We start from the raw sequence: 57,671 nt of genomic DNA, 5'->3' as shown, positions 1-57,671 counted from the left end.
TGGCCTTGCTGGTTGCCGCCTTCATCGGGCTGGTCAACGGCTGGTTCGTGACGCAGCTCAAGATCCCGTCCTTCCTGGTGACGCTCGGCATGCTGCTGGTGGTGCGCGGCACCGCTCTGTTCGTCACCAACGGATTTCCGCAACGGACCTGGAGCGCCGAAGGCAGCTGGCTCGCCGAGGCGCTGGTCGGCGATTTCTTCATCGGACCGTTCCGCATCTACATGTCGTTGTTCTGGTTCATCGCAGCCGCAATCGCACTCGGCTACGTGCTGACGCAAAGCCGGACCGGCAACTGGATCCAGGCGGCCGGCGGCAACCCCAGCGCGGCAAGAGCGCGCGGCGTCAACGTCAGCGGCGTCAAGATCGGCCTGTTCATCCTGTCGTCGATCATGGCTTCGCTGGCCGGCATCATCAGCTCGCTGCGCACCTCGGCGGCCAACCCCAACAGCGGCACCGGCTACGAGCTCGAAGTCATCGCCATGGTAGTGATCGGCGGCACGGCGCTGACCGGCGGACGCGGCACCATCATCGGGACCGTACTCGGCATCCTGATCCTGCGCGTGATGCGCAACGGCATCGTGCTGATCGGCGTACCCGGCCTTGCCTACAACATCTTCATCGGCGCGATCATCCTTGGCATGATGGCGCTCCACTCCTGGCTGGAACGCCGGCATCAGGCGGGAACTTGAACCATGGCTGAACCGCTTGTCCGCTTGAAGAACATCCGCAAGTCCTACGGGCGCGTCCAAGCCCTCGTGGACACCAATTTCCATGTCAATGAAAGGGAGATCGTCGGTCTTCTCGGCGACAATGGCGCCGGCAAATCGACGTTAATCAAGGTGTTGTCGGGTGCGGTTCCGCTGACCAGCGGCGACATCTTCATCCGCGGCAAGAAGGTGGACTTCCGCAGCACCAGCGATGCCATCGCCCACGGCATCGAGACGATCTACCAGGACTCGGCTCTGGTCACGCAATTGTCGATCGCGCGCAACCTGTTCCTCGGGCGCGAGCCGATCAAGCCGCCGCGTTTCCTCAACCGGATGGACCAGGAGGCGATGAACGTCGTCGCCCGCGATCTGCTCAAGCAGGTCGGCATCTCGAAGAACATTCCGCCGACCACGCCGATCGGTTCACTCTCGGGCGGCGAGCGGCAGGCCGTGGCGATCGCGCGCGCCATGCATTTCGACAGTGACCTCATCATCCTCGACGAGCCGACCAACAATCTCGGCGTCGCCGAGACGCAAGGCGTGCTGAGCTTCGTGCGCGGCGCCCGCGATTCGGGCCATTCCTGCATCTTCATCGCCCACAACATTCACCACGTCTTCCAGGTGGTCGACCGTATCGTCGTCATGCGCCGCGGCAAGGTGGTGGCCGACGACATCGACCCGAAGAACACCAGCGTCGCCGAGGTCGAACGGATCATCACCGGCATGTCCGACGAGGAGATCCACGAGGCCATCGTCCAGGGCAAGCAATCGCAGGGCTGAGCGGGCGGGCGCAAGCCGGTTGGCCGCATGTCCAGAGGCTGTTCCATCCCGATGGAATCGGGATGGGGCTCTAACTTATTGTTTGACCATGATCTCCAGCGAAAACCGGTTTCCACTTTCGCTAACGTGGACCTTCGGTTCGGGATCATGGTCTGGCACAGGATCGCATCCGCTCCTATGACTGTGACAATGAAAGCCACCGTTGCGGACATCGCCAGAAGCTGCGGGCTGTCGACCGCAACGGTCGACCGGGTGCTGAACAACCGGCCGGGCGCAAGTGCTGCCAACCGGCAGCGCGTGATGGAGGCGGCCAAGCAGCTCGGCTACTTACCGGTCGTGGATCAGGTCACGCTGCCATCGCGCCCGGCGCATCTCGAATTCTTCCTGCCGATCGGCTCCAACGCCTTCATGATGGATCTGGCAAATCATATCGAGGATTATGCGGCGCGCCTGCCGCTCGTCGCCTCCTGCCGGATCCACAAGCTCGCCGGCATCGCGCCGGGCGCGTTGCAGGCGGCCGTCGAAAACCTCTCGCTCAAGGCAAACGGCGTCGGCGTCATCGCGGTCGATCACCCGAGAACGCGCAACATCCTGCGCGAGATCGTCGAAGCCGGCATCCGCCTGGTCACGCTGGTGTCGGACGTTCCGGGCGCACCACGATCGGCCTATGTCGGCATCGACAATCGCGTGGCCGGACGCACCGCGGCCCTTTTGATGGGGCGTTTCCTGGGCGGACGCCCAGGCCATCTGGCAATGGTCGTCGGCTCACGCTCCTATCGCGGACACGAGGAACGCGAAATGGGCTTTCGCTCCGTGCTCAGCGAGGAGTTCCCCAACCTGACCGTCACCAGCGCCGTCGAGATCAACGACGAGCCTGATATCAGCTACACGGCAACGATGAAGGCGCTGCACAACGAGCCGGAGCTGCTCGGCATCTATTGCGTCGGCGCCGGACGCTCCGGCGTGGCGAAAGCGCTGCTGGAAGCCAAGCCGCAAAGGAAGCCGGTGTTCATCTGCCATGACCTGACAAGGGCGACACGCGGCTATCTCGTCGACGACCTGCTCGACGTCGTCATCGACCAGAATGCGCGGCTGATCGCCAAGCAGTCGGTCATTCGCCTGCTCGGTTCGATCGCATCCTCGGCGCCCTATTTGACGCGGAAATTCATCGAACCGCGCCTGATCTTCAGGGAAAACGTCCCGGTACACTGAATCAGCTCCCAAGGGAGAGCTTCCTGCAAAGGCCGAGACCACAACTTTCACGGGCGATGCGGCAAATCTGCACATCAGCTATGCATCTTTCGCAGTTGCCGAATCATTGGGCAACCCGTAGTTTCGCGGGTGTCGGCCATCTACTCCTCCCAGATGCGATGCCGACGCTGAATGCGGTGCACCTCCTCCCGCGCCGCGTTCGAAAATCAAGCCCGCTGCCACCTCCTCCCGGCAGCGGGCTTTTTGTTCCAGCGGCTGGCCAATGGAAAATGCCGTGGCGGCGGGTGAGCGGGCGCGGTCTGCGCCATGTCACCAACAGGCATAAACGGCGAGATCTATCTGGCCGCAGCGCCCCTGAAGGACGTGATCAGGCCTTCCGCCATGCGGACGAATTGCGCGCTGGGGCCCTCGGCTCCGACGCTTTGCAGGCTGACACGGGCGCCTTCAAGCAGGAGCGACAATGTATCGGCGAGAAGTTCTGCCTGTCCGATGCCGGCATCCCGGCACAGAGCCACCAGACGGTCGCGCTGGGCTTCCTTGAGCTCCTTGATCACCCGACGGGCCGGATGGTCGGCTTCGCTCAACTCGACAGCGGCATTGGCCATGTCACAGCCGCGGCAGTCGGCCCTGAGCATATCGGCGGCCTTGCGAACCCAAGCGTTTAGTTGCGCGAGTTTGTCGCCGGGGTGCTCAGTCTCAAATGCGTCCCACATCGCGCCGGCCTTGGATGCGGTGGCGCGCAGGCATTCGATGATCAGATCGTCCTTGGACTCGAAATGACGGTAGAGCGTCATCTTGTTGGTGCCGGCGGCTTCGGTGATGGCGTCGACGCCGACGGCCTTGATGCCATGTTTGTGAAACATGTCCTGCGCCGTCTCCAGAATCCTATCCCGGGGTCGAACGCGTTCCGAAGTGCCGTCTGTCATCGAAGTCTCCTTGTCTCCCTAAAAATTCGGTACACCTCTTGACTAGGGTGTTACCGGTCTGTAACTTCCAGAATGTTACTTACTAGTAACACCTATATCGCCTCCCGTCAACGATTGGCATCGCCGTCAGGCCCTGCCGGAGCGGAATGGGCGGGAAAATTGCATGTCATGCGGCTTCGGCCGGTGAGAACGACAAAAACGGTTCGCGATCATTCCGATGCGAATCGCAAGCCAGGAGCCGCTCCGATGTCGCAGCGCAAGGATTTGACGATCGACGAAGTTGTGAAGGATCCGATGATCCGGATGCTGATGAAGGCGGACCGCGTCGACCCGCGTTCCTTCGAGACGATGCTGCGTAGCCTGGCGGATGCGCAAGGTCGCGGCCGCAAGGCGCAGCCTGGTTTCCTGGAAGACCCGGGTAAATTGCGCAGCCGGCGGCTATCCAGAGTGGCCAAGGCCTTTGGCGCGGCGAGAGCGTCGGGCGAGGGGTACGTGTCATGGTGAACTTCTTCATCCACCGACCGATCTTCGCATCGTCGATCGCCATCATCATGGTGCTCGCCGGGGCGATCTGCTATTTCCTGCTGCCTGTCTCGCAGTTTCCCGACATCACGCCGCCTCAGGTCGTGGTCAGCGCCCATTACCCGGGCGCCAGCGCGCAAGTCGTGGCCGACACCGTCACGACGCCGCTAGAACAGCAGATCAACGGCGTTGAGGGCATGACCTATATGTCGTCGTCGAGTTCCAATGACGGCTCGTCGACGATCACCATCACCTTCGAGGTCGGCTACTCCCTGAGCACGGCCGCCGTCGACGTCCAGAACCGCGTGTCGCAGGCGGCGTCCTCGCTGCCGGCCATCGTCAACCAGGGCGGTGTGACGATCAAGAAGCAGAATCCGAATTTCGTCCTGATCGTCAACCTCACCTCGCCCGACGGCTCCGTCGATCCGGTCGCGCTCAGCAACCTCGCCTACCTGCAAGTGGTCGACCCGCTGAAGCGCCTGCCCGGCGTCGGCGACGTGCAGATCTTCGGCGAGCGGCGCTATTCGATGCGCGTATGGCTCGATCCCGACAAGCTCGCCAATCTCGGCATCACCGCGGTCGACGTCCAGAACGCCATCGCCGAGCAGAATGTCCAGGTCGCGGCCGGCAAGATCGGACAGTCGCCGGCGCCGGCCGGGACCGCTTTCGAGATGCAGGTCAATGCGGTCGGCCGACTGAGCGACCCCAAGGAATTCGGCGACATCGTCGTGCGCGCCGATGCCGCGAACGGCTCGCTGGTGCGGTTGCGCGACGTTGCGCGTATCGAACTCGGCGCCCTGCAATATTCGTCGTCGGCCTTCTTCGGCGAAGACCCGACCGTGGTGCTGGCGGTCTACCAGATGCCGGGTTCCAACGCGCTCGATCTGCAGCAGCGCGTCAAGGACAAGATGCAGGAACTGTCGGCCCGCTTCCCGAAGGGCGTCAGCTACGCCATGCACTACGACACGACGCGCTTCGTCTCGGCATCGATGCACGACGTGCTGGTCACGCTCGGCGAAGCGCTGGTCCTGGTCGTCGCGGTGGTGTTCATCTTCCTGCAGAGCTGGCGCACCACGATCATCCCGACCATCGCGATCCCCGTGTCGCTGGTGGCCACGCTCGTCGTCATGTACATGTTCGGCTTCTCGCTGAATATGCTCAGCCTGCTCGGCATGGTGCTGGCGATCGGCCTCGTCGTCGACGATGCGATCGTCGTCGTCGAGAATGTCGAGCGCCAGTTGGAAGCCGGCCTCAAGCCGCTGCCCGCCACGCGCGCGGCGATGGCCGAGGTCACAGGCCCGATCATCGCCACGACCGCCGTGCTGATGGCCGTGTTTGTGCCGGTCGCCTTCATACCCGGCGTTTCCGGCAGGCTCTACAACCAGTTTGCCCTGACGGTCGCGATCTCCTTCGGCATCTCCGCCTTCGTCTCGCTGACGCTCACCCCGGCGCTCAGCGCCGCCTTCCTACGCCACCGCCCGGCAACGCAGTTCGTGTTGTTCCGCTGGTTCAACACGGGCTTCGAACGGCTGTCGCATGCCTATGCCAATGGTGTGCGCATCCTCATCCGCCTGCGCTGGATCATGCTCGGGCTGTTCGCTGCCGGACTTGTCGCGACCTATTTCGTCTGGCAGCGCCTGCCCTCGACCTTCCTTCCGGTCGAGGATCAGGGCTATTTCTTCGTGGTCATCCAGTTGCCGGATGGAGCGTCGCTGGAACGCACCGATGCGGTGGCCCGGAAGGCACGCGACATCCTGCAGAACACGCCCGGCGTCGATATCGTCGGCTCGATCAGCGGCTTGAATTTCCTCACCAGTGCCGCCCAGTCGAACTCGGCGGTGGAATTCGCCATCCTGAAGCCTTGGGACGAACGCGGCCCTGACCAGAGCGCCTCGAAACTCGTCGCCGACGTGCGCTCGAAGCTCATGGAACTTCCCGAGGCCTTCGCGCTGAGCTTCGACCCGCCTTCGATCCCGGGCATCGGCACGACCGGCGGGTTCGAATTCCAGGTTGAGGATCTGACCGGTCGCGGCAGCGTTGCGCTCAACGACGCAACGCAGGCCGTGCTCGCCGAAGCGCGCAAGCAGCCCGAGCTCAACCCGCAGCAATTGTTCTCGTCGTTCTCGACCTCGACGCCGCAGTTCAACTACGACCTGGACCGCAACAAGGCGAAGCTGCTCGGCCTCAGCCTGCCTGACGTGTTCAACACGCTGCAGATCTATCTCGGCTCGCTCTATGTGAACGACTTCAACCTGTTCGGCCGCACTTTCCGGGTGACGATCCAGGCCGACAAGGATGCGCGTGCGGGTGCTGCCGACATTTCGCGACTCTATGTGCGCAATGCCTCCGGCGGCATGGTGCCGTTGAGCACGCTCGGCAAGCTGGTGCCTATCGTCGGCCCGGAAACCGTCCCGCATTACAACAACAATGCGTCGGCCCTGATCAATGGCGGTGCCGCACCCGGCTTCTCCTCGGGTCAGGCGGTTGCGGCGATGGAACGTGCCGCAGCCATCGCACTGCCGAAGGATTTCGGCTACGAATGGACCGGGATCACCTATCAGGAGCTCAAGGCTGGATCGATCGCCTCGATTGTCTTCGGCCTCGCCATGGTCTTCGTCTTCCTGATCCTCGCTGCCCAATATGAGAGCTGGGCCATGCCCTTCATGGTCCTGCTCGCGGTGCCGCTTGCCCTGTTCGGTGCCTTTGTCGCCTTGTTGATACGCGGCATGCAGATCGACGTCTATTCGCAGATCGGCTTCGTCATGCTGATCGGGCTGGCGGCGAAGAACGCCATTCTGATCGTGGAGTTTGCCCGGCGCCGGCGCGAGGAAGGCCTCAGCATCGTCGACGCTGCAATGGAAGCGGCGCGCCTGCGGCTGCGGCCCATCCTGATGACCGCCTTCGCGTTCATCCTCGGCGTGGTGCCGCTGATGTTGTCCACAGGTGCTGGTGCAGCGAGCCGCCAGTCGATCGGCACCACCGTCTTTGGCGGCATGGTCGCGGCGACGATCCTGTCGCTGGTGTTCGTGCCGATCTTCTATGCGGTCATCGAACAACTGCGCGAACGCGGCAGCAAGAGCGAGCCCGTTTCCGAACCAACTGAACCCGTTGCCGAACCCGCTTTCGAGCGATTGGCCGAAGCGGCCGAATAGGACTGGAGAATTGATCATGCGTAAATGGAAAATCGCGTTGGGAGCGGCTGTTGCCGTCGGGGCGATCTCGGTGGCCAGCGTTCACTTGCTCGACATGGGCAATTTCGGCCTCAATGCCGGCACGGCAGGGGCGGCGACGCCCGAACCCGCGGCGTTTGTCATGCCGGTGCCGGTGGTGAGCGTCGTCAAGAAAACGATCCCGATCTATCTCGATTATGCCGCCCGCACCGAGCCGATCCGCAGCATCACGCTGCAGGCGCGCGTACCGGGTTATCTGCAGGAGCAGGTCGCGCCCGACGGCAGCGATGTCCAAAAAGGCGACCTTCTCTATAAGATCGCTCCGGAGGATTTCCACGCCGCCCTCGATCAGGCGAAGGCTCAGGTCCAGCGCGACGAAGCAACGCTCGACTATGCACGTTCCAGCCTCGGCCGCGGCACCGAGCTCGCCAAGAGCGGATACATCGCCAAGGATGCGTTCGACCAGCGCACCAGCACCTTGCGCGAGGCCCAGGCCTCGCTCGCCGTGAACCAGGCGGCTGTACGGACCGCCGAGCTCAATCTGAGTTATTCGGAAATCAAGGCGCCGTTCGCCGGGCGCGTCGGCCGCAACCAGGCCTCGGTCGGAACGCTGGTCAGCGTCGCCGGCACGGTGCTCAACACGCTGGTGCAGCTCGACCCGATCTATGTCACCTTCAATCCGAGCGAAACGGATCTGGTGCAGATCGAGGAAGCCCGCGCGGCGGGACCGATCGATGTCGACGTCCTGCTTCCCGGCGATACGGAACCGCGCCAGAGAGGCCAGCTCACCTTCATCGACAACACGGTCGATCATTCGACCGGCACCATCACGGCACGGGCGACGATCGGCAACGCCAAGTTCACGCTGCTGCCAGGCCAATATGTTCGCGTGAGGCTGCACATCAAGCAGCAGCCCGATGCACTGATGGTGCCGCAGACGGCGTTGGGATCGAGCCAGCTCGGCAAGTACGTCTACGTCGTCGGCAAGGGCAATACCGTCGACCAGCGCATCGTTTCGCTCGGGCCGACCAATGGTGACCTGGTGGCCATCTCGAGCGGCGTGTCGGAGGGCGACAAGGTGATCACCGGCAACCTGCAGAAGATCGGCCCGGGAATGCCGGTCTCGCCGCTGCCACAACAGAAACCGGCAAGCTGATAACCCCCATCAGACCCGGTCCTGCGGCGCCCTCGGCTCCCACGCCAAGGGCGCCGTTTTGCTGAGCAGCGCGATGAGCCCGGCAATGTCGGCACGCTCCGCCTTAACTGGCAGCATGAAGGCGCAATAGGGCTGGTCAGGACGTTCGAGGGCGCTACAGGGTTATAAGATTCCTATTTCTTACGGCTCACGCACGAATGGAATTTTTATGCGTGTTGACCCACATTTGCGCTATGCGGCGGCCCGCACAGCTTGCGCCAGCGAGTCGTTGCGTAGGACGGCATGGAACAGGTTGGGAGTTTGCACCAATGGCCGATGTTAAATCGAAGCTGCAATGGGACACCACACTGTTGCGGGATGCTGATCCGCTTTTGGGCTTGGCACCATTGGAGGCTCCAGCTGCAGTACGCTATCTCGCTGCGTTTGCAATGACCGCCTTCGCGGCTGTCGTGGCTGTCGGTGTCGAGAGCCAAGTGGCGATCCCGAACATCTCCCTCATATTTGTGGTGCCGGTGACCATAGCGGCCGTCGGCTTGGGCTTGGGGCCCTCCCTCTTTTCGGCGATACTTGGCGCTCTCGCCTACAATTTCTTTCTCACCGAGCCCCGCTATACGCTGATCGTCGACGACGCGGCAAACGTCTGGGCCATCGGACTGCTTTTTGTCATCGGACTTATCGTGAGTGCCGTTGCCTTTACCTCCCAGCGCAGGGCAACTGATGCGGCGCTCCTAAGAAGGCAGGTGACGGTGCTGCAAGGCTACAGCCGCGATGTCGTGGCGGCCGACGGTACGAAAGCGATCGTCTCGATCACTGCCCAAGCTCTTGCAGCACTCTTCCGAGTTCCTGTCGTCGTCATTCTCGTTATGGAGGGCAAGGTGGTCTCCGTCGAGAGAGTCGGCGGCATAGAGCCCCAGGAGGCCGAAATCGAGGCGGCGCGATCCTCATTGGCGACGGGTCTTGTCTCGCCGGCCGGAGCCTACCCGGCGTTGGCCTCCCGCTTTGACTTTTGGCCTGTGACGACGGCAGTGGGCCTGGGTGCCGCCATTGGAGTCGCATTCGACCCCGATGAACGTCCGTCGGCGCCGGCCACGTTGGTCGACATCGTGGGGCGTTTTTTAGCCTTGGCTCTTGAACGAACGTCTCATTCCCGGGTTGACCGCCATACCTAGGGCGCCGTCCTGCCGAGGAGTTCGACAAGACCGGCCACGTCGGCACGCTCGGCCTTTGCCGAAGGCATGAAGGCGCAATAGGGTTGCCCGAGCCGGACCGAGACCGACGACAGCGCGATCAGCCGACCCGCCTCCAGATCGGCGCGGGCCATGACTCTCTGGCCAAGGGCTATCCCGAGACCCAGGCGCGCCGAGGCGATCGCCAGGCTGGACAGTCCGACGCGCCGCCCGTGCGACGGGTCGGGGGAGCGATTGCCGCCCGACGCCGCGAACCAGTCCGCCCATGTCGGATGCGAGGCATAGTTCGGACCCCAGTTGGTGTGGATGAACAGGCTCTCGTGCACATCCGCCAGGCTGGACGCGCCGTTGCCGTATCTTTGCCAGAAGTCCGGCGCGCAGACCGGCAGGACGTCGTCATGGACGAGACGGACCATCCTGAGCGCCGGATAGTGATAGTCGCCATAGGAGATGCGCAAGTCGATATTCTGGCGCACGACATCGACCGGATCGTCCTCGACCCGGACGTCGATCGCCATTTGCGGAAAGGCATCGAGAAGAACGGCCAGCCTGGGCGCCAGCCACAATTCGGCCAGCGAAAACGGCACGCTGACGACGAGACGCGTTCTCAAGCCGCCTTCCAGCATGCGCCGCCCGATCGCGGCGATGTCGCCCAGGGCACGCGCCGTCTGCGGATAGATCGCGTGGCCGGCATCGGTCAGCGCGATACGGTTGCCGCTGCGCACGAACAGTTGCTTGCCGAACCAGGTTTCGAGATTGCGGACCTGCTGGCTGACCGCCGCTGACGAAACACCGAGCTCCGTGGCCGCCAAAGTGAAGCTGCCGGCGCGCGCCGCGACCTCGAAGGCCTTGATCGCGTTCAGCGGAGGGAGCCGTTCCATGCGCGCCTTCCATAAGTTTTTCCTACGGAAGACTAACAATTTTCGGCGTTGAGAGAAAGATTTTTTTGCCGTCTTCTATGCTCGAACCTGGGAGCATAAGACGATGAAAGACATTCTCGATCTGGACCGATACCCGCTCGACCGTGAAGGCAGCGCCGAATGGAAGCGCCTCGTGGAGACCTCGATTGCGGCGCTGAAAGCCGACGGCATGTTCAATCTCGAGGGTTTTCTGCGGCCCGGCGTGGCTGAACGGGCGGTGCAGGAAATCCAGCCCGTCATGGCGACGCGCTCGCACATGCACAAGCGGATGCACAACATCTACTTCAAGCCCGATATCCCGGAACTCGCCCCCGACCACCCTGCCCTGCGCGAGGTCGAGACCATCAGCCATACGGTCTGCGCCGACCAGATTCCTGGCAGCCTCGTGCTTGCCATCTATGAGTACGAACCGCTGCTGCGCTTCCTGACGGCAGCGATGGGAAAGACGCGGCTGCACATCATGCAGGACCCGCTGGCGCGCACCAATGTGATGGCCTATCGCACCGGCGAGGCGCTGAACTGGCATTTCGATCGTTCGGAATTCACCACGACCCTTTTGCTGCAGGCAGCGCAACGCGGCGGCGACCTCGAATACCGCACCGATCTTCGCTCGGACGACAATCCCAATTACGACGGCGTCGCCAGACTGCTCGAAGGGCGCGATCCCGAGGCAAGGATCCTGCGCATGAAGCCGGGCACGCTCAACGTCTTCCGCGGCAAGAACACCGCACATCGCGTCACCACCGTCGAAGGCGAGCGCGAACGCATGATCGCGGTGTTTTCCTACTACGAGAAGCCAGGCGTGATGTTCAGCGACGAGGAGCGGGTCGGCTTCTACGGCCGGGCTGCCTAAGGCTGATGGCGCGCCCATTTCCACTTGGAATCGGGAACCCCGAAAATGCCTCTTGCTAGATTGTCGACAATCTGCTTGTCTTGATTTCGGTTCTTCTGGAGTGACCGAGTGGGGAAGGCGGATTTCAGTCCGATCGCGGATACGACAAGGCGCGCCGAGATCGTGGCGCTGCTCAGGCGCGCGATCCTGACCGGCCAGTTGGAGCCGGGGCAGAAGCTCAACGAACTCAGGATCGCCGAGCAGATGCGGGTGAGCCGCGCACCGCTGCGCGAAGCGATGCGCGAGTTGGTGCAGGAAGGCATCCTGACCAGCATCCCCTATGCCGGGACCTTCGTCATCGACGTGACGGCCAAGGACATCGATGACGCCTATTCGCTCAACAAAGTGCTGGACGAGTTTGCCATCGAGCGGACATGGCCGCTTCGCGACCAGCGCTTCTTCAACGAGCTCGACCGGCGCCACGAGGCCGTGAAGCAGGCGACGCGGAACCTCGACACCACCCGGCAGATCGAAACGGCGCTTCAGCTGCACGGCCTGATCCACGAGTGGGCCGACAATTCGGTGCTGCTGGAGACCTGGCAGCGGCTGACCAGCCGGCTGCAGATGTATTTCGCGCTGCACCAGCGGGCGCGCGACGAACCGGTGCCAGCCGAGGACGCCCACGAGATCTATGTCCAGCTGCTGAAGGGCGCCGACATGCGCGCCGCCCAGCGCCACGCCCGCGAGCATATCGAACTCGATTTCGAGGAACTGCTTGGCTATGCACGCAGCCTCGAACAGCGCGCTTCCAAAGGGGCCAAGGCCGACCGTGCCGGCCTGACGCAAAACCGGCCGGAGGGCGGCTGAACCACGAAGCCGCCAATTGGCGGCCGAGCCGACAGAAGCCGCCAATGGGCGGCTTCGTCGGGACATCACAGACAACGGACAGAGAACGTGAAGATCAAAACCATCAAGGCCTATCATGTCGTGCAGCCCTTCGTGGACGGGCCTTACCGCATGTCCAAGGGGCGTGTCGCCGACGCCTTCGACGCGGTGATTGTCGCCATCACCTCCGACAGCGGGCTGACCGGCTGGGGCGAGATGGCGCCGCTCGGCAATTTCTATTCCCCCGCCTTCGCCGCTGGCGTTCGTGCCGGTGTCGTGGAAATCGCGCCGCATCTTATCGGCCACGAGCCGCGCGGGCTGGCCAGTATCGGCCGGCTGATGGACACGGTGTTCAAGGGCCATCCCTACATCAAGTCGGCACTCGACATGGCATGCTGGGATCTCGCGGCACGCGCCGCCGATGTGCCGCTGGTGACGCTGCTTGGCGGGCGCGAGAGTGAGACGGCGGAGCTCTACAAGGTCGTGACCCATGGCACGGTCGACGCCATGGCCGCGCTTGCCAAGCGCATCGTCAAGGACGGGTTCCACCGGCTGCAGGTCAAGGTCGGCGGCAATGTCCGTGACGACATCGAGCGTGTCAGCGCGGTCGCCGCTTCGGTGCCGAAGGGCACCGTCATCTTCTGCGACGCCAATGCCGGCTGGACGCCCTATCAGGCGCGCCAGTTCGCGGATGCCACGCGCGCCATCGACTACACGTTCGAGCAGCCCTGCACCACGATCGACGAATGCCTGTCGGTGCGCCGCTCACTCGACAAGCCGATGGTGCTCGACGAATCCGTCGCCTCGCTGGACGACATGCTGGACATCCACCGCAAGGGCGCGGCCGACGGGCTGACGCTGAAGATCTCGCGGCTCGGCGGCGTCACCAAGACACGCCAGATCCGTGACCTTGCCGTCGATCTGGGCTTCATGATCACCGTCGAGGACACTGGCGGCGCCGAGATAGATACATCGGCCATGGCGCATCTGTCGCTGTCGACGCCGGAGGAGCGCCGGCTGCACGCCATCGCCTTCCACGAATGGGTGACGGTGCGCACCGCATCGAACATGCCGCCGGTCGCGGGCAGCCGCATGGGGATTCCAGACGGGCCCGGCCTCGGCATCGATGTCGTTCCCGACCTGCTCGGCACGCCCTTCTTCGAAGTCGGCGATTAAAACACCGGCATGCCGGCTGGCGCTATCTGTTGCGCGGCTTGTCGTTAGCGATAGGCGCATCGGCAACTGAGCGGCCGCCGCCTGCATCCTAGACTAAACATCACCGCCTTCTCCTACGCTCCCTGGCTGGCTGTGCAGCGAAGCCGCATGAGGGGGGCGCACAAAATCGAGAACACACAGTTTTGGGAAGACGGCTGCCGAATGCCGGGTTGAAATATTTTTCATTTGGAAATAGGAATGTTCAAAGTGATGGCTTCGACGCTGCGGCGCGTCAGGAACTGGAGGAAGCGACATGGCCCATCCGCAATTTGCAGCGGAACTTTTGCAACGCGCTGAAAAGCAGGGGCCGATCACCATCGGGCTTGCCGGCGCCGGGCAGATGGGCACCGACATCGTCGTCCAGGTCGCGCTGATGCCGGGCATGCGGATCGGCGCCATTTCCGAAGTCAGGCCGCAGGCCGCGATCGACGCGGCGCTGCTCGCCGGCCACGACCGCTCGGACATCGTGCAGGCCGGCAATGCAGCGGCGATCGACCGCGCCATCGAGGCCGGCAAGATCGCGGTGACCGAAGACCTGCATGCGCTGGCGGCGGCCGGCCGCATCGACGTCATCATCGACGCGACAGGCAATCCCAATATCGGCACGCTGTTCGCGCTCGAAGTGATGAAGAACGGCAAGCATATCGTCATGCTCAACGTCGAGGCCGACATCACGATCGGCCGCTTCCTCAAGGAGGAAGCGCGCAAGGCCGGCGTCGTCTATACGGGTGCCGCCGGCGACGAGCCTGCCTGCACGCTGGAGATCATCGGTTTTGCCAGGAGCCTCGGCTTCAACATCATCGCCGCCGGCAAAGGCAAGAACAATCCGCTGAAGATCGACGCCATGCCGGCCGACTACGAGAAGGAGGCGGCCGAGCGCAACATGAATGCGCGTATGCTGGTCGAGTTCGTCGACGGTTCGAAGACGGCAATCGAGATGGTGGCGATCGCCAACGCCACCGGCCTGGTGCCGGACGTGCCGGGCATGCACGGCCCGACCGCGACGCTGGAGGAACTCGCCAGTGTGCTCTGCCCGCGCGAGGATGGCGGCGTGCTGCACCGCAAGGGCGTGGTCGATTATTCGATCGGCAAGGGCGTCGCGCCCGGCGTGTTCTGCATCATCGAGACGCGGCATCCGCGCGTGCTGGAGCGCATGATCGACCTCAAGGTCGGCAAAGGTCCCTATTTCACGATCTTCCGCCCCTATCATTTGACCAGCCTGGAGGTGCCGCTGTCGGCGGCGCGCGCCGTGGTCTACAAGCGCGCCGACATGGAGCCGCTCGACCATCCGGTCGCCGAAGCGGTGGCGGTTGCCAAGAGCGACCTTGGCCTGGGCCAGTCGCTCGGCATGATCGGCGAGAACGACTATCGCGGCTTCGCCATGACCTGGGAGGACGCGCGCTCCCGCGGCGCCCTGCCGCTCGGCCTCGCCGAACGCGCCAAGGTGGTCAAGCCGGTCAAGACGGGCGACTTCCTCACCTATGAAAACTGTGTACCCGACGATTCGATGGTGATAACCCAGATCCGCCGTCGTCTCGACCAGTCGGATGGACGGTTCGTTACGAACGCCGCCTAATCCGCTGGATTTCCGCCTGATGGACGATGTCGTAATCGGGATCGACGCCTCGACGACGGCCGTGAAGGCAATAGCCTTCACGCGTGATGGCGAGGAGCTGTTCCAGGCGCGCGAGGCCTATCCGCTTTCAAATCCCAGGCCCGGCCATTTCGAGCAGGATGCCGAACATTGGTGGACGGCACTGCTCGGTGCCCTGAAGCAAGTCACTGAGGCGGTTGGCGCTTCGCGGGTGGCGGCGATCTCCATCGCCCACCAGCGCGAGACATTCACGCTGATCGATCATGCCGGCAAGCCGCTGATTCCGGCGATCCTGTGGCTGGACGAGCGCGCCCGTCCGCAAGTCATCAGGCTGTCGGCCGAACTCGGCCGCGCGGCGATCCGCGACTGGAGCGGCAAGCCGCCGGACCCGACGCCGGCACTCTATGCCGTCGCCTGGCTTGCCGAACACCAGCCGCAAGCGCTCGATGACGCGGCCGCACTCGTCGACGTACATGGCTTCTTCGTTCACAGGCTGACCGGACGTCTGGTTACCAGCACGGCAAGTGCGGATCCGCTCGGGCTGCTCGACGTCAAGACCAGCACCTGGCACCCTCGGCTCGTTGCGGCCACGAGGCTGCGGCCGGAGCAATTGCCTGAATTGGTCGCGCCGGGCGCGATCTGCGGCGGACTTGTCGAAAGTGCGGCACGGCTGACCGGTCTGAAGGCCGGCACGCCCATTGTCGCCGGCGCCGGCGACGGCCAGGCTATGGGCCTCGGCATGGGCGTCTGCGGTGAGGGCAAAAGCTATCTTTCGCTCGGCTCGGGCGTCGTCAGCGGCTGCTACTCTGGCAAAGTCAAAACGTCGGACGCGTTTCGAACACTGGTCTCGCCCACCGGCTCCGGGTTCATGCTGGAGACCGTGCTGCGCTCGGGCATGCAACTGGTTGACTGGATCGTTCGCACCACCGGCTCGCCGTCGGCCGCAGCGCTGGAGAAAGCGGCGATGGACATTGCCGACGGCAGCGAAGGCCTGCTCGTCATGCCCTATTGGGCCGGCGTCATGAGCCCCTATTGGGATGGTGCTGCGCGCGGTGCCATTGTCGGCCTGTCCCTCGACCATCGACCGGAGCATCTCTTCCGCGCGGTACTGGAAGGCATCGCCTTCGAGCAAGCCATCGCCAGCGAGGCAATGGAAACCCAAGTCGGCGGCACTCCGGCGGCGATGATCGCAGCTGGCGGCGGCACCAATTCAGCTTTGCTGATGCAGATCATGGCAAGCGTGCTCGAGCGGCCGCTCTCCGTCTCGCCGGTCAACGAAGCCGCGGCACTCGGCGCCGCCATGCTGGCGGCTTCGGCGATAGGATGGTTTGCCTCGCCCGAGACGGCGGCCGAGGCGATGACCGCGCGGCCCACCAGGCATGTCGACCCGGTCGACGGGCTGGTCTCCGGTTATCGCGCGCGCAAGGCGATCTACCGCGACCTCTATCAGGCGACGCGCGACATCCATGCCCGCCTTGAAGCGCTAAGCAACGTTTAGCGGTTGAGCAGGCCCTTGGCCGCATCCTCGTCGGTGATCAGAACCGATACCTTGGTGTTGGCGAGCGCCGCCCGCATGATGGCAACTTTCTCCTGCCCTCCCGAGACCAGGATGATGGCCGGGATGTCCGACAGGTCCTGCAGCGGATAGGCGCAGACCCGGCGATTGACCTCATGGTCGACGAGCCGGCCCTCGGCGTCGATGAAATGACATAGAATATCGCCAACAGCGCCGGCCGTCTGCAGTTCCTCGAGTTCGCTGGGCTTGATGAAGCCGTAATTGGCGATTGGGCTGTCGTTTGAAAACGAGCCGACGCTGAGCACGGCGATGTTTGCCCGGCGCGCGCGGAAGACGACGTCCTGAACGCTGCGCTGGCTCATGAAGGCGTCGCGCTGCTCCGGCCTGTCGGCATAGACCGGTACCGGCAGCAGAAAGCACTCCGCACCGATCTTTTCGGCAAACTCCCAGGCGCTTTCGGTCGGGTTGAGCGGCTGGGCGTGGGTGAGACCGCCCAGCATGGAGACCACCGTCGTCCTGGCGATCAGCCGCCGCGGCAATTCGTTGATGGCGAATTTCAGCGTCCGCCCCCAGCCCAGCGCGATGACGTCGCCGGCATTCACATTGTCGGCCAGATAGGCGCCCGCGGCATGGCCGATCATCAGTGGCGCGTTGCTGCGGTCGGCGGCCGACGGCACCACGACGGCCTGACTGAGCCCGAAGCGCTGCTTCAGGGCCTCTTCCAGCACCATGCATTCGACGACGCTGTCGCGAATGCGGAACTGGACGACGCCCTCCTCGCGCGCGGCGGAAAGGATGCGATGCACCTTGATGCGACCGATGCCGAGGATTTCGGAAATCCTCTCCTGCGTCAGCCCCTCGACATAATAGTGCCAGGCGGCACGGGCCTTCAGCTCGGCATCCGGGAAGCGCGAGGCCTTGTCATTCTCCGTCATCGCCATTTTTTTGCCCTCCCGCGGTCGTCCGGATCCTTCAAGGCCATTCAGATGGCGCATCCGGCGGAGCGATCCGAAATCGTTCTGCGTGCCCAGGATTCAAGCCCCAGGGACATCGACAAGATATCGTCCACAACGCGAGATGAAAGCCAAAATGGTCAACATTTACTTCGTCTTGGCCGTCTTGCCCTGCTCAAGCAGCCAAAATGAATTCGCAGGACGGGAACCGGACCTGAAGCGCGGCATTTCGTGTCTTCCGTAAGGCAAACCGCCTCGCGGCGCAAACCAGCGTGGAATGATACGGCGGGCCTTGACAATTTTCTGACGAACAGTTTAGCTGAACAAAATTGCATATCAAAGATAAATTGTTCACAGGGAGGTGCCTGGTGAGCAAAAGTGAGCCGGCGACGCATAGCCGGACTGCTGGTGGAGGAGCAAAGTGGCTGTGAGCAACGGTGCAAGCGAGTTGAAGGCCGGCCCCGGGGCGCAGGCCGCGGCGGGCGCAAAGCTTTCGACCCTGTTCGCCGGAACCATGGGACCGCTGATCGGGCTGGTGCTTTTGTGCCTTGTCCTGTCGCTGACCACCGACACGTTCCTGACGTTCCGCAACATCCTCAACGTGCTCGACCAGGTCACCGTGCTCGGCATCATGGCGATCGGCATGACGCTGGTCATCCTGATCGGCGGCATCGATCTGTCCGTCGGCTCCGTGCTGGCGCTCGCCGCCATGGTGATGGGCTTCGTCGCTCATCCGGATCATCTCAATCTCGGCATGTCCGCTGGCATCGTCACGGCGCTTGTCGTTGCTGGACTTTGCGGACTGGTTTCAGGCCTGCTCGTAACCGTCACCAAACTGCCGCCCTTCATCGCCACGCTGGCCATGATGTCGGTGGCGCGCGGCCTCGCCAACATGATCACCGACGGCTCGCAGATCATCGGCTTTCCCGACTGGTTCACCAGCCTGTCGATCATTCGTCATTTCGGCTTCCTGTCGGTCACCGTCGGCTTGATGATCGTGCTGGCCATCATCTTCGCGATCTTCCTGAATTATCGCGCGACCGGCCGCAGCCTCTACGCGATTGGCGGCAGCGCCGAGGTCGCCCGGCTGTCCGGCATACCGGTCAAGTCGCTGACCAACTGGGTCTACGCGATCTGCGGCGTGCTGGCCGGGCTTGCCGGCATCGTGCTTGCGGCACGGCTCGATTCCGTCCAGCCGAGCTCCGGCTTCGGCTACGAGCTGGACACGATCGCGGCGGTGGTGATCGGCGGCGCCAGCCTGTCGGGCGGCGTCGGCTCGATCGGCGGCACCGCCGTCGGCGTGCTCATCATCGGCGTGCTGCGCAACGGGCTGAACCTGCTCGGTGTGTCGCCCTTCATCCAGCAGGTGGTGATCGGCGTGGTGATCGCGCTGGCAGTGGCCACTGATACATGGCGGCGCAGAGCACAATGAAGGGCGGGCGCGATGAGATTCGCTTGGGGGTATCCGGGCGAAAACGGATCGGTTGATCCGAAAAACTGGGAGTTGTTCGGCCAAGGGGGCGCCGTGATGCGCCGGCAGGACAGATTGAACATCAACGGAGGAAACACATGCTGACCAAACGCTCATTGCTGCTCGCTGCCGCGGCAATCATCCCGCTGCTCGGGCTGTCCGACATGGCCTCGGCCAAGGAAGCCAAGAAGCTTGGCCTTGCCGTCGCCAATCTGCAGGCCGACTTCTTCAACCAGATCAAGCAGTCGGTCGAAGCCTATGGCAAGGAAAAGGGCATCGAGATCATCACCGTCGACGCCAAGGGCGATTCGGCGACCCAGGTCAGCCAGGTGCAGGACCTGATCACGCAGAACATCGATGCGTTGATCTACATCCCGGCCGGCGCCACCGCCGCCACCGTGCCGACCAAGACGGCCAAGGCTGCCGGCATCCCGGTCATCAATGTCGACCGCAACGCCGACGGCGCCCCCGGCGACACTTTCATCGCCACCAACAGCGTGGCATCGGCCAAGGCGGTTTGCGACTACATCGCCAAGCAGGCGGGCGGCAAGGGCGAGCTGATCATCATCCATGGCCAGAAAGGCACGACGCCCGAGGTCGACCGGTCGAAGGGCTGCGGCGAAGCCCTGAGCGCCTATCCCGACATCAAGGTGGTCGGCGAGCTGTGGAGCGAAGGCTGGCACCAGGATGAAGGCTTCAAGCTGACGCAGGACCTGCTGCAGTCGCATCCCGACGTGTCGATCGTCATCGGCCAGGCCGATGCGCTGGCGCTCGGTGCCGCGCAGGCGGTCAAGGTCGCCAATCCCGGCCACAAGGTCTGGGTTGCCGGCTTCGACGGCGACGTGGCGGCGCTCAAGGCTCTGAAGGGCGGCGTCTTCGACGTGACCGCGACGCAGCAGACGCAAGGCATGGGCCGGCTTGCTGTCGACGCGGCGATCAAGCTGGTGGCCGGCGAAACCATTCCCGCGGAACAGCTGCAGGACGCGACGCTGACCACCAAGGACAATGTCGATCAGTTCATCGCCAAGCACCCCTGACACCAGGCATCCCTGACGATTGACGAGCGGAACGATGTCCTTGAACCCCAGCCATACGCAGACCCCGCATCTGGGGCTCTCCGTCAGCGGCCTCTGCAAGAGCTACGGACCGGTCCAGGTCCTGGCCGATGCGAGTTTCGAGGTGCGGCCGGGCGAGGTCGTGGCGCTGCTTGGAGAAAACGGCGCGGGCAAGTCCACCGTCTCGAACATCATCGCCGGGTCGACCAAGCCCGATGCCGGCACCATCACATGGCGGGGGAGACCCTATTCCCCCGCCTCTCCCGCTGCGGCCATCGACGCCGGCGTCGGCATGATCCACCAGGAACTGAAGCTGCTGCCGGACCTTTCGGTTGCCGAGAACGTCTATGTCGGGCGCCTGCCGATGCGCGGCGGCCGTATCGACCGCGCGGCTATGAATGCGCGGGCATCGGCGCAGTTGAAGCGGCTTGGCCTCGATGTCTCGCCGGAGCGCAAGGTGCGCACGCTGCGCATCGCCGCCCAGCAACAGGTCGAGATCGCCAAGGCGCTGACGCTCAATGCCGAGCTTCTGATCTTCGACGAACCGACAGCCGCCCTTGGCGGCGAGGAAACGGAACTGTTGTTCCAGCAGATCCGCAAGCTCAAGGCGGAAGGCATGTCGTTCATTTATATCAGCCACCGGCTGGACGAGATCGCTCAAATCGCCGACCGCGTGGTGGTGATGCGCGACGGGCGCATCGTCGCTCGGCACGAGCGCGCCGACATTCCGGTGCGCACGGTGGTCGAGCAGATGGTCGGCCGCAGCGTCGAGCGGATGTTTCCGCCGCTGTCGGAGCCGAGCAGCGAGACGTTGCTCGAGGTTGAGAACCTGTCCTCGCCGGAACGCAGTTTCCAGAATATCAGCTTTTCGGTGCGGGCCGGCGAAATCCTTGGCATCGCCGGGCTGATCGGCGCCGGCCGCACGGAGCTGGTGCGGGCGATTGCCGGCGCCGATCCGATTTCATCGGGGTCGGTGCGTGTCGCCGGCAAGCCGGTGCACCTCAATGGCCCGGCGGCCGCGATCAAGGCCGGTGTCGTGCTGGTGCCGGAGGACCGCAAGGCGCAAGGCGTGGTGCTCGACCAGACCATCGGCGAGAACCTGGCGATCGGCAATTTCGACCACGTCGCGCCGAACGGCTGGGTGTTTCCGAAGGCGGTGCAGAAATTCGCCGAGGCCGGCATCAGCCGGCTCGGCGTCAAGGGCCGGCCGAACCAGGCGATCAGCAAGCTGTCCGGCGGCAACCAGCAAAAGGTGATCATCGCCAAGTGGATTTCACGGCCGCCCAAAGTGTTCATCCTGGACGAGCCGACACGCGGCATCGATGTCGGCGCCCGCGCCGCGATCTACGATGTCATCGCCGACCTCGCCCGCTCCGGCATGGCGGTGGTGGTGGTGAGTTCCGATCTCGAGGAAGTGCTCGGCCTGTCGCATCGCGTGCTGGTGCTGAGCCGTGGCCGCCAGCGCGGAATTCTCGACCGCAGCGAAGCCAGCAACGTCGCCGTGATGGAACTTGCCACGAGCTAGGACGGAACAAGCGATCGGGGAATCGGAACAAAGCGCAGCAGGTGATATCCTCCCAGGCACCGGACCGCGCGGGGCGCCAGCCAGGACTGGCGCCCCTTCTTCCCAGGCAGCACCGGCGGCTCAACAGGAAACATTTCGATGAAACTATTCGATCTTCATGGAGACGTTGCTCTCGTCACCGGCGCCGGCAGCGGCATCGGGCAGGCAATCGCCATCGGCCTGGCCGAGGCCGGCGCCGACATCGCCTGTTTCGGCCATGCCTCGAAAGGCGGACTGGACGAGACGGCGCACAAGATCACGGCGCTCGGCCGCAAGGCACTGGTGCTGACCGGCACGGTGACTTCCGAAAGCGACCTGGCGGCGGCGGTCGAGCGCACGGAGAAAGAACTCGGCGCGCTGAGCATCGCCGTCAACAATGCCGGGATTGCCGGGGCTGAGCCAGCCGAGACGCTGTCACTGGAGAAATGGCAGAAGCTCTACGACGTCAATGTCAGCGGCGTGTTCCTGTCCTGCCAGGCCGAAGCACGCACAATGCTGACGCGGCGCAAGGGCTCGATCATCAACATCGCCTCGATGTCTGGCTCGATCGTCAATCGCGGCCTGACCCAGGCGCACTACAATTCGTCGAAGGCCGCCGTCATCCACATGTCGAAGAGCCTCGCCATGGAATGGGCCGATCGCGGCCTGCGCGTCAACGTCGTTAGCCCCGGCTATACGCTGACGCCGATGAACAAGCGGCCGGAGGTCGCCGACCAGGTCAAAATCTTCGAGCGCGATACGCCGATGGGGCGCATGGCGGCGCCGGAGGAAATGGTCGGCCCGACCGTGTTCCTGGCCAGCCGCGCCTCGAGTTTCGTCACCGGCATCGACCTGATCGTCGATGGCGGCTTCGTCTGCTGGTAGGAGAAGAAATGCAGAAGCGATTTGAAGGTAAGACGGCGGTCATCACAGGCGCCAGCGGCGGCATCGGTGCGGCGATGGCCAGGCGCTTCGCGGCGGAGGGTGCGGCCGTCGTCGTCAGCGCCATCGACGCGCGCGTCGATGAGGTGGCCGCCGGCCTGAAGGCGGAAGGCGCCAAGGTCGCCTCGCTGCGGATGGACGTGACGAAAAAGGACGAGGTCGCCGCCCTCTACGATCTGGCCGAACGGCAGTTCGGTCGCGTCGACATCTCCGTACAGAATGCCGGCGTCATCACCATCGCCAGGATCGAGGCGATGACGGAGGCCGAATGGGACAAGGTCATGGCGGTGAACACCAAGGGCGTATTCCTGTGCTGCCAGGAGGCGATCGCGCGCATCCGTAAGCATGGCGACGGTGGCCGGCTGATCAACACCGCATCCGGCCAGGCGCGCCAGGGCTTCATCTACACGCCGCACTATGCGGCCTCGAAATTCGGCGTCGTCGGCATCACCCAGAGCCTCGCCAAGGAAGTGGCGAAGGAGAAGATCACCGTCAACGCGATCTGCCCCGGCATCATCGATACCGACATGTGGGCCTACAACGACGCGGCTTGGGGCAAGCTGATGGGCGACTATAAGCCCGGCGAGCTGATGGCGGAATGGGTGAAGAATATCCCGATGGGCCGCGCCGGCAGCGGCGAGGATGTTTCCGGCCTGGTCAGCTTTCTGGCCAGCAGCGACGCCGCCTACATCACCGGCCAGACGATCAATGTCGATGGCGGCCTGATCATGTCGTGAGGATACTCGGGCGGCGTGCGCCGTTCGAATTTCACAATCCACGCCGCGTTATCCGTTGCGCGACATGAACGTTGGTATATATAATTTCATCCCATGAAAATGGCTTCGGCGAGCCGCTGCTTGCCGGACCGACGGCCGAGATCATGGGACCTTGATGGCTCGCACGTTCCTGAGCGCCGCAAGACCGGCGATCCACACGCGGATCGCCGCTTGCGCAGCGACCCGTCGGCAGCCATGACGCAACCCGTCCCGCACGACATCCTCATCGAATTGGGGACCGTTCCCTCTGCGCCGGCTTCAGCGCCGACAGCAATGTGGTGCCAATGGCCTTGCGCAACGACCAGCTTTTCCAACACAATAAAAAAAACACGCAACACGGGAACGAACGATAACTTCCACGCAGCTTGACAGGAGAACAAGCATGTCACTTCGGAGTATGATTTCGAGTTTATCGATGGGAGCCTTCGCGCTTGCCACGGCAAGCGTGTTGACGCCTTCAGCCTATGCGGCTGCGCCAGAATCCAACGACCCGATAAAGATCGCGCTGTTCGACTGGACCAGCGTCAATCTGAACGCAAAGATCCTCGGCGGGATCCTTGAAAAGCTTGGATACACGGTCGAGTACCCGACTGCCGACTATCTCTCCAGCCTGACCACCGGCCTTACCAATGGCGACCTCGTCGTCGCCATGGAGTTCTGGGACACGACGGCCGGCGAAGCCATGAAGGCCTCGGATGCGACCGGGCAGACCGAACGCCTCGGCGCGCTCGGGCCCAAGGCCAAGGAGGAATGGTGGTATCCCGAATACATGAAGGAGAAATGCCCGGGCCTGCCAAACTGGGAAGCGCTGAAGGACCCGAAATGCGCCGAGGCCTTCTCGACCGCGGAAACGGCGCCGAACGGCCGCTATCTCGGTGGTCCCGTGACATGGGAAGGTTTTGACGACGAGCGTGCCGCGGCACTGAAACTGCCCTTCACCGTCATCCATGCCGGCACCGACGCGGCGATGTTCGCCGAACTGGATTCGGCCTATCAGCGCAAGGCGCCGATCATGCTGTGGGTCTACTCGCCGCATTGGGCGCCGGCCAAGTACAAGGGCGAATGGGTCGAATTCCCCGACTATACGCCGGAGTGCTACAACGACCCGAAATGGGGCGTGAACCCCGATGAGAAGTATGACTGCGGCAAGCCGCATGGCGAGATCTGGAAATACTCCTGGGCCGGCATGAAGGACAAATGGCCGGTCGCCTACAAGGTCGCGAAAAACTACACGATCGATACCGAAGAGCTCAACAAGATGAGCGGCGAGATCGACCTCGACGGCAAGACGCCGGAAGACGTCGCTGCTGCCTGGATCGCCGCCCACGAAGCCGACTGGAAAGCCTGGGCCGAGTGATCGTTCCAACTGGAAACTGCGAGACCCGGCCCTTTGTGGCCGGGTCTCTATCCCATATTCCAGAAGGACGATTGCATGGCCGATACGACTGAACAGGTGCAGCAAGCGGCAGGCCCGCCGAGGGATGCCCGCCCGATAAAGCTCGCCTGCCGCAACGTCTGGAAGCTGTTCGGGGCGAACGCCGTCAATTTCATCCGCCAGCGCGACGGCAAGGCCAGCATGACGGATGTCGCGGCCGCCGGGCTGGTCGGTGCCGTGCGCGCCGTCGACCTCGAAATCCGCCAGGGCGAGATCTTCATCATCATGGGCCTGTCCGGCTCCGGCAAATCGACGCTGGTGCGCTGCATGTCGCGGCTGGTCGAGCCGACGCATGGCAAGGTCGAATTCGAGGGCAAGGATCTCCTCAAGATCTCCGATGCCGCGCTGATCGAGTTGCGGCGCCACCGCATGGGCATGGTGTTCCAGAATTTCGCCCTGCTGCCGCATCTGAACGTGCTGGAGAACATCGCCTTTCCACTGGGCATCCAGGGGCAGGACCGGCCGACGCGCGAAAAGCGGGCACGCGAGGTCATCGAGCTTGTCGGCTTGCGCGGCCGCGAGCATTTCTATCCGCGCGAGCTTTCCGGCGGCCAGCAGCAGCGTGTCGGCATCGCCCGCAGCCTCGCCACCAAGCCGGAGATCTGGTTCCTCGACGAGCCGTTCTCGGCGCTCGATCCGCTGATCCGCCGCGAGATGCAGGACGAGCTGATGCGGCTGCAGACCATGCTGCACAAGACCATCGTCTTCATCACCCATGATTTCGACGAAGCCATCCGGCTGGCCGACCGCATCGCCATCATGAAGGACGGCGAGGTCATCCAGATCGGCACGCCGGAAGAATTGGTGGTCAATCCGGCGACCGACTATGTCGCCGAATTCACCCGCGACGTCGACCGCGCCAAGGTGATCTCGGCGCGAAGCCTGATGCGCGCCTGCGACGGCACTGAGCATGGCGGCGTGGTCGCGCCGGATGCCAAGATCGCCAGTTTTTCGGCTGATATCGTCTCAGTCGGCAAGCCGTTCGCGGTGGTCAACGGCGCCGGCAAGCCGATCGGCGAAGTCACGCCGCAAGCGGTGATCGATCTACTGGCAGGCATCGAGCGCTCCGGAGCCGGCGCATGACGGTGACGGCAAGCACCAACGAAGCGAGATCGCGGCCGGTTCAGATCTGGCTGGTGGTCTGGGCCTGCGCCCTTGCCGCCGTGCTTGTCGTGTTCCTGCTGCAGGACAGGCTGCCTTGGGCGGTCAATTATCCGGCCAGCGCAGTCGTTCCCGTCGCCGACTGGGTCAGCGCACTGATGAACTGGGTGAAGCGGAACCTGGCCTGGCTGACGCGGTCAATCACCACGGTGCTCGGCGTGCCGCTCGATTTCGCGCTCAGTCTGCTGGCCAAGAATTTCAAGATCGGCCATGGCGCGAATATGATCGTCTTGCCGCGCCTGTCCTGGGTTGGCGTCTGCATTGCTGCATTCCTGGCCGGACGCGCCGCCGGCGGCTGGAAGCTCGGCGCGCTGGTTGGCGGCTGTTTCCTCTACATCGCGCTGTTCGGCCAATGGACCAGCGCCATGCTGACGCTCGGGCTGATCGCCATCGCCGTGCCGTTCTGCATCGTCACAGGATTGTTCGTCGGCATATGGGCGTGGCGCAAGCCATGGGCGGAGAGGCTGTTGATCTCCCCTGCCCTCGACCTGATGCAGACCATCCCGACCTTCGCTTATCTGATCCCGATGCTGCTGCTGTTCGGCAACAGTCCGGTTTCGGCGATGATCGCGACGGCCATTTTCGCTACGCCGCCGATGGTGCGCGCGACAATGCTGGGGCTGTCGCGGGTGCCGTCCGAGATCGACGATTTCAGCGAGATGGCCGGCTGCACGGCGCGGCAGAAACTGTGGCGCGTTCTCTTGCCGTCGGCGCGCCCGACGCTGATGGTCGGCGTCAACCAGGTGATCATGCTGGCGCTCAACATGGTCATCATCGCCTCGATGATCGGCGCCGGCGGCCTTGGCTACGACGTGCTTTTGGCGTTGCGCGCGCTGAAGGTCGGCGAGGCGATGGAAGCCGGCCTCGCCATCGTCGCGCTGGCGATCGCGCTCGATCGGCTGAGCCAGGCGCTCGCGCGCAATCACGCCAAGGGCCATGCCTATCAGGAGGTGAGCCCAATCTTCTGGCGGCGCTACCCCAATCTGACGCTGGCCATCGCTATTCTCACCGCCACCACGCTGCTCGGTTTGTTCGTGCCTGCGTTCGCGGCATTGCCGAAGGCGATGACCCTCACCACCGCGCCGCTGTGGAAGGCGGCGGTGAGTTGGATCACGATCAATTTCTTCGACACGATCGAGGCGTTCCGCGTGGCGCTCATCCTCAACGTGCTGAACCCGGTGCGCGCCTTCTGCGAGGGTTTCCCGTGGCTCGGCGCGGTGTTCCTGCTTGGCCTTGCCGGCTACCAGCTTGGCGGCCTGCGCCTGGCCACCCTGGTCGCGGCGCTGACCGCCTTCTGCGCGGTGACCGGGCTCTGGGAAAAGACCATGGCAACGGTCTATCTGTGCGGCATCTCGGCCTTCATCGCTTGCCTGATCGGCATCCCGATCGGGCTGATGGCATCGCGCAGCGACCGTGTCGAGAAGATCGTCACCCCGGTGATCGACACGCTGCAGGTGCTGCCGTCGTTCTGCTTCATCATTCCGGTGGTGATGCTGTTCCGGGTCGGCGACGTGACGGCGATGATCGCGACCGTTGCCTTCGCGGTGGTGCCGGCCATCCGCTACACCAATCACGGCATCCGGCAGGTGCCGCCGGCACTGATCGAGGCGGCAAAGGTGTCGGGCTGCACCAAGCGCCAGACGTTCCTGCGCGTGCAGCTGCCGCTGGCGCTGCCCGAGATCATGCTCGGCGTCAACCAGACGATCCTGATGGCGCTGGCGATGATCATCATCTGCGCCATGGTCGGCACGCGCGATCTCGGCCAGGAGGTCTTCATCGCGCTGTCCAAGGCCGATTCCGGCCGCGGCATCGTCGCCGGACTGGCCATCGCCTTCATCGGCATCATCGCCGACCGGCTGTTCAACGCCTGGACGGCCAAGGCACGAGCAAGGCTGGGGTAGCCGGAAATAAAGGATTGCCGAGGCTGAAGATCCGGTCAGATCATATGCCGGACAGGTCCTTACCCTGCTCGCGAGCTTCTCATTCAATCACGGCGCAGGCCTGACGTTTTCCGGCATCGCCGGCAGGTTGGCTTTTATAGTCGTCCTGTCCGCCGTGGATCATCAATGCCTTGCCTCGTATCGCCGTTTCTCCACCATCCAGCTTGACCATGCTGTTGAAAGCCTGGGCACGCAAAACGCCGTCGGCGCCGACCCGCTGATTTGGCATATCGCCCGCATGCGGGCCCTTTGCTGTGAGATATCCATGTTCGGCATTTGTCGGATTGAAGTGCCCACCTGCCGAGTCATGGCCGGTCTGATGATCGCACTTTCCAGTTTCATGAACATGGAACGCGATCCATTCGCCCGCCGGCAGTCCCGGCACCTCCAACGCTATCAGCACACCCTGCGCCGTCTCGGTCAGCGTGGCCGTTCCGTTCTTCTCGCCAGCCATGTTGACGAATTCGGCTTTCGCAGTCGCGGTGTCCTGGGCCGCTGCAGGCACCGCGACTGCCAGTGCCAAACCTGTTGTTGCAAGCAATTTCTTCATCGACCTGGCCTCCGGTTGTCCAAGGAAGCCAAACAACAAAAGGGTCTCTTCGTTCCATTTGGGAAACGAGTTTACCTCTGCCCGTTCCACGGATTGTAAGCGTCCGGTCCCGTGCACGTTCTTTCCTGTAGTGCAAAATCGAAACATGTCGGGTTCCTTCGTTGCATGGAGAATCCCCGGTGAATTTGAGACATTTCGAGAATATTGATCCTGCTCAATCCGTTCTTCAGCCGAATCGACTACAAGCTGCGCGGGATTTGCCGAAGAAGGACAGGGTCATGATCGATCACATGGGCATCAGTGCACGCGACTTCGAATCCTCTCGCCGTTTTTATGATGCCGCGCTCACGCCGCTCGGCGTCGCGACCATGATGGAAGTGACCCCCGAAGAAAGCGGCGGCTATCACGGCATCGGCTATGGGAAGGATGGCAAGCCTTTCTTCTGGCTGTCCAACGACGTCCATCATGTCGCGACGGACGGCGCTCGCGGGACGGGCATCCACATCGCTTTTGCGGCCGAAAACCGGGCCGCTGTTGACGCCTATTACGCCGCCGCTATGGCGCATGGCGGACGTGACAACGGCCCGCCGGGCATCAGAGCACATTATCATCCAACCTATTACGCGGCGTTCGTGATCGATCCGGATGGCTTTAACGTCGAGGCGGTCTGCCACACGCCAGAATAAGCTGGCGCTTGCGCCAAAGGATTGGTCCCTCTGCCCGGTGAGCAACACGGTCAAACTCTACAGGGTCGAAATCCTAACTCGCCGACAGCTTCCAGCGCAGGCACGACGGTCATACCCTCAATCGCCTCGACGCGCTGCCCTCGGCTTGGAAGGGCCGCGAATCCTGTCAAGGGACGACATCATGTGTGGTCCCCCGAATGCACACCGCGGATTGCCGGGCATGCGAGCTGGAGTTTCACGACGTCGGCTTTTTACACCATTTCCAGCAGTTCCGCGGTTTGCCAGCCTGCCAGCATTATGATGAGAACACCAACCAGCCCGAGAAGCGTCTCTTCCGCGATTGACTTCACTACCAATCCGGCAATCGGCGCTGCGACCACGCCGCCAAGGATCAGGCCGGCAACGGGAACTAGATTTTCTGTCAGCTCTCCTGCCTCCTCCCAATGGCCGGTCAGCAACGCAAACAGGAAGGTTAGAGACACCGAGAGCGTGATGAGGAACTCGCTGGCATTTACCGTGCCGATGACGTAGCGCGGCGTCCCGCCAAAACCGAGAAGGCCTGTCGTCACCATGGGTCCCCATCCGCCACCCCCTGCGGCGTCGAGAAATCCGCCGCCAAGTCCGAGAGGAGCTACCGCGCCTACAGGGATCGGCTTGCTTGGGATTCGCCGGAACGAGCGGAACAGGAGCCAGGCTCCGACGAGCGCAAGGTATGTGGTCACATACGGCCTCATGATGGCCCCTTCAAACGACGTCAGCACAAAAGCGCCGAGAACGCCGCCGAGCACGCCAAACGGCATCAGCCGCCAGAAAAGTTTCCAGTCGATGTTGCGGTGATAGATGTGAGCCGAACCGGAGGCCGCGGTGGTAAACAGTTCAGCCGCGTGAACTGAAGCCGAAGCGTGTGCAGGAGACACGCCAAATCCCAGCAGCGTTGTCGAGCAAACCACGCCGTAGGCCATGCCGAGAGCCCCGTCCACGGCTTGGCCTACAAACCCCACGAGCGCGAAGAGAATGAAGTCTTGCATTCGGCTCTCCAACAAAGTGCGGGCCGTAATTGGCGAAAGGGCAACCCGCTGCCTGCAACGCATGCAATTCTGTCCTTATGCTTCCACAATTCACCAAACGCCTGGCATCAACAATGGTGACGACGAACGGGACCTTCCAAGTCGTATGGTATCGTCAATTGCCGACCTTGCCGCTACGTCTCCAAAGCCGACCTTCTCCCCACGGCTGGGTCGACCCGTTGCGGTGTCTATCGTTGCAGCACTGGGGCGGACAATTCTGCCTGAAAGGCATCATGTCGGTCGAGGATGCCAAGCGTGCGGTCGAGATTGGCTGCACCGGAATGTCCTCTCCAGTCACGGCGGTCGCCAACTCGACGGCTCGCGTACCGCGTTCGACCAGCTTGCCGAGATCGTCGATGCGGTGGGAGACAGAATCGACGTGATGATGGATGGTGGCGTGCGGCGCGGCACCCACGTTCTCAAGGCGCTTTCGCTGGGCACAAAGGCCGTCGGATTGGGCCGCTACTATCTGTTCCCCTTGGCGGCCGCCGGGCAGCGCGGCGTCGAACGCGCGCTGGAATTGATGCACATCGAGATCGAGCGTGGCATGAAGCTGATGGGCTGCACCTCGGTCAGCGAACTCACTCGACGGAACCTGCGCTTCCGTCGGGTTCAGCCGCTGTAGAGATTCTTGTAGCGCTCGCGCAGCACGTTCTTCTGCACCTTACCCATCGTGTTGCGCGGCAAGTCTTCGACGAACAGCACTTTCTTCGGCTGCTTGTAGCGCGCCAGCCGCGACTTCAGCCCATCCAGCACCACCGCTTCATCGATCGCGGCGTCAGGCTGCTTGACGATCACGGCGGTAACGCCCTCGCCGAAATCAGGATGCGGCACGCCGATCACGGCGCTCTCGACCACGCCGGACAACTGGTCGATCTCGGACTCGACCTCCTTGGGATAGATATTGTAGCCGCCGGAGATCACGAGGTCCTTGCCCCGACCGACGATGTGGACATAGCCGCGACCGTCGACCAGACCGAGATCGCCGGTGATGAAAAAGCCGTCGGAGCGGAACTCGGCGGCTGTCTTTTCCGGCATGCGCCAGTAGCCCTTGAACACGTTGGGGCCACGAACCTCGATCATCCCCGTCTCGCCTTGGGCCACGGTCACGCCTGTCTCGGGGTCGACAATCCTCAGGTCGACGCCCGGAAGCGGGAAGCCGACCGTGCCGGCCACGCGCTCACCATCATATGGGTTCGACGTGTTCATGTTCGTTTCGGTCATGCCGTAGCGTTCGAGGATAGCGTGGCCGGTCTTCTCGCTGAAAAGCCGGTGCGTCTCCGCGAGTAGCGGCGCCGAACCGGATACGAAGAGCCGCATCCCGGCGGTCGCCTCCCGCGTCAGGCCGGGATGCTGGACCAGCCGGACATAGAAGGTCGGCACGCCCATCATCGCTGTCGCGGTGGCCATCAGGCGCAACGCTTCGTCGGCGTCGAACTTCGGCAGAAAAAACATCGATGCGCCGGCGAGCAGGATAACGTTCGAGGCGACGAACAGCCCGTGGGTGTGGAAGATCGGCAGCGCGTGGATCAGCCGGTCCCGCGCCGTGAAGCGCCAATGATCCCGCAGCGTCATCGCGTTCGACAGCAGATTGTCGTGCGTCAGCATGGCGCCCTTCGACCGGCCGGTCGTGCCCGACGTGTAGAGGATGGCGGCGAGGTCATCGGGACCGCGCGCCGCGTCGGCGAATCCGGCGGAGAAGCCGTCGATACCGTCGAGCAGCGAACCGCCGCCGCGATTGTCGAGCGTTTCGAGCCTCGCCCCGTGGGCTGCCGCTACCGGCCCCACGCCGGCGGCCGAGGTCGGCGGCACCACGACCAGGGCCGGTTCGGCGTCGCCGATGAAATAATCGAGCTCGGCGAGCGTGTAGGCGGTGTTGAGCGGCAGGTAGACCGCGCCGGCGCGCAGGCAGGCGAGGTAAAGCATCAACGCTTCGGGACTTTTCTCGACCTGCACGGCGACCCGGTCGCCGGGTTTTACGCCCAGCGCCAGGAGTCGGCCGGCAAGGCGGCCCGAAAAGTCGAGCATGTCGCCATAGGTCCACACGCTTCCGTCCGCCGTGATGATAAAGGCCGCATCGCGCGCGGCGGTCGCGCTGCGCACGGCGTCGAACATGTGGTTGTTCATCACGTCAGTTCCCTGGTCCCCTTGCCGGCCGCGGTCTTCGCCCCGACCGGCCGCTCCCGCGGAGGCGCGCGCAGCACCGCAAGCGCCCGCTGCGGCCTGTCCGCGCGCAGCAGGCGGCGAATACCCTGGGCCGCCACGACTTCGCCCCTGCCCGAGAAAGCCTCATGATTGGTCTCGATATCATCGAGCTTGTACAGATAGTTCACCATCAGCCCGTGTGCCTGGCGCATGCCGGAAGCCGATTTGTCAGCGAGAAAGTTGATGCGCTCAAGGCGTGCGCCATTGCCGAGATGGAAGCGCGCCACCGGGTCGACCGGCTTGCCCTGGGCGTTGCGGGCACGCAGGAAGTACCAGGCGGCGGCGGCGGTAAGAGCGGGCTGCACCGCCGTGGTCGCGGCGGGAACCGAAAGCCAGTCCTCATCGTCCAGCGCCGCGAGCACCGCCCGATCGGTGTCATCGATCGCATCCGAGGCTTCCGCCTGCCGCTCGCGTGCCAGCCATTGCGCAAAGCCCGGCGCCGGCGACAAGGTGACGAAAGTGTCGAGATTCGGCAGTTCCCGGCGCAGATCCTCGACCACCTGCTTGATCAGGAAGTTACCGAAGGAAATGCCGCGCAGCCCCTGCTGACAGTTGGAAATAGAATAAAACACAGCCGTGGTGGCCTCGGCCGCGGCGATCGCCGCCCGGTCCTCGCGCAGAACGTCGGCGATCGCGGCCGGAGTGGAACGGGTAAGCGCCACTTCGACGAAGATCAGCGGCTCATCGACCAGTTGCGGATGAAAAAAAGCGAAGCAGCGACGGTCGTCGGGAGCCAGACGCCTGCGCAACTCGTCCCAGCCGTCGATCTGATGCACCGCTTCGTAGCGGATGATCTTCTCCAGGATATCGGCTGGCGTCGACCAGCTGATCGGACGCAGCACCAGAAAGCCGCGGTTGAACCATGACCCGAACAGATGCGCGAAATCGGCATCGACGGCGTCGAGATCCCGCTGGGCGGACTTCATCGCCAGGAGATTTTCGCGCATGCGCACCAGCGTCGCGATGCCGTTCGGAGCAAGATTGAGCCGGCGGATCAATTCCTGCCGCCTGGGCTCGGCGGCGGAATGCAGTTCCAGCAGCGCCTGCGGCGTCCTTAGCTCGCGGTAGCCGTCTATGGCCTTATCGAGCCGCGCGGCGTCGGGCCCGAACCTCTCCAGCAGCATCACCATGAAGTCCCGGCGCTGCTCCTTGTCGAACCGCGACCAGCGGTCGAGAATGGTCTCCGCCAGAGCCATGCCGGACGCCTCGCCGTGGCTCGAAAGCAGCGTCTCGCAAATCGCTTCGACACCGCCGGCGCCCACCTCTTCCTTGCCGCTCAGCGACAGGAAGCGGCGGCCGCGTTCGGCAATGATCTGCAGCATGTCGCCGAGCAGTGAAACGCCGTTCATATCGCTGCCCCCATCATCTGGTTCGGAAGGCATGTGGCGAGGCCGGGGAAGATGCACAAGATCAGGATCGCCAGAAACATTACCAGCACATAGGGCAATGCGCCCCACAGGATCTGGCGCGTCGGAATGTCAGGCGCGATGGCATTGATGACGAAGAGATTGAGGCCAACCGGCGGCGTGATCAGGCCGACCTCCATGTTGATGGTGAGGACGATCGCGAACCAGTACGGATCGAAGCCCGCCTGCGTGACGATCGGGAACAGCATCGGCGCCGTCATGACGATCACCGCCACAGGCGGCAGGAACATTCCGGCGACCAGCAGGAAAATATTGATCACGCCCATCAACACCCAACGATTGACCTCCAGATCAGCGATCGCGGCAGCGATCGACTGGGTGATGAACAGCGACGAAAGCGCAAAGGCGAACAGTTCGGCCGCCGCCATGATCATCATGATCATCACGCTCTCGCGCATCGCCGAGCCGAAGATGCCGGCGACAGGGCGGAAGCGGAACAGCCGATAAGCGACGATCACCACGGCCAAGGTGAGCAGCGCGCCGGCGCCGGCCGCTTCCGACGGCGTCGCGAGGCCGCCGTAGAGCACGTAGAGCGTTCCCGCGATGATGAGCAGGAACGGCAATACGCGCGGCATGCCCGCCAGTTTCTCGCGCAGCGTGAACCGCACCGCGCGCGCGCCGAAGTCATAGCCCTTGCGCTTGCAGTCGATTACCGCCCAGATCATGAACATGATTGTGAGCATCAGCCCGGGAATGACGCCCGCCATGAACAGTCGTCCGATCGAGGTCTCGGTGGCGATGCCGTAGACGATCAGGGTCACGGATGGTGGAATGAGGATGCCAAGTGTGCCGCCGGCGGCGATCGAGCCACTGGCGACGGACGTCGGATAGCCGCGGCGGAGCATCTCGGGAATGCCCATCTTGCCGATGGCGGCGCAGGTCGCCGGCGACGAACCTGTCATGCCGGAGAAGATGGCGCAGGCGCCGATGTTGGACAGGACCAACCCGCCGGGGATGCGGTTCAGCCAGCGATCGAGCGCGGTATAGAGATCCGCGCCGGCCGGCGATGACGCGACCGCCGCGCCCATCAGCACGAACATCGGGATCGAGACATAAGCGAGATTGGCGATGCCCGAGAACATTGTCTCGGATAGGACATAGACGACACCCGGGCCGCTCTGCAGGAACAGGGCAGAAACGGCGGCCAGGCCAAGTGCGAAGGCGATCGGCATGCCCGTCCCCAGCAGCACGAACAAGGCGACGATGATCGTCAGGCCAGCGAAAGTCGGGCTCATGGCGGGGTCTCCGTAGACGGCGAAACGGCGGCCGCGGCTTCGAGCGCCTCCGCAGGCACATGAGTTGGCGCTGGCGCAGCACCTCCTGACAGCAGGATGAGGATCTGCGCCACATATTGCAGGCACAACATGCCGAAACCCAGCGGAAGAGCCGAAACCGGTATCCAAAGGGGCGGCGCCCAGACGCTGGAATGGCGCCAGCCGCCGACCCAGGTCTCCTGGAACTGGAGCCAGCTCGCATACAGCATGATGGCGCAAAACAGCAGCCCGAGCAGGCTGGCGACGATTCGCATCACGTGGCGAGTGCGCTCAGTGACCACCATCTCGACCACGTCGACCCCGACATGTCCGCCCTTGAGCAACACGTAAGGTGCGCCGAGGAACATCGCGCCGGTCGCGGCAAACACCACGAAGTCCGACTGCCAGATCGTCGCGGCCCGGAACAGATAGCGGATGAAGATCATCTGGCAGACGACGAGCATCGCGGCGATCAGCAGCAGCGTCGCGACAACCGCGAATGCCCGTGACAGGCCACCGATCGACCTGATGTAGAGTTGTAACATGCCGATCCTCCCAGCAATGCACGGGGCCTGCCATCCGCCGGAGAGGCGGTAGCAGCCAGCGTGGATCGCGCTATTACTGGACGGCAAGAGCCTTCTCGATCAGCTTGTCTCCGCCGGGCACCTTCTCGGCGAACTCCTTATAGGAAGACTGCTTTGCCAGTTCGAGCCAGGCGTCGTAGTCGGCCTTCGACATTTCGACGACTTCGACGCCCGCCTTCTTGTAGGTGTCGATCATGATCTGGTCGCCCTTGCGAACTTCCTCGTTGAAGAAGGCTTCAGCCTTCTCGCCAGCCGCGCGGATCGCATTCTGCTGATCGGCGTTGAGACTGTCGAATACCTTCTTCGAGATCAGCACCGGCTCGTACATGAACCATAGCGCGTTCTCGCCGGGCGCCGTGAGGCATTTCGCGTGCTCGTAGAGCCGAAAGGATACAAAGCTGGCCGAAGAGGTGTTGGCCGCGTCAAGCACGCCAGTCTGCATGCCGGTGTAGATTTCGGATGAGGGCATGGACGAGATCGACGCGCCGGCAGCGACGAGCATCTGCTCGAAGGCCGGGCCGGCGGCGCGGATGACTTGGCCCTTGACCGTGTCTGGCGTGGTGATGCAGCCCTTCTTGGAAGCGAAAGCGCCGGACAGCCAGGCATCGGAAATCACCAGTGCCCCGGCGTTCTCGATGACCTTCTTGATGTCGGTCATGAATTCGGAATCGTTGAGCCGCTTGGCGCGGTCGAAATTACCGACCAGACCCGGCATCAGCGTCGCCGAGAACTCCGGATGGCGGCCGGACGCGTAGTCGAGCGGGAATGATGTCATATCCAGCAGGCCGCGCGTGACGGCGTTCCACTGGTCATTGGCCTTGTAGAGCGAGGCGCCCGGATATACCTGGACCTCGAGGCCGACATTGGCGGCGGTCACCTCTCGGGCAATGATCTGCACCATCTCGTCGCGGATATCGCCCTTGCCACCTGGAAACTGATGCGACGCCTTCAGGATCGTCTGGGCGCCGGCGACCCCGCCAATGAGGCAGGCGGCCGCGACGAGGCCCGAAATTTTCAGCACCTTCTTGATTTTCTGCACTGCAACCTCCCTTGAATTCCGGACCTCCCGCCCGGTTGCGATGATTGTTTGTCGCTCTTGCGTGCAATGTCAACAGTCTTGTATACATAAGCTGCGAACTGGACCCAATCATCCGCATGACCAGCAACACGTTCCACAAACTGCGCGACCAGATCGAAAATGGAATCATCACCGGCGAGTTCGCGCCCGGTGAACGCCTCGACGAGGTTCAACTCGCCACGCGTTTTGGAGTCTCGCGGACACCAATCCGGGAAGCGCTGATGCAGTTGAGCGCCATCGGCCTGGTCGAGGCCAGGCCACGGCGCGGCGCCGTGGTCGTCGATCCTGGACCGAACCGTATCTACGAAATGTTCGAGGTGATGGCGGAACTCGAAGGCATGGCGGGAGCGATGGCCGCCCGGCGCCATACCGAGGAGGACCGCGCGGCGCTGCTGGCGAGCCATGAGCGGTGCGAACTCTCGGTGGCGAGCGAGGACACCGATTCCTACTACTACGACAACGAAGTCTTCCACCACGCCATCTACACGGCAAGCCACAGCACCTTCCTCGCCGACCAATGCGCCGCGCTGCATCGGCGGCTGCGCCCCTACCGGCGTCTGCAGTTGCGCGTCCGCAACCGCGTCAAGGTGTCGATCGGCGAACACGCGGGCATCGTCCAGGCAATCCTCGACGGCGACGAGGCAGCAGCGCGTGAGCGTCTACGCGACCATATCGCGGTTCAAGGCGACCGGTTCAGCGACCTCGTCTCCAATCTCAGTCGACGGGATGGCAACAAGACAGCCCGGCCGCCTCAGTGACGGCATAGGCCACGTGAAATCGTTTGCGATACGGACAAAGGCGCCGGCGAGTGGTCGGCAGCGCTCCCAAAAATTGAGCTTCGTGCCGGCAAAGTTGCGCCATGAACCGTCGATCGGCAATGCTTCTTTGAGAGTGTGCTTTGGGGACTCGCTGCTCAGGCCGTCTGCGTTCTGAGAGCCTATGGTATGCCGCGTTCAGCCCGGATGCGATGAAACATTGACAATCCTGGCGCGCCGCAGCCACGTTCCGGCCTGCGTTCCCCGACCATGGGAGAGATCAGTGACCAGCCGAACAGCTCGCTGCGCCTGCGGCCAACTGCAAATGCGCTGCAGACAGGAACCCACCAAGGTGTCGCTTTGCCATTGCCTGGAGTGTCAGCGGCGAACCGGAAGCCCGTTCGGCATTGCCGCATTTTTTTTTGAAGCCGGGTCGACGGAGATCGCCGGGTCTTCCCCGCACGTATCAGCGCAGTTCCGACAGCGGATTTCCAGTCACATTCCATTTCTGTGGCACGTGCGGCTCGACAGTCTTCTGGTATCCATCGCGAAAACCCGCAGCCGTAGCCGTCGCCGTGGGCTGTTTCGCCGACCCTTTGTTCCCGCAGCCCACGCAGGCCGTGTATGGCGAAAGCCGCCATGGGTGGTCGTGGCGCCGGCCTGACTGCAACTTCCTCGCCGCAGCATGGGTTGCCGCTACTCCGCCGCCACCCCCTTCACCTCGAGATAGCTCTCCATCGAATCGTCCATCGCCTGCAGCCAGGGCGTGTGGTGCAGCGGCGCCATGGTGCCGGTCATCAGCGAGCGGTAGGCGTTGTCGCGGAAACCCATGATGTCTTCCAATTTGTGGTGCTCCCACTCCATGAAGGTCTGATTGACAGCCTCGACATCGAATCCCGGATAGTCGGTCTGCTCCATCAACTCCTTGGTGTAGTCGCCCTGGAACCAGATCATCTGCTCGGCGTCCTCCAGCGTTTCCTCACGCGCCCGCCATCTCCTGCCGTGTTCCGCCATCGCCTCGGCCGAAGGCAGCTTTATGCGACCCATGATGACGTCGCGCGCGAACCATGCCTGCGCGTCGAACATGTTGAAGGTGTAGAACTGGTCCTGCATGCCGATATAGAACAGTTGCGGGTTCTTCTCCCAGACGACGCCTTCATAGAGCCCGTCCGGCCACATGCGGTTGGCGGTCTTGAGCTTCAGATCGTCGGTGAGGAACGGGAACGAATGCAGGTATCCGGTGCACAGGATGATGGCGTCGACATCCTTGGTGGAGCCGTCCTTGAAATGCGCGGTCTTGCCGACGACCTTCTGCAGCAGCGGCACTTCCTTCCAGTTGTCGGGCCATTTGAAGCCCATCGGCTTCGAGCGGTAGCTGGAGGTGATCGATTTGGCGCCGTATTTGTAGCATTGCGAGCCGATATCCTCGGCCGAATAGGAGCGGCCGATAATCAGGATATCCTTGTCCTTGAATTCCATGGCGTCGCGGAAATCGTGGCTGTGCAGGATGCGCCCGTTGAACGTCGAAAAACCCTCGAAATAAGGGACGTTGGGCACGGAAAAATGCCCTGAGGCAACGACAACGTTGTCGAACTCTTCCGAATAGGTGACGTCGTTGGTGCGGTCATGCGCGGTGACGGTGAACTTTTTCGTCTCGTCGGAGAAGGTCACCATGCGCACCGGGCTATTGAAGCGCACCCATTTGCGCACGCCGGATTTTTCGACGCGACCCTTGATATAATCCCACAGCACGGCGCGCGGCGGATAGGAGCCGATCGGCCGCCCGAAATGCTCCTCGAACGTATAGTCGGCGAATTCGAGGCACTCCTTCGGTCCGTTCGACCAGAGGTAACGGTACATCGAGCCATGCACCGGATCGCCATGCTCGTCGAGGCCGGTGCGCCAGGTGTAATTCCACAGGCCGCCCCAGTCGGACTGCTTTTCGAAGCAGACGACTTCCGGAATGTCCGCGCCCTTGTCGGCAGCCGACTTGAAGGCTCGAAGCTGGGCCAGGCCGGACGGTCCGGCTCCGATGACGGCAACACGACTTTTCATTCCGGGCCTCCCGACTCATTTCTCTAACGAAACAAATTTCACTGAGAGGATAGTAATTCGCCGTTCAATGCTGTCAACAGCCTTGTCGCGAAAGCTCGTTTCATCAAGGTCGATTTTCCAGCGAGATTCACGATAGCAGCCCGTGGAGGATACGAGAAATCAATCGTGGATGGCTTGCTGCGGCGGTTGCGCTCCTGTATCGGCACCGAATATGTTTACCGTGAGTGAAATAAATCCACAGAGTCCGGAGTAGCGACATGGCAAAAACAGCTTCCGACCTCAAGAATGGCGCCGGTGCCGCTCTGGCCAAGGCCAAACCGTCGCCGAAGGCGTCCGACGGACGGACGATCCGGACGCCGCTGACGCAGAACCCGCACGCCATCCGCGACACCCGTGAAAAAGTGCTGGAGGTCGCCATCGGCCGCGAAGTGCGGGCGTTCCGCAAGAAGCTCGGCATCACCGTCGCCGATCTTGCGGTTGCCACCGACATTTCGCTGGGCATGCTTTCGAAGATCGAAAACGGCATCACCTCGCCGTCGCTGACCACGTTGCAGGCCTTGTCGCGAGCGCTCGGCGTTCCCGTCACCGCCTTCTTCCGCCGTTTCGAGGAAGAGCGCAGCGCGGTTTTCGTCAAGGCCGGCGAAGGGCTCGATGTCGAGCGCCGCGGCACGCGCGCCGGCCACCAGTACAATCTGCTCGGCCATATCGGCTCCAACACCAGCGGCGTCGTCGTCGAACCTTATCTGATCACGCTGACCGAGGATTCAGATGTGTTTCCGACCTTCCAGCACGAAGGCATGGAGTTCCTCTACATGCTCGAAGGCGAGGTTACCTACAGGCACGGCAGCAACCTCTACCCGATGAAGCCCGGCGACAGCCTGTTCTTCGACGCCGATGCACCGCACGGGCCGGAAGTGCTGACGGTCCTGCCGATGCGTTATCTCTCGATCATCTGCTATCCGCAGAACAGCGCGAGCTAGGGCGCGTACTCATAAAGCGAGTTGGCTTAGTGCGCCTCGCTCGATGTCTGCTTTTACTCCCGATAGGGAGAGAATAGCAGACGCAGCTTTATACCGGCTTCGTGCCAACAGCGAAGTGCGAATGGAAGGTGCTATTAGAGCGAAGCGGCGGCTGCCGCGGCTTCGGCATCGGCGTCGTAATTCCAGACCCAGGCGCGTTCTTGCGGCTGAGCGTCAAGCTTGCGGTCGCGGGTATGCAAGTCCCCGCTGGATGCGTCATAGCGAGCACCACTCACGCGCGACATGCGCTGGACGCCGGCAGTCCGCTCGCGCCGCAGTTGCTCGTAAATCAGCAACGCCCGTGGGGCTGACTTGCGGTCTGCTTGGCTCAGCACGGTCGCCAAAGCAACGGCGTCTTCGATGGCCTGATTGGCTCCTTGTCCGACGTGCGGCAGCATCGGGTGGGCGGCGTCTCCCAGTAGGGTCAGGCGCCCGCGAGTCCAGGTTGCGAGCGGCTCGCGATCGAACAGGCCCCACCGAAACGTGGTTTTCACTTGGGCAATGATCGTCTCAACCATTGGGTCCCAGCCGGCGAACTCCCGAGCAAGGACGGAGGGATCGCCCCGTGCCGACCATGACTCCTTCATGGGCTCATCAGTCGTCACAAAGCCAACGTAGTTGATGAGCAGACCGGCGCGCACCGGAAAGACGAGAAAATGCCTGCCTGCACCGAGCCAGTTGCGCATCGCTCCTGGCGGCCACGAGACGCTCGCCGCCGAGATCACCCCTCGATAGGCGGCTGATCCCGAATAGAGCGGGGCGGACGGGGCGATTACGAACTGTTGAAGGTTTGAATGGATGCCGTCAGCCGCGATCACGACGTCAGCCGTGGTGCGCACACCATTGGCGAAAGTGATGACAGCCTGCTCATCATCCTGTTCGAAGCCGATACATCTGTGGCCAGCCTTCACAATGTCGGCAGGTAGCCGGTCGACGAACATTGCCAGCAAATCGGCGCGGTGCATGCCGTAGAACTCGATTTGGCTGGCGAGCTCGGGGGGCCACATCGCCGCGGCATAGGATCCATCGGCGCGACGAAACTGTGGGTCGATCCATCTGGCCCCCGAGCGGATCAGCTCGTCACCGAGGCCGAGCCGCCGAAGCATCCGGACACCGTTCGGCTGGATCGCGACGCCGGCGCCGACCTCGGTCAGGGCTGCCGCCTGCTCGTAGAGACGGACGTCCATGCCGCGTTGAAGCAGGGCGTTAGCAGTGGCGGCGCCGCCGATGCCGCCGCCAACGACCGCCACGCGTAGTGGGCTCGTGCTCATTGCTCCGGCTCCTCGAGCAATTGTCAGCCCCCCTGGGGCGTGCGGGCTCCGGCCCGCCCGTGAGTGTGGCAGCCTAATGCCGGCGCACAGCGCAGGCAACCGGCTACCGCGTTGAAAGGCGTGCGTGTCGCAGACTAGAAAGGCCGATTCTGGTACGAACCTGACCGGCCTTGGGCTGTTCGCGCCTTCATCCAGCTTGCGTCAATCAGGCTGTGGCTGCGTGTTAATGAGTCACGCTCTAGGCTGGCGGTAGGCCGAAGGCCGCAAACAAGCTGGGGCCGAGCGGCCCCACATAGATTGTCAGAGAGGCGATGCCACCCTCGGCGGGCTCGATCACATGCAGGGAATGGGCTCGCCACGCAGGGTCCTGATGGGTGCGCGCGTAGACCCCTACCGCCGGCTGGGCGTTGGCCCCGATGGCCACCGCGCGGAAGCCCGCAAAATTGGTCCAGATGGTCTCGAAGAAACCGCGGATCGCCCCGCGTCCTTGATACCATTCCCACCAAGGCGGCATGCGATAGGTGGCGTCCTCACGCAAGAGCTCGATCAAGCCGTCAAGATTGGCGGCCTGCCAGGCCTGCATGTAACGTTCGAGCAGCAGGCCTTCTTCGGGGTTGGGCTGCGATCGACGCATCGGACGTCCCTGAGGATATCGCGCCGCGAGCGTTACGCGGGCCCGCTGCAATGCGCTGTTGATCGAAGCGGTCGACCCGCCCAGCAATCGCGCCGTCTCGGCAGCCGACCAGCCCAGGACGTCGGACAGCAGCAGGGCGGCGCGCTGCCTGGGCGGCAGATCCTGGATCGCGGCGACGAAGGCGAGTTGCACTGCTTCGCGGGTCTCATACCGCGCTTCCGGACCTGGCTCACTATCAGCGAGGCCTGGAAGCTCCGCGTCCGGGTAAGGCTCCAGCCAGGCGACCTCGGCTGCCGGCCCGCCTGTGGCCGGCCCGTGGGAGGGCGGCCGTCTGGGCTGCTGCAGAATCCGATGCGCCCTGGTCCGCGCCTTGAGGGCGTTGAGGCAAGAGTTGGTCGCGATCGAGTAGAGCCAACCGCGAACCGAACCCCGCCCGTCGAACTCCGACCTTGCACGCCAGGCACGAAGAAGCGTGTCCTGGACGAGATCGTCCGCCTCGTGCAGCGAGCCCATCATGCGATAGCAGTGGAGCTTGAGCTCCCGGCGATGGGCCACCGTGAACTTCTCGAAGGCCAGCCGACCTAGGATCGGCTGGCCTGCTGGCTCGAGAGGTGCCTGAGCATCTGTCATGCGGATTCTGTAGTTCCGGACTAGGTTTGCATTACGCGCGCCTTAGGCGGCCGGCGCAAGCCCGCTCCCGCTCACCGCGAAGGAACTGCCTTGTGATTTCCCGGTGGCGAGTGCAACCACCGCCCTTCCCACATCGGCCGGCGTCTGCATGTCGGTCATGCTCGCGAGGAAGTCCGCGGGCTGAATGTCCAGATAGGCCGCATAGCCGTCGACGCCGCCCTTACCTACGGCGCCCTCCGGCATGATACGCATAGGCGCAAGCGCCATGAAGCGCAGGTCCAGGCCGAGCCGATCCGATTCCTTCTGGCAATGACCGGCCAGGAACATCTGCATGCGCTTTGCGCCGGCATAACCGCCGGCGAACGGTGGCCCCCCGCTCAAGGCTGCGCCACTGGAGATCAGAACGATCCGGGTCCCCGGCTTGAGCGGACCCCGCAGAGCGGCCCTGCAAAACAGGAACGACGCCTTGACGTCCGTTTCCCAGTTTGCGGAGAACGCTTCCCAGGTCAGTTCCTGCACGGGCGCGGCGGGGGCAAGGGCACCTGCGCAGATCACCAGGACATCCGGCTCAAGCGCGGCGAAGACCTCATCGGGGGCTGAGTCCACAGTTGCATCGACCGCGAGTGTCTTCACGCCCGAAGTCTCCCAGGCAAATTCCGCCAGAGCCTGTTCCCCGCGGGCGACGGCGAGAACCGTCGCTCCCTCGCTGAGGGCGGCTTCTGCGATTGAGCGTCCGACACCCCGGCTCGCTCCGACGACGACGACATTCTGACCTTGTAACGATCCCATGGACCCCTCGCTCTCCGGGCGGCTGGACCATCCAGGCGCGCCCATTGATCAGGACAACGCAAGCGGGCCGAAATCATCGGTGCGGGGTCAGAAATCTTCTCAGGTGATCGGAAGCGCCCGCGCGAACTCCAATCAGTCCGGCCCAAAGCCTGGGCTTGTCGGGCTGCCGTCGTCCAGCTTCGACAGCCATTCGACCAGCGTCGGGCGGTAGCGCGTCAGGCCCTTGTAATTAGCGAGTTCCTCGGGGAGATCGCGGATGACGCGGTGCAGGCGCCGTGCCCATTTGGGCTGCGTCACCAACTCATCCATCTTGATCAGATAGCAGCGGATCGGAAAGACGATGCCGTTCGAGCGCGGCAGCCGCCAGAAACTCTGCAATTCGACGCGCAGATGGACTTTTTCGCCGACGTTTTCAGGCGTCACCGTGGTGCGATCCGGACCCCATTTGTGATAGTTTTCCGGGCTGGTGTCGAGGCGTGGATTGATGGTCATGGTCCAGTTCAGGCGCCGCGCCGGCTTGCCTTGCTGGATGTTGGTGAGGAATTTCAGCGCCCGGGTGAAAATCCCCTTCTCATGCGCCAGCGGCACCGGCGCGTGCCACTCGAAGAAATTCATGCCGATGTCGAAATCGAGCGACCAGTCGGCCTGGGTGGTGACCATGCCGGCGTCCATCCACAGATTGCCGTCACGCTGGTCGAGAATGCAGAAATCGCCCTGGCTCTGGCGCGTGATGTATTCCATCGGGCCGTAGGGCAGCGTCGACACGTCACCGAAGGTGAAGGTGTCGTCGATGCCAAGCGGCCGGTTGATCCAGCGCCAGCGGTCGCCGTCGCGCGCCAGCGTGAAATGCTCGGGGTAACCCAGCGCCTGCTGTTCCATCAGAAGTTCGAGCAGATCCCAGCCGGCCAGCGTCATGTGCGGCAGCGACTGGCAGCGCAGCGGGTCTTCGGCAAGCACCAGAGCGCGGTCCTGCATCTCGGCGACATAGTGCTCGTCGACGTCGATCAGGTTTTCCAGAACGCTGCCCTTCGGCCCGACGACATGCGGCTCGATATTGACCGCATACATGTAGCTGTCTTCGTGGAACGGGAATGGAAACCGCCGGATGTGTTCCGGACTATTCCTGAAGGTGAAGTCGTCGCGGAATGTTTCCTTGCGAAAGGTGATGCCCAAGCTCGCCTCCTATCTTTCCAGCACCAGCGACCTGCCTTCGAAGCGCGAAACGCAGGGCATGATCTTCCTGCAGGATCGATGCTCTTCCTCGCTCAGCCAGTGATCGTTGTGGATGAATTTGCCGTCATGTGCGATGACGTTGGTCTCGCACTGGCCGCAGACGCCGCCGCGGCAGAGATAGGGCGGATCGACGCCGGCCGCCTCGATCGCCTCGAGCAGGCTCTGCTGCTCGTCGACGCGGATCGTCTTGCCGCTGACCGCCAGCGTTACGTCGAACGGGGCGCCGGGCTGGGGGGCGGCGAAATGCTCGAAATGGACGGTTTCCGCCGGCCAGCCCAAGGCGGCGGCGCGATCGCGCACCCAGTCGATCATGCCCGACGGACCGCAGACATACAGATGCGTGCCGAGCGGCTGCGACGACAGCAGGCGGTCGAGCTCAATGCGCTCGTCGCGGTCGTCGTGGTAGAGCCTGACCCGACGGTCGTAGCGCTCCCTCAGCACATCGGCATAGGTGCCGAGCGAAGCGGTGCGGCAGGTGTAGTGCAATTCGAAATTGCCGCCCTCCGCCGCCAGCTGCGCGGTCTGCGCCATGAACGGGGTGATGCCGATGCCGCCGGCCAGCATCAGGTGCTTCCTGGCGCGCAGGTCGAGCGAGAACAGATTGACCGGGTAGCTGATCACCATCTCCGCGCCGGGCCTGACATGCCTGTGCATGAACAGCGAGCCGCCACGGCCAGCATCGTCGCGGCGCACCGAGATCGTGTATTCGCGGGTGTCGAGCGGCGAGCCCATCAGCGAATAGGGATTGAGCCTGGTCCGCTCGCCGTCGCGCATTTCGGCGACGACGTGGGCGCCGCCGGAAAATGTCGGCAGCAGCGCGCCGTCGCGCCGGCGGAAGTGGAAGCGCGTGACCAATTCGTTGACCGGGACGACATCGCTCACCACGACGTCGAGCTTGGTGGTACCGGTGCTCATCGAAAAATCTCCTCCGTGGGAGGAATTTCGCTGCGGTCTTCCGCATTGATGCAGACGCCCTGGAATGCCGCGAGGCGCCTGGAATAATGATCGCGTACCAGAAGAAGCAGGCCACAATGCGAACAGGTCGCAGGCTGCGTCGTCACATTTTCGGTGATGCCCTTGCAGTGGACGCATTGGACGCGACGCGCCAGCGAGCCGCGATGCTCGGTCTGGATCGAGGTATGGTCGATGCCGGCTTCGAGCGCCGCCTGCATGGCCTGGCCGATCAGCCCCTCGGTGCCGGCGAGATAGAGGCGCAGGCCCATATGCGCATTGGCCAGGGTCTGCTTCAGCCGCGGCAAGGCGCTGGCGAAGGAAGGACCCTGGTGGAACTGCACCGGGTTCAGCGCTTCGAGCGCGGCGACATGCTTGCCGTCGCGCCCGGGGATGAAGATGATGTGGGCATCGCGGAAAAAGCCCGCGGGCGCCTTGGCGGCCAGGTCTGATATCGCCAGCGCTCCTTCCGCATCCGCCACGAAAAGATGGTGCTTGCCGGGCTGCGGAGACAGGGTTCCGTAGACCGGCCGGCTGATGATGCTCTTCGCTGCCATTCTCTCGGTGTGCCTCAGCCTTTCGCCGTGCGCTTGGTCTTCTTCGGATCGTCGAACGGAAGCGGCTCGGCGGTTGCGCTGATGGCGCCGCTCTTGTTGCGGATCTCGAGCCGGGTGCCCTGGACGGCACAGTCGACGTCGAGCCGGGCGATGCCCATCGATTTCTTCACCAGCGGCGAATACATGGCGCAGGTCACCACGCCGACCTTTTTGCCATCGCGATAGACCGGCGCGCCCTCGTCGGCCGGCTCCTTGCCTTCGAGCAGCACGCCAAAGATCTTGAAGCGCTCCTTGCCCTTGAGGCGGTAGTGCTCCTCGGCGCCGCGAAAGCCCGTCTTGCCGGGGCTGACAGTGAAGTCGAGGCCGAGTTCCCACAGCGTGTCGCCGGGGCCTTCGTTCTCGAACGGATATTTCTGCGAATTGTCGTAGGGGTAGAACAGGAGGTAGCTCTCGACGCGCAGCATGTCGAGCGTGGTGAACCGGCACGGGATGATGCCGGCGCTCTTGCCCTCATCGAGAATGGTGTCCCAGATCGTGCCGGCATCCTGGCCGCGGCAGAAAATCTCGTAACCGCGTTCACCAGTGTAGCCGGTGCGCGAGATCATCACCGGAAAACCGAACAGCTGCGTCTGCATGTGGTGGAAATAGTTGAGGTCGCGAATGCCCGGCACATGCTTTGCCAGATAGTCGACGGCTATCGGACCCTGCAGCGAAAGGTCGTGCAGATTGTCGTCGAAGCGCAGCGAGACATCGCGGCCCATGGCGGCGCGCTGCAACTCCTCATGACCGGTACCCGAACCGTGCACGACCATCCAGGCATTCGGGCCGGTGCGGTAGAGGATGCAGTCGTCGGTGAACTTGCCCGCCTCGTTGAGCATGCAGGCATAGGCCGACTTGCCGGGATAGATCTTCTCGACGTCGCGTGTCGTTGCGAGGTCGATCAGGTGCGAGGCATGCGGCCCGGTGATGTGGACCTTCTTCAGGCCCGACACGTCCATCAGCCCGGCCTTGGTGCGGATGGCGATATACTCCTCGTCGGCGTCCTTGTCGTAAGTCCAGGCGGTGCCCATACCGCTCCAGTCTTCGAGCTTCGAACCGAGCGCACGATGGCGATCCGCCAAGGTCGAAAATCTCCAGGATGCCGTCATGGACTTGCTTCTCCTCAACACGATTGCCGACGTTTCGCCGCTTCAAGGCGTCAGAGCCACGCGGCGGTCCACGCCATATTGACTCAAAACTCCAAAAGCGCGCAATACTAAGATGCAAAAAGTTTTACTGAGAGGCAAGGAACGCAACTGAACGGAGGGGACATGAAATGGAAGGGAATCTCAACGCTCTAACGACCATTTTCACCGAATTCTACTATTGGGTGACCATCGTCATGATGTTCCTCATCCATGTCGGGTTCTGCACCTACGAGGTCGGCGTGTCGCGCCGGCGCAATCACCTGAAGACGCTCATGAAGAACGCGATGGCGATCCCGCTCGTCACGGTCACGTTCTATTTTTTCGGCTGGTGGATCTATTTCGGCTTCCCCAACGGGCCGGGCATCGCGGGCGGGCTTGTCACGGCACCCTTCGCTGAAGCGTGGAATCCGCTGATGGGCACTCACCTGTCCGGCGTCAATCCAGGCGAGACCGGAGTAACGCCAGCCGACGCCGCGCTGTGGCATCGACTCAACGGCGTGTTCTGGGGCGCCTTCCTGCTGTTTTCCATCACGACGGCGTCGATCATCTCGGGCTCGATCATAGAGCGCGCACGCTCGGGTGCGTTCTGGATCGTCGCGGTGCTGATCGGCTCGGTCCTGTGGATCCTCGACGCGTCCTGGGGCTGGCATCCGCAAGGCTGGATGGTGAAGCTTTGGGGTTATCACGACGCTTATGCATCGGGCGTCGTGCACGCCATCGCCGGCGGAGCAGCACTCGCCTTCCTCATCGTGCTCGGTCCGCGCATCGGCAAGTTCAAGGCCGACGGCACGCCGCGAGACATCCCGCCGCACAATGTGTGGCTGGTCACGATCGGCCTGTTCCTGATCTACACCGGCTTCTGGGGCTTCTATGCCGCGTGCAACATTCCGCTGATCAGCCCGGCCACGATTGCCGGCCAGATCACCGGCGAGACCTGGACGGCGACCAACATCTATCTCGCGCCGACGACGCTCTCGGCGATCACCTTCAACTTCCTGATGTCGTTGTCGGGCGGCATGATGGCCGGCTACCTCGTCTCGAAAGGCGACCCGTTCTGGACATTCTCGATGGGGCTTTGCGGCGTCATCTCGGCCTCGGCCGGCAACGACCTCTATCACCCGATCCAGGCGCTGCTGATCGGCGCGATCGTCCCGACCATCTGCTACAAGCTGCACTATTTCGTCGAACGCCGCTTCAAGATCGATGATGCGGTGGGGGCCGTTGCCGTGCACGGCTATGGCGGCTTCCTCGGGGTCGTGGTGGCGGGCTTCATGCTGTGGGGACAGCCGTCCTCGCCCTATGAGGGCTTCGCGCACATCAACCCGCTCGGTAATTTCGCGGGCGCAGTGCTGATGTTCGTGCTCGGTTTCGTTCCCACCTTCGTCGCATGCAAGATCCTCAACAGCATGAACCTCCTGCGCGTGCCGGCGAAGGTGGAACTCGAGGGCGTCGACTTTGCCCTCAACCATGCTTTCGAGGCGTCGGTCCGCGAAGTGGGAACCGCCGAAAAGGCCATGATGAAATAGTCAACGGACAAGGAGAATTCGCAATGTCGACCAATGGAATGGAAAACTGGGCCGTCGATCTCAAGGACGTCGGCGCGATCTACCCGTTTCAGGGCTCCGAGGTCCTGATGGTCATCGTCGGCCTCGCCTTCTGGATCGGGTGGCACATCCTCCAGACGCGCCACGAGAGCGCTGAAATCGAGGCCGATATGGCTGCGGATCGCAGCGGAGAGGAAACGAGAGCGGCAATCGACCGCTATTAGACCGAAACACGTCGCCTGGCGCCTCGATTGCGCCAGGCGACTTGTTTAATATGAAAAAAACTTTCATGTGAGTTGAATTTGATTCATGAAGCTGATAGCACCCAAATCATACCTCACCTCGGGAGCCTGACATGTGCGGAATCGTCGGACTGTTTTTGAAGGACAAGTCGCTCGAGCCTCAGCTCGGCTCGATGCTGTCTCAGATGCTGATCTCGCTCAGCGATCGCGGTCCCGACAGCGCCGGCATCGCCATCTACGGCGCGCCGTCGGGCAACGAGGCCAAGATCACCATCCAGTCGGCGAAGCCGGAGCGCGATTTCCGCGGCCTTGACGCCGAACTCGCCAAGGCGATCGGCGCGCCGGTGACGCTCAGCGTGAAATCGACGCATGCGGTCGTCAGGACCACGCCCGACAAGATCGATGAAGCGCGCGAGACCATACAGGCGCTGCGCCCCGACATCCGCATCATGGGCGCCGGTGACGTTGTCGAAATCTACAAGGAAGTCGGGTTGCCCGAAGCGGTCGTCGATCGTTTCGACGTGCGCAGCATGACCGGCACGCACGGCATCGGCCATACCCGCATGGCGACGGAATCGGCGGTGACGACGATGGGCGCGCATCCGTTCTCGACTGGTGCCGACCAGTGCCTGGTGCACAATGGCTCGCTGTCCAATCACAACAATGTCCGCCGCGAGCTGATCCGCGAAGGCATGAAATTCGAGACCGAGAACGACACCGAGGTCGCGGCCGCCTATCTCTCCTCGCAGATGGCGCATGGCAAGAATCTCGGCGAGGCGCTGGAAGGCACGCTGAGCGACCTCGACGGTTTCTTCACCTTCGTCGTCGGCACCAAGAACGGTTTCGGCGTGGTGCGCGATCCGATCGCCTGCAAGCCCGCCGTCATGGCCGAAACCGACCAGTATGTCGCTTTCGGCTCGGAGTATCGTGCGCTCACCAAACTGCCCGGCATAGACAGTGCGAGGGTCTGGGAACCCGAGCCCGCGACCGTCTATTTCTGGGAGCATTGAGCTGATGCCGGCAATCAACATTTCCAAGGCCCTTGACCAGGGCCATGTCCAAAGTCGAGCGTCACGGGCCTTCGACCTGGCCGAGTTGCCGCTGCGCGAGCTCAACCAGGCGCTTCACAATCTGACCCCCGGTTCGAACGAGACCGCCTGGGAAGTGCTCAACCCGAAAGGCAGCCATTCGGTCGCCGTCGGCGTCGACCAGCCGATCACTATCGATGTCCGCGGCAGCGTCGGCTATTATTGCGGCGGCATGAACGACGGCAGCGCCATCACCGTGCATGGCTCGGCCGGACCCGGCGTCGGCGAGAACATGATGTCGGGCTCGATAACGGTCAAAGGCGATGCGAGCCAATATGCCGGCGCCACCGGCAGGGGCGGGCTGTTGGTCATCGAGGGCAATGCGTCGTCGCGCTGCGGGATTTCCATGAAGGGCATCGACATCGTCGTCTATGGCAATATCGGCCACATGTCGGCCTTCATGGCGCAGTCCGGCAATCTGGTGGTGCTGGGCGATGCGGGTGACGCGCTCGGCGATTCCATCTACGAGGCGCGGCTGTTCGTGCGCGGCAAGGTCGGCAGCCTTGGCGCCGACTGCATCGCCAAGGAGATGCGGCCAGAGCATCTGGAACTGCTGCAGGGCCTGCTCGATCGCGCTGGGGTGACCGGCGTCAAAGCGGCGGAGTTCAAGCGCTACGGCTCGGCGCGCACGCTCTACAATTTCAACATCGACAACGCCGACGCGTATTGAGGCAGCATGACCTATCGCAACCCGCCGACGACGCCGCGCAAATCCGCGACCTTCGACGACTACACGCTTTCCGAGATTCGCCGCGCTGCGGCGACCGGCATCTATGACATCCGCGGCGGCGGCGCCAAGCGCAAGCTGCCGCATTTCGACGACCTGCTGGTCCTCGGCGCCTCGATCTCGCGCTATCCGCTCGAAGGCTACCGCGAGCGTTGCGACACTGGCGTCGTGCTGGGTTCGCGCCACGCCAAGAAGCCGATCGAGCTGAAAATCCCGATCACCATCGCCGGCATGAGTTTTGGCTCGCTGTCCGGTCCGGCGAAAGAGGCTTTAGGCCGCGGCGCGACGCTGTCGGGTACCTCGACGACCACAGGCGACGGCGGCATGACCGAGGAAGAGCGCGGTCATTCCAAGACGCTGGTCTACCAGTATCTGCCGTCGCGCTACGGCATGAACCCGCGCGATTTGCGGCGGGCGGATGCGATCGAGATCGTCATCGGCCAGGGCGCCAAGCCCGGTGGCGGCGGCATGCTGCTCGGCCAGAAGATCTCCGACCGGGTCGCCGAAATGCGCACGCTGCCGAAGGGTATCGACCAGCGCTCGGCCTCGCGCCACCCCGACTGGACCGGGCCCGACGATCTCGAGATCAAGATCCTGGAGCTGCGCGAAATCACCGACTGGGAAAAGCCGATCTACGTCAAGGTCGGCGGCGCGCGGCCCTATTACGACACCGCCCTTGCCGTGAAGGCAGGCGCCGATGTCGTGGTGATCGACGGCATGCAGGGCGGCACCGCCGCAACGCAGGAGGTGTTCATCGAGAATGTCGGCCAGCCGACGCTTGCCTGCATCAGGCCGGCGGTGCAGGCGCTGCAGGATCTCGGCATGCACCGGAAGGTGCAGCTGATCGTCTCCGGCGGCATCCGCAACGGCGCCGATGTCGCCAAGGCGCTGGCGCTCGGCGTCGATGCGGTGTCGATCGGCACGGCGGCGCTGGTTGCGCTCGGCGACAACGATCCGCGCTGGGAGGCGGACTACAACGAGCTCGACACCATGGCCGGTGCTTACGACGACTGGCATGAGGGGCGCGACCCGGCCGGCATCACCACGCAGGATCCCGAACTGATGAAGCGGCTCGACCCGATCGCCGCTGGACGACGATTGGCGAATTACCTGAAAGTGATGACGCTCGAAGCGCAGACAATTGCCCGCGCCTGCGGCAAGAACAGCCTGCACAATCTCGAGCCGGAGGATCTCGTCGCGCTCACGATCGAAGCCGCCGCCATGGCCGGCGTGCCGCTGGCCGGCACCAACTGGATACCGGGGAAGAACGGCTTCTAAGATATCATACCACCAAAAATACCATAAGCGAGGAACTGTAATGGGGAACGATCTCGCCGCATTCGCCAAAGAGAACGGCGTCAAATATTTCATGATTTCCTACACCGACCTGTTCGGTGGGCAGCGTGCCAAGCTGGTGCCGGCACAAGCCATCGCCGACATGCAGAAGGACGGTGCGGGCTTCGCCGGTTTCGCCACCTGGCTCGACCTGACGCCGGCGCATCCTGACATGCTGGCGGTGCCGGATCCGGATTCGGTTATCCAGTTGCCGTGGAAGCCTGATGTCGCCTGGGTCGCCGCCAACTGCATCATGGACGACAAATCCGTCGCCCAGGCGCCGCGCAACACGCTGAAGCGGCTGATCACTGAAGCGGCCGGCGACGGCATGCACATCAAGACCGGCGTCGAAGCCGAGTTCTTCCTGATCTCGCCGGACGGCAAGACGATTTCCGACGAATACGACACTGCGTCGAAGCCCTGCTACGACCAGCAGGCGGTGATGCGCCGCTACGACGTCATCGCCGAGATATGCGACCACATGCTGGCGCTCGGCTGGGGCCCCTATCAGAACGACCATGAGGACGCCAACGGCCAGTTCGAGATGAACTGGGCGTTCGACGATGCGCTGGCGACCGCCGACAAGCACTCCTTCTTCAAGTTCATGGTAAGGTCCGTTGCCGAAAAGCACGGCCTGCGCGCGACCTTCATGCCGAAGCCGTTCCCCGGCCTGACCGGCAACGGCTGCCATGCCCACATCTCGGTGTGGGACAGAGACGGCAAGACCAATGTCTTTGCCGACAATGCCATGGAGCTCGGCCTGTCGGCGAAGGGCAGGAATTTTCTCGGCGGCATCATGAAGCATGCCTCGGCACTGGCCGCGATCACCAACCCGACCGTCAACTCCTACAAGCGCATCAACGCGCCGCGCACTATTTCGGGCGCGACCTGGGCGCCGAACTCGGTGACATGGACCGGCAACAACCGCACCCATATGGTGCGCGTGCCCGGCCCCGGCCGCTTCGAACTGCGCCTGCCCGACGGCGCGGCAAACCCCTATCTGCTGCAGGCCGTCATCATCGCCGCCGGCCTCGACGGCATCCGCTCGCAGGCCGATCCCGGCAAGCGCTACGACATCGACATGTACCAGTTCGGACACACGGTTGAGGGCGCGCCGAAGCTGCCGCTCAACCTGCTCGATGCCTTGCGCGAGTTCGACAACGACAAATCGCTCAAGGCGGCGCTGGGTGAGGAATTCTCGTCGGCTTACCTAAAGCTCAAGCACCAGGAATGGAATTCCTATGCTTCCCACTTCACCCAGTGGGAGCGCGACCACACGCTGGATATCTAGAGCATCGGACCGACAAGTGTGAAGCGGTTTTCGGTTGTATCCGATGCGTCAAGAAAGGTCCTGCGTGGCGCGAGCGACCTCGGAACAGACTTATGAAATACTCGATCTTCTCCCTCGCCCGCGCCGCGCTTTCCGGTCACAAGGCCTGGCAGCGCACATGGCGCGACGCCAGCCCGAAGGATCACTACGACGTGGTGATCGTCGGCGGCGGCGGTCACGGCCTGGCGACGGCATGGTTCCTGGCCAGCGAGTACGGCATCAGGAATGTCGCCGTGCTGGAAAAGGGCTGGATCGGCTCCGGCAATGCCGGCCGCAACACCACCATCATCCGCTCCAATTACGGGCTGCCCGGCAATACCGGCTTCTACGAGCTGTCGATGAAACTGTGGGAGCGGATGGAGCAAGACCTCAACTACAACACGATGGTCAGCCAGCGCGGCGTCATCAACCTCTATCATTCCGACGCGCAGCGCGACGCCTATGCGCGGCGCGGCAACACCATGCGCATCAACGGCATCGATGCCGAACTGCTCGACCTTGCGGCGGTCAGGAAGATGATGCCGTTCCTGAACTTCGACAATGCCCGCTTTCCCGTACAAGGCGGCCTCCTGCAGCGGCGCGGCGGCACCGCGCGCCATGACGCCGTGGTCTGGGGTTACGCGCATGCGGCCAGCGCGCTCGGCGTCGACATCATCCAGAATTGCGAGGTTTCGGGCTTTGTGCGCGACGCCAACGACAAAGTGACCGGCGTGGAGACTTCGCGCGGCAAAATCGGGGCCGACAAGGTCGGCATGGCCGTTGCCGGCAGTTCCTCGCGGGTCGCTGCGATGGCCGGCCTGCGCCTGCCGATCGAAAGCCATGTCCTGCAGGCCTTCGTCTCCGAAGCGATCAAGCCGGTGATCCCCAACGTCATGACCTTCGGTGCCGGCCATTTCTACGTCAGCCAGTCGGACAAGGGCGGCCTGGTCTTCGGCGGCGACATAGACGGCTACAATTCCTATGCCCAACGCGGCAACATGCCGGTCATGGAGGACGTCTGCGAGGGCGGCATGGCGCTGATGCCGATGATCGGCCGCGTGCGGCTCTTGCGCCAGTGGGGCGGCATCATGGACATGTCGATGGACGGTTCGCCGATCATCGACAAGACGCCGGTGGACGGGCTCTATCTCAATGCCGGCTGGTGCTATGGCGGCTTCAAGGCGACGCCGGGTTCGGGCTTTGTCTTTGCCCATCTTCTGGCCCGCGACGAACCGCACAAGGAGGCGGCAAGATTCCGCCTCGACCGGTTCCGGCGTGGTGCTGCGATCGATGAAAAGGGCGTCGGCGCCCAACCGAACCTGCACTGAGGACGGCCGGAAAACATGCGTATTGTCTGTCCCTTCTGCGGCGAACGCGAACTCGGCGAGTTCACCTATCTGGGTGACGCCAAGCCGGTGCGTCCGGCAGCCGGAGCCTCGGAAGACGAGGTGTTCGACTACGTTTATCTGCGCGACAATGTCGCCGGCGAGACGAGCGAGCACTGGTATCATGGCGGCGGCTGCCGGGCCTGGCTGAAGATCGCCCGCAACACGCTGACACACGAGATTTCATCGGTCGAGCCGGCGGCGGGCGTTGGTGCCGCCAAGGTTGGCGCCTGATGGTTAGTCTCGCGCAGACACACCGGCTGGCGAGCGGCGGCCTGATCGACCGTTCGGCGCCGCTGAACTTTAGCTTCGACGGCAAGATCCTTGCCGGCTTCCAGGGCGACACGCTTGCCTCCGCGCTGATCGCCAACGGCGTCAAGCTGGTCGGCCGCTCGTTCAAATACCATCGGCCGCGCGGCATCCTGACCGCTGGTTCGGAAGAGCCCAACGCGCTGGTCGAACTGCGCACGGGTGCGCGGCGTGAGCCGAACACCAAGGCGACGACGGCAGAACTTTATGACGGTCTCGAAGCGGCCAGCCAGAACCGCTGGCCGTCGCTGCGCCACGATCTGATGGCGGTGAACCAGCTGTTCGCGCCGATCTTCGTCGCCGGCTTCTACTACAAGACCTTCATGTGGCCGGCAAAGTTCTGGGAGGCCATCTACGAACCGGCGATCCGCCGCGCCGCCGGCCTCGGACGCGCGGCGGGCGTTGCCGACCCCGACCATTACGACAAGGCCTGGGCGCATTGCGACGTGCTGATCGCCGGCTCCGGCCCGGCCGGGCTGGCGGCAGCCCTTGCCGCCGGTCGCTCTGGCGCCCGCGTCATCCTGTGCGAGGAGGATTTTGCACTCGGCGGCCGGCTGCTTGCCGATGGCGGCACGATCGACCGTGTACCGGCAGCGGAATGGATTGCGCGCACGCTGGCCGAGCTCGCCACGTTGCCCGATGTCCGTATCATGAGCCGCACGACGCTGTTCGGCGTCTATGACGGCGGCACCTATGGCGCGATCGAACGGGTCAACGACCATCTGCCCTCGCCGCCCGAGCACCAGGTGCGCCAGCGGCTGTGGCGGATCGTGGCCAAACGCTCGATCGTTGCAGCCGGCGCCATCGAACGGCCTGTTGTCTTTGCCGGCAACGATACGCCCGGCGTGATGATGGCTTCGGCGATGCGAACCTATGTCGAACGCTACGCAGCAACGCCGGCACGGCGCGTTGCGCTGTTCACCAACAATGAGGATGGCTGGCGCACGGCCGAGACCGCGCTGCGCGCCGGACTGCAGATCGCGGCGGTCGTCGATGCACGCCCGGAGGTGTCCGCCGCGCATCGTGCGCTTGCCGCCAAAGCCGGCTTTCCCGTGCTGAACGGGTCCGTCGTCGGCGTCGACGGCGGCAAGGACGGTGTCAGGAAAATAGCGGTGTCGCTGACCGGCGGGGCGCGCGCCGAAGTCGAAGCCGACGGGCTTGCCGTTTCCGGCGGCTGGAACCCGGCGGTCGGGCTGACCTCCTATCATCGCGGCCGGCCGAAATGGCAGGACGATATATCAGCCTTCGTGCCGGACAGCGCTCCTCCCGGCATGGTGGCCGCCGGCGCCGCCAACGGTGCCTTCGGACTTGGCGCCTGCTTGAGCCAAGGGTTTGCCGCCGGTGCGGCGGCGGCGCAGAGCGCCGGGTGCAGCGGCACGGCCGGCACGCCGCCCGTCGCCGACGACGAAGCGTTTTCCTTGACGCCGCTCTGGCATGTCGCCGGCAAGGGAAAAGCCTTTGTCGACCACCAGCACGATGTCACCGCTTCGGACATCGAACTCGCACAGCGCGAAGGCTTCGAATCGGTCGAGCACCTGAAGCGGTACACGACGCTCGGCATGGCCACAGACCAGGGCAAGACCTCGAACGTCGCCGGCCTCGCCATCATGGCTGCGGTGTCAGGCAGATCCATCCCCGAGACCGGTACGACGATCTACCGTCCGCCCTATGTGCCGGTCGCCATCGGCGCCTTCGCCGGCCATCACCGCGACGAGAATTTCCATGCGACGCGGCTGACGCCGTCGCATCACTGGGCCGCCGAACAGGGCGCGATCTTTGTCGACACCGGCCTGTGGAAGCGCGCCCAATGGTATCCGCGCGCCGGCGAGAAGGACTGGCTGGAATCGGTCACCCGCGAGGTCAAGGCGGTGCGCTCGGGCGTCGGCTTCTGCGACGTCTCGAC

At 63.4% G+C, this 57,671-nt stretch carries 50 protein-coding genes and 2 pseudogenes (2 of these 52 cut by a window edge); 34 read left to right on the top strand and 18 right to left on the bottom strand.

The genetic code is table 11. The features are described from left to right. From E5X88_RS12150 to E5X88_RS12140, 3 genes are all read left to right on the top strand, one after another. A protein-coding gene (locus E5X88_RS12150) for an ABC transporter permease (RefSeq protein ID WP_292161514.1) crosses the window boundary here: on the top strand, positions 1-689 show its 3' portion. It extends 298 nt beyond the left edge of the window; only the last 689 of its 987 coding nucleotides appear in the window; its start codon lies off the left edge, out of view; the stop codon is at positions 687-689. A gap of 3 nt (positions 690-692) precedes the next feature. Further along, positions 693-1,487, top strand: a complete 795-nt coding sequence (locus E5X88_RS12145) for an ATP-binding cassette domain-containing protein (protein ID WP_292161513.1) — start codon at positions 693-695, stop codon at positions 1,485-1,487. Between the two features lie 189 nt (positions 1,488-1,676). Beyond that, positions 1,677-2,699, top strand: coding sequence for a LacI family DNA-binding transcriptional regulator (locus E5X88_RS12140; protein ID WP_292161512.1), 1,023 nt, complete (start codon positions 1,677-1,679; stop codon positions 2,697-2,699). 335 nt (positions 2,700-3,034) lie between these two features. Here the strand turns inward: E5X88_RS12140 and E5X88_RS12135 are convergent, their stop codons facing one another. Continuing rightward, positions 3,035-3,625 (bottom strand): TetR/AcrR family transcriptional regulator, encoded by a 591-nt coding sequence (locus E5X88_RS12135; RefSeq protein WP_292161511.1) that lies wholly within the window; start codon positions 3,623-3,625, stop codon positions 3,035-3,037. 246 nt (positions 3,626-3,871) lie between these two features. Between E5X88_RS12135 and E5X88_RS12130 the strand changes: the two genes are divergently transcribed. The 4 genes from E5X88_RS12130 (at position 3,872) to E5X88_RS12115 (ending at position 9,642) form a co-directional block, all read left to right on the top strand. Continuing rightward, positions 3,872-4,129 (top strand): hypothetical protein, encoded by a 258-nt coding sequence (locus E5X88_RS12130; RefSeq protein WP_292161510.1) that lies wholly within the window; start codon positions 3,872-3,874, stop codon positions 4,127-4,129. Continuing rightward, positions 4,123-7,299, top strand: coding sequence for an efflux RND transporter permease subunit (locus E5X88_RS12125; RefSeq protein WP_292161509.1), 3,177 nt, complete (start codon positions 4,123-4,125; stop codon positions 7,297-7,299). Before E5X88_RS12130 ends, E5X88_RS12125 begins: the two co-directional genes overlap by 7 nt. Before the next feature lie 16 nt (positions 7,300-7,315). Further along, positions 7,316-8,473: an efflux RND transporter periplasmic adaptor subunit gene (locus tag E5X88_RS12120; protein ID WP_292161508.1), complete on the top strand. Its 1,158-nt coding sequence runs from the start codon at positions 7,316-7,318 to the stop codon at positions 8,471-8,473. A gap of 308 nt (positions 8,474-8,781) precedes the next feature. After that, positions 8,782-9,642, top strand: a complete 861-nt coding sequence (locus tag E5X88_RS12115) for a DUF4118 domain-containing protein (RefSeq protein ID WP_292161507.1) — start codon at positions 8,782-8,784, stop codon at positions 9,640-9,642. Here E5X88_RS12115 and E5X88_RS12110 read toward each other — a convergent pair. After that, a complete protein-coding gene (locus E5X88_RS12110) occupies positions 9,639-10,541 on the bottom strand; it encodes a LysR substrate-binding domain-containing protein (protein ID WP_292161506.1) in 903 nt (300 codons plus the stop codon). The genes E5X88_RS12115 and E5X88_RS12110 overlap by 4 nt on opposite strands. Positions 10,542-10,644: 103 nt before the next feature. Between E5X88_RS12110 and E5X88_RS12105 the strand changes: the two genes are divergently transcribed. From E5X88_RS12105 to E5X88_RS12085, 5 genes are all read left to right on the top strand, one after another. Beyond that, positions 10,645-11,433: a 2OG-Fe(II) oxygenase gene (locus E5X88_RS12105; RefSeq protein WP_292161504.1), complete on the top strand. Its 789-nt coding sequence runs from the start codon at positions 10,645-10,647 to the stop codon at positions 11,431-11,433. Positions 11,434-11,541: 108 nt separating this feature from the next. After that, positions 11,542-12,279, top strand: a complete 738-nt coding sequence (locus E5X88_RS12100) for a GntR family transcriptional regulator (protein WP_292161503.1) — start codon at positions 11,542-11,544, stop codon at positions 12,277-12,279. A gap of 87 nt (positions 12,280-12,366) precedes the next feature. Then, positions 12,367-13,473 (top strand): mandelate racemase/muconate lactonizing enzyme family protein, encoded by a 1,107-nt coding sequence (locus tag E5X88_RS12095; RefSeq protein WP_292161502.1) that lies wholly within the window; start codon positions 12,367-12,369, stop codon positions 13,471-13,473. A 292-nt stretch (positions 13,474-13,765) separates the two neighbouring features. Then, complete coding sequence (locus E5X88_RS12090) at positions 13,766-15,088, top strand: homoserine dehydrogenase (RefSeq protein WP_292161501.1); 1,323 nt, start codon at positions 13,766-13,768, stop codon at positions 15,086-15,088. Between the two features lie 19 nt (positions 15,089-15,107). Continuing rightward, positions 15,108-16,604 (top strand): FGGY family carbohydrate kinase, encoded by a 1,497-nt coding sequence (locus E5X88_RS12085; protein WP_292161500.1) that lies wholly within the window; start codon positions 15,108-15,110, stop codon positions 16,602-16,604. Here the strand turns inward: E5X88_RS12085 and E5X88_RS12080 are convergent. Further along, entirely contained in the window at positions 16,601-17,563 is a 963-nt protein-coding gene (locus E5X88_RS12080; RefSeq protein WP_292161499.1) for a sugar-binding transcriptional regulator, read from the bottom strand. The two genes, E5X88_RS12085 and E5X88_RS12080, sit on opposite strands and share 4 nt — an antisense overlap. 433 nt (positions 17,564-17,996) lie before the next feature. Here E5X88_RS12080 and E5X88_RS12075 point away from each other — a divergent pair, with 433 nt between their 5' ends. From E5X88_RS12075 to E5X88_RS12040, 8 genes are all read left to right on the top strand, one after another. After that, the gene (locus E5X88_RS12075) at positions 17,997-19,007 is read left to right on the top strand and encodes an ABC transporter permease (protein WP_292161497.1); all 1,011 of its coding nucleotides are present in this window, start codon (positions 17,997-17,999) and stop codon (positions 19,005-19,007) included. 137 nt (positions 19,008-19,144) lie between these two features. After that, complete coding sequence (locus E5X88_RS12070) at positions 19,145-20,083, top strand: sugar ABC transporter substrate-binding protein (protein ID WP_292161496.1); 939 nt, start codon at positions 19,145-19,147, stop codon at positions 20,081-20,083. Positions 20,084-20,117: 34 nt separating this feature from the next. Continuing rightward, the gene (locus E5X88_RS12065) at positions 20,118-21,626 is read left to right on the top strand and encodes a sugar ABC transporter ATP-binding protein (protein WP_292161495.1); all 1,509 of its coding nucleotides are present in this window, start codon (positions 20,118-20,120) and stop codon (positions 21,624-21,626) included. A gap of 138 nt (positions 21,627-21,764) precedes the next feature. Then, a complete protein-coding gene (locus tag E5X88_RS12060; RefSeq protein WP_292161494.1) occupies positions 21,765-22,529 on the top strand; it encodes an SDR family oxidoreductase in 765 nt (254 codons plus the stop codon). A gap of 8 nt (positions 22,530-22,537) precedes the next feature. Next, a complete protein-coding gene (locus E5X88_RS12055) occupies positions 22,538-23,323 on the top strand; it encodes an SDR family oxidoreductase (RefSeq protein WP_292161493.1) in 786 nt (261 codons plus the stop codon). A gap of 421 nt (positions 23,324-23,744) precedes the next feature. Further along, positions 23,745-24,719: an ABC transporter substrate-binding protein gene (locus E5X88_RS12050; RefSeq protein WP_292161492.1), complete on the top strand. Its 975-nt coding sequence runs from the start codon at positions 23,745-23,747 to the stop codon at positions 24,717-24,719. A gap of 75 nt (positions 24,720-24,794) precedes the next feature. After that, positions 24,795-25,880 carry a glycine betaine/L-proline ABC transporter ATP-binding protein gene (locus E5X88_RS12045; RefSeq protein WP_292161491.1) on the top strand — a complete coding sequence of 362 codons (1,086 nt, stop codon included), beginning with the start codon at positions 24,795-24,797 and terminating at the stop codon, positions 25,878-25,880. Further along, a complete protein-coding gene (locus E5X88_RS12040; RefSeq protein WP_292161490.1) occupies positions 25,877-27,859 on the top strand; it encodes a proline/glycine betaine ABC transporter permease in 1,983 nt (660 codons plus the stop codon). Before E5X88_RS12045 ends, E5X88_RS12040 begins: the two co-directional genes overlap by 4 nt. 79 nt (positions 27,860-27,938) lie before the next feature. Here the strand turns inward: E5X88_RS12040 and E5X88_RS12035 are convergent, their stop codons facing one another. Further along, complete coding sequence (locus E5X88_RS12035; protein ID WP_292161489.1) at positions 27,939-28,448, bottom strand: superoxide dismutase family protein; 510 nt, start codon at positions 28,446-28,448, stop codon at positions 27,939-27,941. Positions 28,449-28,726: 278 nt separating this feature from the next. Here E5X88_RS12035 and E5X88_RS12030 point away from each other — a divergent pair, with 278 nt between their 5' ends. After that, positions 28,727-29,134: a VOC family protein gene (locus tag E5X88_RS12030; protein WP_292161564.1), complete on the top strand. Its 408-nt coding sequence runs from the start codon at positions 28,727-28,729 to the stop codon at positions 29,132-29,134. A 251-nt stretch (positions 29,135-29,385) separates the two neighbouring features. Here E5X88_RS12030 and E5X88_RS12025 read toward each other — a convergent pair whose 3' ends face one another. Next, positions 29,386-30,162, bottom strand: coding sequence for a sulfite exporter TauE/SafE family protein (locus E5X88_RS12025; protein WP_292161488.1), 777 nt, complete (start codon positions 30,160-30,162; stop codon positions 29,386-29,388). 233 nt (positions 30,163-30,395) lie between these two features. Here E5X88_RS12025 and E5X88_RS12020 point away from each other — a divergent pair. Then, a pseudogene (locus tag E5X88_RS12020) lies at positions 30,396-30,826 on the top strand (alpha-hydroxy acid oxidase); the annotation flags it as partial. Here the strand turns inward: E5X88_RS12020 and E5X88_RS12015 are convergent. The 5 genes from E5X88_RS12015 to dctP form a co-directional block, all read right to left on the bottom strand. After that, entirely contained in the window at positions 30,814-32,328 is a 1,515-nt protein-coding gene (locus E5X88_RS12015; protein WP_292161487.1) for a malonyl-CoA synthase, read from the bottom strand. The pseudogene E5X88_RS12020 and the gene E5X88_RS12015 overlap by 13 nt on opposite strands. Then, entirely contained in the window at positions 32,328-33,755 is a 1,428-nt protein-coding gene (locus E5X88_RS12010; RefSeq protein WP_292161486.1) for a malonyl-CoA decarboxylase, read from the bottom strand. Before E5X88_RS12010 ends, E5X88_RS12015 begins: the two co-directional genes overlap by 1 nt. Then, positions 33,752-35,068, bottom strand: a complete 1,317-nt coding sequence (locus E5X88_RS12005; RefSeq protein WP_292161485.1) for a TRAP transporter large permease — start codon at positions 35,066-35,068, stop codon at positions 33,752-33,754. The genes E5X88_RS12010 and E5X88_RS12005 overlap by 4 nt, the downstream gene beginning before the upstream one ends. After that, positions 35,065-35,631: a TRAP transporter small permease subunit gene (locus E5X88_RS12000; RefSeq protein ID WP_292161484.1), complete on the bottom strand. Its 567-nt coding sequence runs from the start codon at positions 35,629-35,631 to the stop codon at positions 35,065-35,067. Before E5X88_RS12000 ends, E5X88_RS12005 begins: the two co-directional genes overlap by 4 nt. A gap of 73 nt (positions 35,632-35,704) precedes the next feature. Further along, positions 35,705-36,682 carry a TRAP transporter substrate-binding protein DctP gene (gene dctP, locus E5X88_RS11995; protein ID WP_292161563.1) on the bottom strand — a complete coding sequence of 326 codons (978 nt, stop codon included), beginning with the start codon at positions 36,680-36,682 and terminating at the stop codon, positions 35,705-35,707. Positions 36,683-36,825: 143 nt separating this feature from the next. Here dctP and E5X88_RS11990 point away from each other — a divergent pair, with 143 nt between their 5' ends. After that, complete coding sequence (locus E5X88_RS11990; protein ID WP_292161482.1) at positions 36,826-37,506, top strand: GntR family transcriptional regulator; 681 nt, start codon at positions 36,826-36,828, stop codon at positions 37,504-37,506. A gap of 404 nt (positions 37,507-37,910) precedes the next feature. Next, positions 37,911-38,069: pseudogene (locus tag E5X88_RS33640) on the top strand (GFA family protein); the annotation flags it as partial. A 130-nt stretch (positions 38,070-38,199) separates the two neighbouring features. Here E5X88_RS33640 and E5X88_RS11980 read toward each other — a convergent pair. Continuing rightward, entirely contained in the window at positions 38,200-39,558 is a 1,359-nt protein-coding gene (locus tag E5X88_RS11980; protein WP_292161481.1) for an NAD(P)/FAD-dependent oxidoreductase, read from the bottom strand. A 257-nt stretch (positions 39,559-39,815) separates the two neighbouring features. Here E5X88_RS11980 and E5X88_RS11975 point away from each other — a divergent pair, with 257 nt between their 5' ends. Then, complete coding sequence (locus tag E5X88_RS11975) at positions 39,816-40,538, top strand: XRE family transcriptional regulator (protein WP_292161480.1); 723 nt, start codon at positions 39,816-39,818, stop codon at positions 40,536-40,538. Between the two features lie 134 nt (positions 40,539-40,672). Here the strand turns inward: E5X88_RS11975 and E5X88_RS11970 are convergent, their stop codons facing one another. From E5X88_RS11970 to E5X88_RS11940, 7 genes are all read right to left on the bottom strand, one after another. After that, positions 40,673-41,848: an FAD-dependent monooxygenase gene (locus tag E5X88_RS11970; RefSeq protein ID WP_292161479.1), complete on the bottom strand. Its 1,176-nt coding sequence runs from the start codon at positions 41,846-41,848 to the stop codon at positions 40,673-40,675. A 238-nt stretch (positions 41,849-42,086) separates the two neighbouring features. Continuing rightward, positions 42,087-43,112, bottom strand: a complete 1,026-nt coding sequence (locus E5X88_RS11965) for an RNA polymerase subunit sigma-70 (RefSeq protein ID WP_292161478.1) — start codon at positions 43,110-43,112, stop codon at positions 42,087-42,089. Between the two features lie 42 nt (positions 43,113-43,154). Continuing rightward, entirely contained in the window at positions 43,155-43,901 is a 747-nt protein-coding gene (locus E5X88_RS11960; protein ID WP_292161477.1) for an SDR family oxidoreductase, read from the bottom strand. Between the two features lie 132 nt (positions 43,902-44,033). Beyond that, a complete protein-coding gene (locus tag E5X88_RS11955) occupies positions 44,034-45,074 on the bottom strand; it encodes a DUF3445 domain-containing protein (protein ID WP_292161476.1) in 1,041 nt (346 codons plus the stop codon). A gap of 9 nt (positions 45,075-45,083) precedes the next feature. Continuing rightward, complete coding sequence (locus tag E5X88_RS11950; protein WP_292161475.1) at positions 45,084-46,049, bottom strand: PDR/VanB family oxidoreductase; 966 nt, start codon at positions 46,047-46,049, stop codon at positions 45,084-45,086. Then, complete coding sequence (locus tag E5X88_RS11945; RefSeq protein WP_292161474.1) at positions 46,046-46,642, bottom strand: dimethylamine monooxygenase subunit DmmA family protein; 597 nt, start codon at positions 46,640-46,642, stop codon at positions 46,046-46,048. Before E5X88_RS11945 ends, E5X88_RS11950 begins: the two co-directional genes overlap by 4 nt. A gap of 14 nt (positions 46,643-46,656) precedes the next feature. Next, positions 46,657-47,790 (bottom strand): aminomethyltransferase family protein, encoded by a 1,134-nt coding sequence (locus E5X88_RS11940; protein WP_292161473.1) that lies wholly within the window; start codon positions 47,788-47,790, stop codon positions 46,657-46,659. Positions 47,791-47,957: 167 nt separating this feature from the next. On the opposite strand from E5X88_RS11940, the gene E5X88_RS11935 reads away from it, so the two are divergent. From E5X88_RS11935 to E5X88_RS11895, 9 genes are all read left to right on the top strand, one after another. Continuing rightward, complete coding sequence (locus E5X88_RS11935; protein WP_292161472.1) at positions 47,958-49,355, top strand: ammonium transporter; 1,398 nt, start codon at positions 47,958-47,960, stop codon at positions 49,353-49,355. Between the two features lie 23 nt (positions 49,356-49,378). Beyond that, positions 49,379-49,597, top strand: a complete 219-nt coding sequence (locus E5X88_RS11930) for a hypothetical protein (protein ID WP_292161470.1) — start codon at positions 49,379-49,381, stop codon at positions 49,595-49,597. Positions 49,598-49,728: 131 nt separating this feature from the next. Next, positions 49,729-50,625, top strand: coding sequence for a glutamine amidotransferase family protein (locus E5X88_RS11925; RefSeq protein WP_292161468.1), 897 nt, complete (start codon positions 49,729-49,731; stop codon positions 50,623-50,625). 4 nt (positions 50,626-50,629) lie between these two features. Then, a complete protein-coding gene (locus E5X88_RS11920) occupies positions 50,630-51,373 on the top strand; it encodes a GXGXG domain-containing protein (RefSeq protein ID WP_292161466.1) in 744 nt (247 codons plus the stop codon). Positions 51,374-51,379: 6 nt separating this feature from the next. Further along, positions 51,380-52,708 carry an FMN-binding glutamate synthase family protein gene (locus tag E5X88_RS11915; RefSeq protein ID WP_292161464.1) on the top strand — a complete coding sequence of 443 codons (1,329 nt, stop codon included), beginning with the start codon at positions 51,380-51,382 and terminating at the stop codon, positions 52,706-52,708. A gap of 40 nt (positions 52,709-52,748) precedes the next feature. Then, complete coding sequence (glnT, locus tag E5X88_RS11910; RefSeq protein ID WP_292161462.1) at positions 52,749-54,056, top strand: type III glutamate--ammonia ligase; 1,308 nt, start codon at positions 52,749-52,751, stop codon at positions 54,054-54,056. Between the two features lie 92 nt (positions 54,057-54,148). Then, the gene (locus E5X88_RS11905) at positions 54,149-55,402 is read left to right on the top strand and encodes a sarcosine oxidase subunit beta family protein (RefSeq protein WP_292161460.1); all 1,254 of its coding nucleotides are present in this window, start codon (positions 54,149-54,151) and stop codon (positions 55,400-55,402) included. 15 nt (positions 55,403-55,417) lie between these two features. Further along, positions 55,418-55,693, top strand: coding sequence for a sarcosine oxidase subunit delta (locus E5X88_RS11900; RefSeq protein ID WP_292161458.1), 276 nt, complete (start codon positions 55,418-55,420; stop codon positions 55,691-55,693). Further along, positions 55,693-57,671, top strand: partial view of a sarcosine oxidase subunit alpha gene (locus tag E5X88_RS11895; RefSeq protein ID WP_292161456.1) — the 5' portion only. Its footprint extends 1,006 nt past the window's final position; 1,979 of the gene's 2,985 nt are visible here — the first part of the coding sequence; it begins with the start codon at positions 55,693-55,695; its stop codon lies beyond the right edge, outside the window. The genes E5X88_RS11900 and E5X88_RS11895 overlap by 1 nt, the downstream gene beginning before the upstream one ends.

It is taken from the genome of Mesorhizobium sp. (assembly GCF_004962245.1).
In the GTDB taxonomy this organism is placed as follows: domain Bacteria; phylum Pseudomonadota; class Alphaproteobacteria; order Rhizobiales; family Rhizobiaceae; genus Mesorhizobium.
The sequence above is the reverse complement of the archived record's forward strand: the minus strand, read 5'-3'. Positions and strand labels throughout refer to the sequence as shown.

Bases quoted from the DNA above. Each gene is read 5' to 3' on its own strand.
- E5X88_RS12145 (WP_292161513.1), top strand. From the start codon at position 693: ATGGCTGAACCGCTTGTCCGCTTGAAGAACATCCGCAAGTCCTACGGG.
- E5X88_RS12140 (WP_292161512.1), top strand. From the start codon at position 1,677: ATGAAAGCCACCGTTGCGGACATCGCCAGAAGCTGCGGGCTGTCGACC.
- E5X88_RS12135 (WP_292161511.1), bottom strand. From the start codon at position 3,625: ATGACAGACGGCACTTCGGAACGCGTTCGACCCCGGGATAGGATTCTG.
- E5X88_RS12130 (WP_292161510.1), top strand. From the start codon at position 3,872: ATGTCGCAGCGCAAGGATTTGACGATCGACGAAGTTGTGAAGGATCCG.
- E5X88_RS12125 (WP_292161509.1), top strand. From the start codon at position 4,123: ATGGTGAACTTCTTCATCCACCGACCGATCTTCGCATCGTCGATCGCC.
- E5X88_RS12120 (WP_292161508.1), top strand. From the start codon at position 7,316: ATGCGTAAATGGAAAATCGCGTTGGGAGCGGCTGTTGCCGTCGGGGCG.
- E5X88_RS12115 (WP_292161507.1), top strand. From the start codon at position 8,782: ATGGCCGATGTTAAATCGAAGCTGCAATGGGACACCACACTGTTGCGG.
- E5X88_RS12110 (WP_292161506.1), bottom strand. From the start codon at position 10,541: ATGGAACGGCTCCCTCCGCTGAACGCGATCAAGGCCTTCGAGGTCGCG.
- E5X88_RS12105 (WP_292161504.1), top strand. From the start codon at position 10,645: ATGAAAGACATTCTCGATCTGGACCGATACCCGCTCGACCGTGAAGGC.
- E5X88_RS12090 (WP_292161501.1), top strand. From the start codon at position 13,766: ATGGCCCATCCGCAATTTGCAGCGGAACTTTTGCAACGCGCTGAAAAG.
- E5X88_RS12085 (WP_292161500.1), top strand. From the start codon at position 15,108: ATGGACGATGTCGTAATCGGGATCGACGCCTCGACGACGGCCGTGAAG.
- E5X88_RS12080 (WP_292161499.1), bottom strand. From the start codon at position 17,563: ATGGCGATGACGGAGAATGACAAGGCCTCGCGCTTCCCGGATGCCGAG.
- E5X88_RS12070 (WP_292161496.1), top strand. From the start codon at position 19,145: ATGCTGACCAAACGCTCATTGCTGCTCGCTGCCGCGGCAATCATCCCG.
- E5X88_RS12065 (WP_292161495.1), top strand. From the start codon at position 20,118: ATGTCCTTGAACCCCAGCCATACGCAGACCCCGCATCTGGGGCTCTCC.
- E5X88_RS12060 (WP_292161494.1), top strand. From the start codon at position 21,765: ATGAAACTATTCGATCTTCATGGAGACGTTGCTCTCGTCACCGGCGCC.
- E5X88_RS12055 (WP_292161493.1), top strand. From the start codon at position 22,538: ATGCAGAAGCGATTTGAAGGTAAGACGGCGGTCATCACAGGCGCCAGC.
- E5X88_RS12050 (WP_292161492.1), top strand. From the start codon at position 23,745: ATGTCACTTCGGAGTATGATTTCGAGTTTATCGATGGGAGCCTTCGCG.
- E5X88_RS12045 (WP_292161491.1), top strand. From the start codon at position 24,795: ATGGCCGATACGACTGAACAGGTGCAGCAAGCGGCAGGCCCGCCGAGG.
- E5X88_RS12040 (WP_292161490.1), top strand. From the start codon at position 25,877: ATGACGGTGACGGCAAGCACCAACGAAGCGAGATCGCGGCCGGTTCAG.
- E5X88_RS12035 (WP_292161489.1), bottom strand. From the start codon at position 28,448: ATGAAGAAATTGCTTGCAACAACAGGTTTGGCACTGGCAGTCGCGGTG.
- E5X88_RS12030 (WP_292161564.1), top strand. From the start codon at position 28,727: ATGATCGATCACATGGGCATCAGTGCACGCGACTTCGAATCCTCTCGC.
- E5X88_RS12025 (WP_292161488.1), bottom strand. From the start codon at position 30,162: ATGCAAGACTTCATTCTCTTCGCGCTCGTGGGGTTTGTAGGCCAAGCC.
- E5X88_RS12015 (WP_292161487.1), bottom strand. From the start codon at position 32,328: ATGAACAACCACATGTTCGACGCCGTGCGCAGCGCGACCGCCGCGCGC.
- E5X88_RS12010 (WP_292161486.1), bottom strand. From the start codon at position 33,755: ATGAACGGCGTTTCACTGCTCGGCGACATGCTGCAGATCATTGCCGAA.
- E5X88_RS12005 (WP_292161485.1), bottom strand. From the start codon at position 35,068: ATGAGCCCGACTTTCGCTGGCCTGACGATCATCGTCGCCTTGTTCGTG.
- E5X88_RS12000 (WP_292161484.1), bottom strand. From the start codon at position 35,631: ATGTTACAACTCTACATCAGGTCGATCGGTGGCCTGTCACGGGCATTC.
- E5X88_RS11990 (WP_292161482.1), top strand. From the start codon at position 36,826: ATGACCAGCAACACGTTCCACAAACTGCGCGACCAGATCGAAAATGGA.
- E5X88_RS11980 (WP_292161481.1), bottom strand. From the start codon at position 39,558: ATGAAAAGTCGTGTTGCCGTCATCGGAGCCGGACCGTCCGGCCTGGCC.
- E5X88_RS11975 (WP_292161480.1), top strand. From the start codon at position 39,816: ATGGCAAAAACAGCTTCCGACCTCAAGAATGGCGCCGGTGCCGCTCTG.
- E5X88_RS11970 (WP_292161479.1), bottom strand. From the start codon at position 41,848: ATGAGCACGAGCCCACTACGCGTGGCGGTCGTTGGCGGCGGCATCGGC.
- E5X88_RS11965 (WP_292161478.1), bottom strand. From the start codon at position 43,112: ATGACAGATGCTCAGGCACCTCTCGAGCCAGCAGGCCAGCCGATCCTA.
- E5X88_RS11960 (WP_292161477.1), bottom strand. From the start codon at position 43,901: ATGGGATCGTTACAAGGTCAGAATGTCGTCGTCGTCGGAGCGAGCCGG.
- E5X88_RS11950 (WP_292161475.1), bottom strand. From the start codon at position 46,049: ATGAGCACCGGTACCACCAAGCTCGACGTCGTGGTGAGCGATGTCGTC.
- E5X88_RS11945 (WP_292161474.1), bottom strand. From the start codon at position 46,642: ATGGCAGCGAAGAGCATCATCAGCCGGCCGGTCTACGGAACCCTGTCT.
- E5X88_RS11940 (WP_292161473.1), bottom strand. From the start codon at position 47,790: ATGACGGCATCCTGGAGATTTTCGACCTTGGCGGATCGCCATCGTGCG.
- E5X88_RS11935 (WP_292161472.1), top strand. From the start codon at position 47,958: ATGGAAGGGAATCTCAACGCTCTAACGACCATTTTCACCGAATTCTAC.
- E5X88_RS11930 (WP_292161470.1), top strand. From the start codon at position 49,379: ATGTCGACCAATGGAATGGAAAACTGGGCCGTCGATCTCAAGGACGTC.
- E5X88_RS11925 (WP_292161468.1), top strand. From the start codon at position 49,729: ATGTGCGGAATCGTCGGACTGTTTTTGAAGGACAAGTCGCTCGAGCCT.
- E5X88_RS11920 (WP_292161466.1), top strand. From the start codon at position 50,630: ATGCCGGCAATCAACATTTCCAAGGCCCTTGACCAGGGCCATGTCCAA.
- E5X88_RS11915 (WP_292161464.1), top strand. From the start codon at position 51,380: ATGACCTATCGCAACCCGCCGACGACGCCGCGCAAATCCGCGACCTTC.
- glnT (WP_292161462.1), top strand. From the start codon at position 52,749: ATGGGGAACGATCTCGCCGCATTCGCCAAAGAGAACGGCGTCAAATAT.
- E5X88_RS11905 (WP_292161460.1), top strand. From the start codon at position 54,149: ATGAAATACTCGATCTTCTCCCTCGCCCGCGCCGCGCTTTCCGGTCAC.
- E5X88_RS11900 (WP_292161458.1), top strand. From the start codon at position 55,418: ATGCGTATTGTCTGTCCCTTCTGCGGCGAACGCGAACTCGGCGAGTTC.